The 57671-nt window shown below is 63.8% G+C and carries 50 protein-coding genes (2 of these 50 running past the window's edge); 17 read left to right on the top strand and 33 right to left on the bottom strand.

Features of this window, described 5'->3' with window-relative positions; genetic code table 11:
- From M1D87_RS11440 to pstS, 8 genes are all read right to left on the bottom strand, one after another.
- Positions 1-1061, bottom strand: the 5' portion of a protein-coding gene (locus M1D87_RS11440) for a glutamine synthetase family protein (RefSeq protein WP_123084392.1). Its footprint begins 286 nt before the window's first position; the window shows 1061 of its 1347 coding nt (coding positions 1-1061); it begins with the start codon at positions 1059-1061; its stop codon lies off the left edge, out of view.
- 27 nt (positions 1062-1088) lie between these two features.
- Positions 1089-1643 carry a helix-turn-helix domain-containing protein gene (locus M1D87_RS11435; RefSeq protein WP_015270026.1) on the bottom strand — a complete coding sequence of 185 codons (555 nt, stop codon included), beginning with the start codon at positions 1641-1643 and terminating at the stop codon, positions 1089-1091.
- A gap of 159 nt (positions 1644-1802) precedes the next feature.
- Positions 1803-2402: a hypothetical protein gene (locus M1D87_RS11430; RefSeq protein WP_039613292.1), complete on the bottom strand. Its 600-nt coding sequence runs from the start codon at positions 2400-2402 to the stop codon at positions 1803-1805.
- Positions 2402-3100 (bottom strand): hypothetical protein, encoded by a 699-nt coding sequence (locus tag M1D87_RS11425; protein WP_015270024.1) that lies wholly within the window; start codon positions 3098-3100, stop codon positions 2402-2404. The genes M1D87_RS11430 and M1D87_RS11425 overlap by 1 nt, the downstream gene beginning before the upstream one ends.
- 93 nt (positions 3101-3193) lie before the next feature.
- Positions 3194-3955 carry a phosphate ABC transporter ATP-binding protein PstB gene (gene pstB, locus M1D87_RS11420; RefSeq protein WP_031324478.1) on the bottom strand — a complete coding sequence of 254 codons (762 nt, stop codon included), beginning with the start codon at positions 3953-3955 and terminating at the stop codon, positions 3194-3196.
- Positions 3956-4030: 75 nt separating this feature from the next.
- Positions 4031-4924: a phosphate ABC transporter permease PstA gene (gene pstA / locus M1D87_RS11415; RefSeq protein ID WP_023661149.1), complete on the bottom strand. Its 894-nt coding sequence runs from the start codon at positions 4922-4924 to the stop codon at positions 4031-4033.
- Positions 4924-5889 carry a phosphate ABC transporter permease subunit PstC gene (gene pstC, locus M1D87_RS11410; RefSeq protein ID WP_061302441.1) on the bottom strand — a complete coding sequence of 322 codons (966 nt, stop codon included), beginning with the start codon at positions 5887-5889 and terminating at the stop codon, positions 4924-4926. Before pstC ends, pstA begins: the two co-directional genes overlap by 1 nt.
- A 72-nt stretch (positions 5890-5961) precedes the next feature.
- Positions 5962-6993, bottom strand: coding sequence for a phosphate ABC transporter substrate-binding protein PstS (gene pstS, locus M1D87_RS11405; RefSeq protein ID WP_003259756.1), 1032 nt, complete (start codon positions 6991-6993; stop codon positions 5962-5964).
- 289 nt (positions 6994-7282) lie between these two features.
- Here pstS and M1D87_RS11400 point away from each other — a divergent pair, with 289 nt between their 5' ends.
- Complete coding sequence (locus tag M1D87_RS11400) at positions 7283-7660, top strand: hypothetical protein (protein ID WP_024086821.1); 378 nt, start codon at positions 7283-7285, stop codon at positions 7658-7660.
- Between the two features lie 101 nt (positions 7661-7761).
- Here M1D87_RS11400 and M1D87_RS11395 read toward each other — a convergent pair whose 3' ends face one another.
- On the bottom strand, positions 7762-7995 hold the full coding sequence (locus tag M1D87_RS11395) for a hypothetical protein (protein WP_123084393.1): 234 nt from the start codon (positions 7993-7995) through the stop codon (positions 7762-7764).
- A 239-nt stretch (positions 7996-8234) separates the two neighbouring features.
- Between M1D87_RS11395 and M1D87_RS11390 the strand changes: the two genes are divergently transcribed.
- From M1D87_RS11390 to M1D87_RS11375, 4 genes are all read left to right on the top strand, one after another.
- A complete protein-coding gene (locus tag M1D87_RS11390) occupies positions 8235-9110 on the top strand; it encodes a universal stress protein (RefSeq protein ID WP_123084394.1) in 876 nt (291 codons plus the stop codon).
- 346 nt (positions 9111-9456) lie between these two features.
- On the top strand, positions 9457-10683 hold the full coding sequence (locus tag M1D87_RS11385; RefSeq protein ID WP_123084395.1) for an MFS transporter: 1227 nt from the start codon (positions 9457-9459) through the stop codon (positions 10681-10683).
- Between the two features lie 300 nt (positions 10684-10983).
- Positions 10984-12825: a potassium transporter Kup gene (locus tag M1D87_RS11380; RefSeq protein WP_123084396.1), complete on the top strand. Its 1842-nt coding sequence runs from the start codon at positions 10984-10986 to the stop codon at positions 12823-12825.
- A gap of 145 nt (positions 12826-12970) precedes the next feature.
- Complete coding sequence (locus M1D87_RS11375; RefSeq protein WP_123084397.1) at positions 12971-13291, top strand: hypothetical protein; 321 nt, start codon at positions 12971-12973, stop codon at positions 13289-13291.
- A 225-nt stretch (positions 13292-13516) separates the two neighbouring features.
- Here M1D87_RS11375 and M1D87_RS11370 read toward each other — a convergent pair whose 3' ends face one another.
- Positions 13517-15142: a methyl-accepting chemotaxis protein gene (locus tag M1D87_RS11370; protein WP_015270017.1), complete on the bottom strand. Its 1626-nt coding sequence runs from the start codon at positions 15140-15142 to the stop codon at positions 13517-13519.
- Positions 15143-15395: 253 nt separating this feature from the next.
- Here M1D87_RS11370 and M1D87_RS11365 point away from each other — a divergent pair, with 253 nt between their 5' ends.
- Positions 15396-15794 (top strand): tetratricopeptide repeat protein, encoded by a 399-nt coding sequence (locus M1D87_RS11365; protein ID WP_024086815.1) that lies wholly within the window; start codon positions 15396-15398, stop codon positions 15792-15794.
- A gap of 95 nt (positions 15795-15889) precedes the next feature.
- Here the strand turns inward: M1D87_RS11365 and pdxR are convergent, their stop codons facing one another.
- Entirely contained in the window at positions 15890-17380 is a 1491-nt protein-coding gene (pdxR, locus tag M1D87_RS11360; RefSeq protein ID WP_123084398.1) for a MocR-like pyridoxine biosynthesis transcription factor PdxR, read from the bottom strand.
- 78 nt (positions 17381-17458) lie between these two features.
- Here pdxR and M1D87_RS11355 point away from each other — a divergent pair, with 78 nt between their 5' ends.
- The gene (locus M1D87_RS11355; RefSeq protein WP_123084399.1) at positions 17459-19135 is read left to right on the top strand and encodes an NAD(P)H dependent flavin oxidoreductase family protein; all 1677 of its coding nucleotides are present in this window, start codon (positions 17459-17461) and stop codon (positions 19133-19135) included.
- A gap of 151 nt (positions 19136-19286) precedes the next feature.
- Here the strand turns inward: M1D87_RS11355 and dapA are convergent, their stop codons facing one another.
- The 11 genes from dapA to M1D87_RS11300 form a co-directional block, all read right to left on the bottom strand.
- Positions 19287-20153: a 4-hydroxy-tetrahydrodipicolinate synthase gene (gene dapA / locus M1D87_RS11350; RefSeq protein WP_123084400.1), complete on the bottom strand. Its 867-nt coding sequence runs from the start codon at positions 20151-20153 to the stop codon at positions 19287-19289.
- Between the two features lie 121 nt (positions 20154-20274).
- Complete coding sequence (locus M1D87_RS11345; protein WP_023661540.1) at positions 20275-20427, bottom strand: hypothetical protein; 153 nt, start codon at positions 20425-20427, stop codon at positions 20275-20277.
- A gap of 103 nt (positions 20428-20530) precedes the next feature.
- Complete coding sequence (locus tag M1D87_RS11340; RefSeq protein WP_039613302.1) at positions 20531-20788, bottom strand: PAAR domain-containing protein; 258 nt, start codon at positions 20786-20788, stop codon at positions 20531-20533.
- Entirely contained in the window at positions 20785-21261 is a 477-nt protein-coding gene (locus M1D87_RS11335) for a DUF6708 domain-containing protein (RefSeq protein WP_013972131.1), read from the bottom strand. The genes M1D87_RS11340 and M1D87_RS11335 overlap by 4 nt, the downstream gene beginning before the upstream one ends.
- Positions 21262-21596: 335 nt before the next feature.
- Positions 21597-24824: a T6SS effector BTH_I2691 family protein gene (locus tag M1D87_RS11330; RefSeq protein ID WP_123084401.1), complete on the bottom strand. Its 3228-nt coding sequence runs from the start codon at positions 24822-24824 to the stop codon at positions 21597-21599.
- Complete coding sequence (locus tag M1D87_RS11325) at positions 24821-25744, bottom strand: hypothetical protein (protein WP_123084402.1); 924 nt, start codon at positions 25742-25744, stop codon at positions 24821-24823. The genes M1D87_RS11330 and M1D87_RS11325 overlap by 4 nt, the downstream gene beginning before the upstream one ends.
- Complete coding sequence (locus tag M1D87_RS11320) at positions 25744-27822, bottom strand: type VI secretion system Vgr family protein (RefSeq protein ID WP_123084403.1); 2079 nt, start codon at positions 27820-27822, stop codon at positions 25744-25746. The genes M1D87_RS11325 and M1D87_RS11320 overlap by 1 nt, the downstream gene beginning before the upstream one ends.
- Positions 27823-27836: 14 nt before the next feature.
- Positions 27837-28709, bottom strand: coding sequence for a type IVB secretion system protein IcmH/DotU (icmH, locus tag M1D87_RS11315; protein ID WP_003260539.1), 873 nt, complete (start codon positions 28707-28709; stop codon positions 27837-27839).
- 232 nt (positions 28710-28941) lie between these two features.
- On the bottom strand, positions 28942-29913 hold the full coding sequence (locus M1D87_RS11310) for a 5-oxoprolinase subunit C family protein (RefSeq protein WP_123084405.1): 972 nt from the start codon (positions 29911-29913) through the stop codon (positions 28942-28944).
- Positions 29910-30797 carry a 5-oxoprolinase subunit B family protein gene (locus tag M1D87_RS11305; RefSeq protein WP_061302449.1) on the bottom strand — a complete coding sequence of 296 codons (888 nt, stop codon included), beginning with the start codon at positions 30795-30797 and terminating at the stop codon, positions 29910-29912. Before M1D87_RS11305 ends, M1D87_RS11310 begins: the two co-directional genes overlap by 4 nt.
- 90 nt (positions 30798-30887) lie before the next feature.
- Positions 30888-31646, bottom strand: coding sequence for a 5-oxoprolinase subunit PxpA (locus M1D87_RS11300; RefSeq protein WP_123084406.1), 759 nt, complete (start codon positions 31644-31646; stop codon positions 30888-30890).
- 119 nt (positions 31647-31765) lie between these two features.
- Between M1D87_RS11300 and M1D87_RS11295 the strand changes: the two genes are divergently transcribed.
- Positions 31766-32683 (top strand): LysR family transcriptional regulator, encoded by a 918-nt coding sequence (locus tag M1D87_RS11295; RefSeq protein WP_023661550.1) that lies wholly within the window; start codon positions 31766-31768, stop codon positions 32681-32683.
- Between the two features lie 60 nt (positions 32684-32743).
- Here the strand turns inward: M1D87_RS11295 and bcsC are convergent, their stop codons facing one another.
- Genes bcsC through M1D87_RS11250 form a run of 9 tightly spaced genes read right to left on the bottom strand, consistent with a single transcriptional unit; the run spans position 32744 to position 46453 of the window.
- Positions 32744-36262 carry a cellulose synthase complex outer membrane protein BcsC gene (gene bcsC, locus M1D87_RS11290; protein WP_123084407.1) on the bottom strand — a complete coding sequence of 1173 codons (3519 nt, stop codon included), beginning with the start codon at positions 36260-36262 and terminating at the stop codon, positions 32744-32746.
- Positions 36250-37365 carry a cellulose synthase complex periplasmic endoglucanase BcsZ gene (bcsZ, locus tag M1D87_RS11285; RefSeq protein WP_123084408.1) on the bottom strand — a complete coding sequence of 372 codons (1116 nt, stop codon included), beginning with the start codon at positions 37363-37365 and terminating at the stop codon, positions 36250-36252. The genes bcsC and bcsZ overlap by 13 nt, the downstream gene beginning before the upstream one ends.
- The gene (bcsB, locus tag M1D87_RS11280; protein ID WP_407682541.1) at positions 37365-39644 is read right to left on the bottom strand and encodes a cellulose biosynthesis cyclic di-GMP-binding regulatory protein BcsB; all 2280 of its coding nucleotides are present in this window, start codon (positions 39642-39644) and stop codon (positions 37365-37367) included. Before bcsB ends, bcsZ begins: the two co-directional genes overlap by 1 nt.
- Positions 39644-42253: a UDP-forming cellulose synthase catalytic subunit gene (bcsA, locus tag M1D87_RS11275; RefSeq protein WP_421091847.1), complete on the bottom strand. Its 2610-nt coding sequence runs from the start codon at positions 42251-42253 to the stop codon at positions 39644-39646. Before bcsA ends, bcsB begins: the two co-directional genes overlap by 1 nt.
- Positions 42250-42957 (bottom strand): cellulose biosynthesis protein BcsQ, encoded by a 708-nt coding sequence (gene bcsQ, locus M1D87_RS11270; protein WP_123084411.1) that lies wholly within the window; start codon positions 42955-42957, stop codon positions 42250-42252. Before bcsQ ends, bcsA begins: the two co-directional genes overlap by 4 nt.
- The gene (gene bcsR / locus M1D87_RS11265; protein WP_025339608.1) at positions 42954-43172 is read right to left on the bottom strand and encodes a cellulose biosynthesis protein BcsR; all 219 of its coding nucleotides are present in this window, start codon (positions 43170-43172) and stop codon (positions 42954-42956) included. Before bcsR ends, bcsQ begins: the two co-directional genes overlap by 4 nt.
- Positions 43169-44788, bottom strand: coding sequence for a cellulose biosynthesis protein BcsG (bcsG, locus tag M1D87_RS11260; RefSeq protein ID WP_421091848.1), 1620 nt, complete (start codon positions 44786-44788; stop codon positions 43169-43171). Before bcsG ends, bcsR begins: the two co-directional genes overlap by 4 nt.
- A complete protein-coding gene (gene bcsF, locus M1D87_RS11255) occupies positions 44781-44966 on the bottom strand; it encodes a cellulose biosynthesis protein BcsF (RefSeq protein WP_039613316.1) in 186 nt (61 codons plus the stop codon). Before bcsF ends, bcsG begins: the two co-directional genes overlap by 8 nt.
- Entirely contained in the window at positions 44963-46453 is a 1491-nt protein-coding gene (locus M1D87_RS11250) for a BcsE family c-di-GMP-binding protein (RefSeq protein WP_123084413.1), read from the bottom strand. Before M1D87_RS11250 ends, bcsF begins: the two co-directional genes overlap by 4 nt.
- A gap of 345 nt (positions 46454-46798) precedes the next feature.
- Between M1D87_RS11250 and M1D87_RS11245 the strand changes: the two genes are divergently transcribed.
- Complete coding sequence (locus M1D87_RS11245; RefSeq protein WP_123084414.1) at positions 46799-48652, top strand: ABC transporter ATP-binding protein; 1854 nt, start codon at positions 46799-46801, stop codon at positions 48650-48652.
- Between the two features lie 196 nt (positions 48653-48848).
- Here the strand turns inward: M1D87_RS11245 and M1D87_RS11240 are convergent, their stop codons facing one another.
- Positions 48849-49676, bottom strand: coding sequence for an IclR family transcriptional regulator (locus M1D87_RS11240; RefSeq protein WP_039613319.1), 828 nt, complete (start codon positions 49674-49676; stop codon positions 48849-48851).
- A 249-nt stretch (positions 49677-49925) separates the two neighbouring features.
- Between M1D87_RS11240 and M1D87_RS11235 the strand changes: the two genes are divergently transcribed.
- The 7 genes from M1D87_RS11235 to M1D87_RS11205 are packed head-to-tail and all read left to right on the top strand — an operon-like array spanning position 49926 to position 56440.
- Positions 49926-50945, top strand: a complete 1020-nt coding sequence (locus M1D87_RS11235) for an ABC transporter ATP-binding protein (RefSeq protein ID WP_123084415.1) — start codon at positions 49926-49928, stop codon at positions 50943-50945.
- A complete protein-coding gene (locus tag M1D87_RS11230) occupies positions 50942-51811 on the top strand; it encodes an ABC transporter permease (protein ID WP_421091849.1) in 870 nt (289 codons plus the stop codon). The genes M1D87_RS11235 and M1D87_RS11230 overlap by 4 nt, the downstream gene beginning before the upstream one ends.
- 4 nt (positions 51812-51815) lie before the next feature.
- Positions 51816-52610, top strand: a complete 795-nt coding sequence (locus M1D87_RS11225) for an ABC transporter permease (RefSeq protein ID WP_025339622.1) — start codon at positions 51816-51818, stop codon at positions 52608-52610.
- A gap of 14 nt (positions 52611-52624) precedes the next feature.
- A complete protein-coding gene (locus tag M1D87_RS11220; RefSeq protein ID WP_003260558.1) occupies positions 52625-52915 on the top strand; it encodes a (2Fe-2S)-binding protein in 291 nt (96 codons plus the stop codon).
- Entirely contained in the window at positions 52912-54270 is a 1359-nt protein-coding gene (locus M1D87_RS11215) for an FAD/NAD(P)-dependent oxidoreductase (RefSeq protein WP_123084416.1), read from the top strand. The genes M1D87_RS11220 and M1D87_RS11215 overlap by 4 nt, the downstream gene beginning before the upstream one ends.
- Positions 54267-55400 (top strand): NAD(P)/FAD-dependent oxidoreductase, encoded by a 1134-nt coding sequence (locus tag M1D87_RS11210; protein ID WP_123084417.1) that lies wholly within the window; start codon positions 54267-54269, stop codon positions 55398-55400. The genes M1D87_RS11215 and M1D87_RS11210 overlap by 4 nt, the downstream gene beginning before the upstream one ends.
- Positions 55397-56440: an ABC transporter substrate-binding protein gene (locus M1D87_RS11205; RefSeq protein WP_013972112.1), complete on the top strand. Its 1044-nt coding sequence runs from the start codon at positions 55397-55399 to the stop codon at positions 56438-56440. The genes M1D87_RS11210 and M1D87_RS11205 overlap by 4 nt, the downstream gene beginning before the upstream one ends.
- 239 nt (positions 56441-56679) lie before the next feature.
- Here M1D87_RS11205 and M1D87_RS11200 read toward each other — a convergent pair whose 3' ends face one another.
- Positions 56680-57450: an IclR family transcriptional regulator gene (locus tag M1D87_RS11200; RefSeq protein WP_123084418.1), complete on the bottom strand. Its 771-nt coding sequence runs from the start codon at positions 57448-57450 to the stop codon at positions 56680-56682.
- A 154-nt stretch (positions 57451-57604) separates the two neighbouring features.
- On the opposite strand from M1D87_RS11200, the gene M1D87_RS11195 reads away from it, so the two are divergent.
- Positions 57605-57671 carry the 5' portion of a shikimate dehydrogenase family protein gene (locus M1D87_RS11195; RefSeq protein WP_123084419.1) on the top strand. 743 nt of this gene lie beyond the right edge of the window, so only the first 67 of its 810 coding nucleotides appear in the window; the start codon lies at positions 57605-57607; its stop codon lies off the right edge, out of view.

Below are 57671 nucleotides of genomic sequence, written 5' to 3'. Positions count from 1 at the left end.
GCGAGGCGGTGTTCGATGCGCAGGTTGCGGGGGTCGGACTCGGGGATGCGAATACACGCATCGCGATCTTCGAAACCCCAGCTGGCCTTGCTCGCCGCGTTTACCATGGCGCCGTAACGGCGGTAGGCATTGTGGTTCGGGGCGAAGATCGGCATGCAGTGGGGCAGCAACTCCAGGCACCCTGCCACCGCATGGCGCAGCTTGCGCTGGTCATCGCCGGCGAGGATGTTGCTGCCGGCGTTGTCGTACAGGCTGACGTGCACATGCATGCCGCTGCCCGGCGCATCGAGGTACGGCTTGCTCATGAAACTGGCTCGGTAGCCGTGCTTCATCGCGATCCCGCGGGTACTGCGGCAGAACAGCGCCGACCAGTCCGCCGCGCTCATGGCATCGTCGCTGTGCGAGAAGTTGATCTCGAACTGGCCGGGGCCCAGCTCCGCGGTGATCACGTTCGCCGGCACGCCCTGCTCGTTGGCGCCATCGACCATCTCGTGCAGCACCGGTGCAAAGCGCGACAGCCGCTCGATGTGCATGTTCGGCTGGTCGTCGTGATCGTCGGTCGCCTTGTCGCGTGGGTACTGTGGCAGGCCGTTATCGAGCTTGCGGTCGAACAGGTAGAACTCCAGCTCGAAGGCCACCACCGGGCGAATGCCGCGCCTGGCCAGGCGCTGGATCACCCGGGCCAGCACTTCACGGGGCTCGAACTCGATGGGGTTGGCGGTGCCGTCGGAGGTGATGAGCATCTGCGCGATCGGTTCCTTTTCCCAGCGCACCGGCCTGAGGGTACCCGGCACCAGGCGGCGGGCGGCATCCGGGTCGCCATCGGCGAAGCAGTAGTCACCGATTGGATAGAGCCCCCCCTGGGTGCCCAGCAGCACGCAGTTCTGCGGCAACTTCAGCGGCGCGCCGGCTGCGACTTTTTCCAGCATGTCCATGGGGTAGCGCTTGCCGTAGAAGTGCCCGGGAATATCCAGCGCAATCAGGTCGACATAACGTATTTCTGGGTGTTTCGCTCGGAACGAGCGCACTTCAGTCAGCAGATCCGGAAAGACGACACTCATCTTCTTGTCCTTGTGAGGTGAACGAATTCAGTTGAAGACCCAGAGCACGCGGGTGGCTTTTTCCGTCAGGTTGGCGTAACGGAACTGCGCGTGGGGGTGCAGCTGGAAGCAGTCGTTGGCCTGCAGGGTCACGGCGTCGCCGTGGTCCAGCCAGACCGTGAGTTCGCCTTCGAGCACGAAACAGCCCTGCTCGGAACGGTCGGTCAGGTACAGCTCGCCACTGCTGGCGCCTGGCTCGAGATGGCTGTCGAGCATGGAGAACGCGCCGCCGATGGTGGGCGAAGCCAGCACATCGGTGATGCCCGACTCGAGGTACAGCGTGCGCCGCTCGTGGGGGCGCGTGACCCAGCTGACGCTGCGGGGCTTGCTCAGGTTGTAGAAGTACGCGGTGGATACGCCGAGCGCTTCACTGATGGCGGTGAGATCGGCCACGGTAGGGCGCGAAACACCGCGCTCGACCTGGGACAGGAAGCCCACCGAGCGGTTGATGCGCTCGGCCAGTTCGCCCAGGGTCAGGTTCTTGAATTTGCGCAGGTCGTGAATAAGGATCGCGAGGGCTTCAACCTCTTCGTGCATCTTCATCGTTTGAGACTGCCGTGAAATTTTTAGAGTTATTTTTCATGAAAAATTACATGAAAAATTTCACGAGTCAAGCCGAAGCTGAAAATGGGAAGCCGCGAATGGAGGTGTGGGGGGCAACAAGTAGCGAAGAGGCGTAACGAGAAAAGTACCTTGAAGCCCTCAGGAAGCGAGGGCCTGCGAACGCTGCCGTACCGGCATTTCATAGCGGTGCGGTTGCTGCCAGGCCAGCTGTGCCTGGACATCGACCGCCGCATCCATCACTTTCTGCGCCCAGTTCTCATCCTTGGGGCACACCACCACCACGCGAAAACCGTGGTCGACGCCTTCCAGCCGCACGCCCTCGGAATCATCGACATGCAGGTCGATATCGAAAGCCGACGGCAACTTGGAAGGCGCATTCTCAAGCCCGTTCACGGCCAGGATATGCTGGTGCCGGTCACTGTTGACCACGCCATCGACGCGGATACCGTAGAGCATCAACCAACGGCGGATGTAGGACGGCGTGCGCCCCGACGAGGTGTAGATCCAGATGCTGCAGCCCTGGCGGCGCAGGTCGCGGATCAGCGAGCGCGTGCCACTGCGCAGGGGTTCACCCAACCAGCGGTGGACGAACGCCGGCAGCTTGCTGTCCTCGGCGGCGGCATGGTCGGCCTGGCAGGCGAGCGTGTCGTCGATATCGAACGAAATGCGTATCTGCGGGCGGTTGAACGTGCGCTCGATGGCTTGCCGCCCGCGTTGGAACAGAGAAGAGCTTTGCATCAGCGGCACCTCTCGCGCGCAGGCATGGATGTGACGCCCAGGAAGAACTTGCCGGGCTCAGGCGCGTGCGCTTCAAGGAAAGCTGCATACTTTTTCTTGATCTTGGGTAGTTCGTACAAAGCCTTGACACCATGCTTGGCAGAGTTGCGTATGACCGAGGATGGGTTGAAGTAACCCTCGGCATTGTCCAGCGACAACACGAATGGCGGTAACCCCGCGCGCATCAGCAGGTAGCTGACAATGAGCGACCCTGTGCGGTTGTTGCCTTCGATGAACAGCTGCGGCTTGCTGAGAATTCGAACGTAGACACCCGCCGCGCGCTTCCAGATCGAATCGCTGCCGTACGAGCAATACCAGTTGTAGAGGTCCTTGATGCCGCCCTCCACGTTGTTGAAAAAGTGCGCCTCGGTCGCCGCCAGGTGCGGGGCAAACTCCAGCCTGCGTGCCGGGTCGCTGCCGCACAGCACGGTGGCATTGATCTCCAGCATCAGGTTCAGTTGCTGAAGGTCGAAAAGGTCGACACCCCGGGCGACATAGTCGTCAATCAGGGCATAGCCTTCAACCACATTCAGCAGCACCTCGTCGGTAAACGGATCGCGCGGTTCGGTGAAATGCTGGCTGAGTTCGGCAAAGCGGGCCTGCACCTCACGCAGTGCGCGCTCTACCGCTGGCAGATCAAGACGACGCGTCGCTGGCATTGGAAATCCCTGGTAACACTTGACGGAAGGTAATGCGGCCGGGTGTTGCAGCCTTCCTGACTGCAACACCCGGCCACCTTGGCACCTGCGGCCTCAGCTGAACTTGCCGCTGATGTAGTCGGCGGTCAGCTGCTCACGCGGGTTCTGGAAAATCTGCGTGGTCGGGCCCATCTCGACCAGGTAACCGGTACGGGTGCCCTTGGAGATATCGACCGAGAAGAACGCGGTGGTGTCGGCCACACGAATCGCCTGCTGCATGTTGTGGGTCACCAGGGCGATGGTGTAGTCCTTCTTCAACTCGACCATCAGCTCCTCCACCCGGCGGGTGGCAATCGGGTCGAGTGCCGAGCAGGGTTCGTCCAGCAGCAGCACTTCCGGCTCGGTGGCGATGGCGCGGGCGATGCACAGACGCTGTTGCTGGCCACCGGACAGGGCCAGGCCGCTGACCTTGAGCTTGTCCTTCACCTCGTCCCACAGCGCGGCGCCCTGCAGCGCGTGCTTGACGCGGTCACCGATGTCGCCCTTGTAGCGGTTCAGGCGCAGGCCGAAGGCGACGTTGTCGAAGATGCTCATGGAGAACGGGTTGGGCTGCTGGAACACCATGCCGATGTAGCGGCGCACCACCACAGGGTCGACGCCCTTGCCGTAGACGTCCTGGCCCAGGAAGTGCACATGGCCTTCGAAACGGAAGCCCTTCACCAGGTCGTTCATGCGGTTGAGGCTACGCAGGACGGTACTCTTGCCGCAGCCAGACGGCCCGATGAAACCGGTGATCTCGTTCTTGCGGATCGGCACATGGCTGTCGCGAACGGCCATGAAATTGCCGTAGAAGATCTTGTCCAGCTTGCAGTCCATGACGATGGGGGCTTCGCTGACCACGGGAGCGGCTTTTGGCGCAGTGGATACGTTCAAGGTCGGATGCTCCCTTTCTCAATACTTGGGCTTGCCGAATACTCGGCTCAGAATGTTGATTACCAGCACGATCATCACCAGTACCAGCGAGGCCGCCCAGGCGAGCTCGAGCTGGTTGTCGAATGGCATGCCGGAGAAGTTGTAGATCAGTACAGCCAGCGAGGCCGTCGGGTTCATGACCGCCAGGTCGCCGTCATGCAGGATCCAGTAGTTGCTGAACAGCGCGGTGAACAGCAGCGGCGCGGTCTCGCCGGCGGCACGGGCCACGGCCAGCATGACGCCGGTCAGGATGGCCGGCAGGCCGGTGGGCAGGACGATTTTCCAGATCACCTGGGCACGGGTGCAGCCCATGCCGTAGGCGGCATCCTTCATGATCTTGGGCACCATCTTCATCGACTCTTCAGCAGTCAGCACGACGATGGGCAGCATCAGTACCGCCAGGGCCACACCACCTGCCGGCGCGGAGTAGGTGCCGGTGGTCATCACCACCAGGGCATAGGCGAATACGCCAGCCAGGATCGACGGCAAGCCGGTGAGCATCTTGGCGGCGAAGCGCGCGGCGTTGGCCAGCTTGCTGTCCGGGCCGAGTTCGGCCAGGAACACCGCGGCCAGGATACCGACCGGGACGGCGATGGCAGCAGCAATGCCGACCATGACGAAAGTACCGGCCATGGCGTTGCCAAAGCCCCCGCCCATCTCGAAACCGGTGGGTGGCAGCTCGGTGAACACCTCCAGGTTGAGGCGTGCGCCACCGCGAGTGATCAGCATGTACAGCACGGAGATCAGCGGCACGCTGGCCACCAGTGCCGCGAACCATGCCAGCGTGGTCAACAACAGGCTGCGCAGGGAACGGCCTTCCAGCTTGCGCTGCAGGCTGGGCAACGCGTTTGCAGGGGTGGTGAGGTTGGTCATCATTTGTTACCCCGCTGGGCGTAGAGCATGATCATCGAGCCGAGCACGTTCACCAGCAGGGTGATGAACATCAGTACCAGTGCCGCGTACATCAGCACCTCGATCTCGTTCGGGCCGGCCTCCGGGAAGTTCAGCGCCAGCAAGGCCGCCAGCGTGTTGGCCGGGGCGAACAGGGACAGGGAAATGTTGTTGGCATTGCCCACCAGCATGGCCAGCGCCATGGTTTCACCCAGCGCACGGCCCAGGCCGAGCACCAGCGAACCGAAGATGCCGGTGGCTGCCGATGGCACCATTACCTTGAGAATGGCCTCCCAGTGGGTGGCGCCCAGGCCGTAGGCGGCCTGCTTGGTCTTCATCGGCACGCTGGTCAGGGCGTCCTGCGAAACGGCGGCGATGGTCGGCAGAATCATGATCGCCAGCACCAGCGCGGCAGGCAGCAGCCCTGGGCCGCTCAGGGAAGTACCGAAAAAGGGAATCCAGCCCAGCTCGCTGTTCAGCCAGGTGGTCAGCGGGCGAATGGCCGGGATGACCACATAGATCCCCCACAGGCCGTAGACGACGCTGGGGATGGCAGCGAGCAGCTCGACGATGGTGCGAAACACCGCCGCCAGCCGGGCCGGGAGGAAGTCCTGGGTCAGGAAAATGGCCATGCTGACGCCGAAGAAACCGGCGATCAACAGGGCGATCAGGGCGCTGTAGAGCGTGCCCCAGATCGCTGGCAGAATACCGTACTTGCCTTGGTTGACGTCCCAGACACTGCCGAACAGCACGTCAAAACCGTGCTTCTCGATGCCTGGCAGTGCCTTGCGGCCCACTTCGTAGACCAGCGCGAAGACCAGCGCCAGCACCAGCACCACACCGATGCGTGCAAGCGCACGGAAGGTGCGATCGACCAGGAAGTCTTTCGCAGACGGTGGCTGGCACGCGGAGTCGGGGTTAGCCGGGATGGCAAAAGGAGTGTTCATTGGCAAGTTCCGGGACAGAGGGCAAACACACCCGGCATGGCCGCCAGACCACACCGGGAGCGCCTGGGCGTGTTACTGGATGTTGGCGGACGCTTTGCGTACCTGGTCGACAACCGACGCTGGCAGCGGGATGTAGCCCATCGAGTCGGCGATCTTCTGGCCTTCGGTCAGGCTGTATTCGACCATTTCGCGCATGGCCTTGGCCTTGGCCGGGTTACCGTTGTCCTTGCGGAAGATCATCCAGGTGTAGGAGGTGATCGGGTAGGACTTGGCACCGTCCGGGTCAGGCAGCCAGGCCACCAGGTTCTCCGGCATCTTCACCGCAGCCAGCGCCTCGGCACCGCTCTCGGCGTTCGGCACTACGTATTGGCCGGCCTTGTTCTGCAGCTGGGCGAAGTCGACCTTGGCCAGCTTGGCGAAGCCGTATTCGATGTAGCCGATGGCGCCTGGGGTCTGGCGGACGGTGGCGGTTACGCCATCGTTCTTCGGCGACTTGATGAACTTGTCGCTGGCCGGCCAGTTGACGGTGTTGCCTTCACCCAGCGCTTGCTTGAAGTCAGCGTTGATGGCCGACAGGTGCTTGGTGAATACCGCAGTGGTGCCGCTGGAGTCGGCACGCACGACCACGGTGATCGGGGTGGCTGGCAGTTTCAGCTCAGGGTTGGCCGCGACGATCTGCGGGTCGTTCCACTGGGTGATCTTGCCGAGGAAGATGTTGGAGTACACATCGCGTGGCAGCTTCAGCCCTTTAGGGTTGCCTGGCAGGTTGTAAGCCAGGACGATTTCACCGGCGGTCATTGGCAGCAACTGCACGCCTTCGCCGACCTTGGCGATTTCTTCGGCTTTCATTGCCGAGTCGCTGGCGGCGAAGTCGACGGTCTTGTTCAGAAAGTCCTGAACACCCGCCCCGCTCCCCTTGGACTGGTAGTCAACGGTGACACCGTCGGTTTCCTTGCTGAAGGCCTTGAACCAGGTCAGGTAGATCGGTGCCGGGAAACTTGCGCCGGAACCGGTCAGGCGGATGTTCTCTGCGGCAAAGGATGCCGAAGTGGCGCAAAGAGAAACGGCAACGGCGAGTGCAGCAGATTTCATCAGGCGTATCATCGAAAAGCGCTCCGTGTGATGGCCGGCACACTTTGCAGCAGCAATGTTACAGCTTTGTGACCGATGAATGGCAGGCCGCACGGTAGAGCCGTCTGGCGGCGCCATCACGGCAACATCAGGGGCCAGAGCCCTGGAGCGGTTCCTGTCTGAACCCTACGGCTTCGATGTGTCGGTTGAATGACTGTTTAGAGTGGGCAACCGGTTTGCTGGCACCGCTGGTCGATTACCGGGCACTCTGGCGTTGCCGCGGCATTCAACCGCTCATGTAAACCAGACGGGAGTGAATGCCATGCCACGCGGCGACAAGGACAAATACACCGACAAGCAGAAGCGCAAGGCCGAACATATCGAGGAAAGCTACGAGCACAAAGGCGTGCCGAAAGACCAGGCCGAAGCGCGGGCCTGGGCCACCGTGAACAAACAGTCCGGTGGAGGCGAGAAAAAAGGTGGCTCGGGTAAGGCTACATCCTCCAGCGAGAAGAAAACTGCCCGCTCGGACTCGGCCAAACGGGCGGCGAAGTCGCGCCAAGGTCATTCCCGCACATCGGGCAGCTCCCTGGAAACCCAGAGCAAGCAAAGCCTGATGAAGGAAGCGCGCAGCAAAAACATCAAAGGGCGCTCCACCATGACCAAGGCACAATTGGTGGAAGCGCTCAAGCACGCATGACCGCAAGCCCTGAACCGGGCGCAATCCCTGTGGGAGCGGGCGTGCCCGCGAAGAACGCAATGTGATGCATGGCACCGGCTACGCCGGTGTCCGCCACAGCATCAACCATTCCCGGCGATATCCGCCGTGTCGGCATCCCGGCAACTGTTGCGGGATGCGCATACGAATTCCGCCTCGGCACGTGTGGGGTAGTTGAGGGTCAGGCGCAGCTTTTCCTGTGTGTCATAAAGGTCATAGCCCTCCCCTAACGTTGCGGAAAAGCCAAGACTACGCGGGTAAATCTCTTTCTTGAGCGGCACAGCGGGAACCACAACAAAGCGCATCTGCATGATCATCCCCCTCCCGGCAGTCTCTTAGTATTAGTACTGCTACGGGAAAGCATCAAGTTGACTCATGCAAACAATCGCAATAGCCCTGCGAGCCTATCAGCCGAAGTGCTCCCTTGACGCACGTCAAGCCGCTGAGCCGGGTTCGCGCGACGATGGCTGTCAGCAAGGAACGAATCGAAAACCGCCATGCGCATTGTGCTCAAGGCCATCCAGCACTGTGCGCGGCCTAGGATAAGGAGTCCCACATGAGCCACCTGAACCACGTACTGGTAGCAACCGACCTGTCCACCTCCGCCCGCAACGCGGCAGAGCGCGCTGCGCACCTGAGCAAGGCGCAGCAGGCATCGCTGGACCTGCTGTACGTTGCCAACCCGGCCCCCTTCGAGCGCCTGAAACAGCTGGTGGCACCGGGTGACGACCTGCTGAAGCGCGTGCTGGATACCGCTGGCGAAAAAATCCGCGCACTGGCTGCAATGCTGTTCCAGCGCCATGACATCGCCGCTGGCGTGCAGGTCGCGCACGGCTCGGTGACCACGGAGATCACCCGTGTGGTGCAGGATAAACGCAGCGACCTGCTGGTATGCGGGGCGAAGGGCCAGAGCGTCGCGCGGCGCCTGCTGCCGGGCTCCACGGTGCAGAAGATGCTGAACCGCATGCCCTGCCCTTTGCTGGTGGTCAAGCAGGCGCCACGCGATGCCTACCGGACCTTGCTGGTTGCAGTTGATTTTTCGCCTTCGTCACTGCGCTCCATCGAACTGGCAAAAGCCATTGCCCCACAGGCCGAGATCATTCTGTTGCATGTTTACGAAGCGCCGTTCGAAGGCAGCATGCGTTTCGCCCACATCGACCATGACACCCTTGCACACTACCGCAATGTCATCCGCAAGGATGCGGTCCAGCAGCTCGCGGCCTTGAGCGAAACCGCCGGAGTGGCAGATGCTCGGCAAATCGTGGTGCATGGCGACCCTGCCTGGCGGATTGCCGAGCAGGAACAAGAACTGGAATGCGACCTGATCGTGGTTGGCAAGCAAGGGGAAAGCGCGCTTGAAGAGCTGCTGATAGGCAGCGTCACCAAGCATGTGCTGAACGAATCCCAGTGCGATGTGCTGGTATCGCCATAGGCCTGTCCTTCGCGGACAAGCGACTCATTGGTTAAGTGAGGTTTTGTAGGAGCAGCCTTGTGCTGCGAAGAGGCCGGGACAAGCAATACAAAGGCTTTGTCACTACCGGCCTCTTCGCAGCACAAGGCTGCTCCTGCAATGGACGCTTCAAACGAGCGATATTTGTTCTCTGCGCTCCCATCCAACAGCGGGCGCTCTGCGCAAGGCGTTTCATCGATTGCGCTGATGATTACTATCGAGCGACCCGCATGTTGGCCAGGCGAAACCGCCCCCTATAATCCCCGGCAAATTTCCCCCGCTCCTTGCGCCTGCTTCAGGCGACATCCCTCTCTTGGAATCCAATACCATGCCAAGTGCCAGCCAGGCCCCTCGTGGCCTCCCCGAACATGATCAACAAAGCGTCAGCCAGCAGTGGCTGGCGATCCTTTCAGTCGCCGTCGGCGCTTTCGCCCTGGTGACCAGCGAGTTCCTGCCGGTGGGCGTACTCAACGATGTCGCTAGCGACCTTGGCATCAGTGCAGGCCACGCCGGCCTGATGGTTACCCTGCCCGGCATCATGGCCGCCCTCGCCGCCCCACTACTGTCGGTGGGCATTGGCGCTCTGGACCGTCGCTACCTGCTGATCGGGCTGACGCTGATCATGATCATCGCCAACGCGTTAGTGGCCTACGCCAGTGACTTCAACCTGCTGCTGTTCGGCCGCGTGCTGCTGGGCGTGAGTATCGGCGGCTTCTGGGCAACGGCCATTGCCCTCAGCGGCCGCCTGGCGCCAAAGGGCGTGGGCGTAGCCCAGGCCACCTCGATCATCATGGTCGGCGTAACCCTTGCCACCGTGCTGGGCGTGCCGGTGGGCACCTGGTTGAGTGGCCTGATGGGCTGGCGCATGACCTTCCTGATAACCGCGCTACTGGGCATACCGGTGCTGCTGGCGCAGATCCTGTTGCTCCCGCGGCTCAACCCGGACAAAGCCATTCGCATCAGCGACCTGCCGGCCCTGTTCATCAACCCACAGGCGCGGGTTGGCCTGATCGCCGTGTTGCTGATCGGCCTGGCGCACTTTGCCGCGTACACCTATGTCGCCCCCTTCTTCAAGCAGAGCTCCGGCTTCGATGGGCCTACCATTGGCTCGTTGCTGCTGCTTTATGGCGTGGCCGGGGTATTCGGCAATATCTTCGCCGGTTTCGCCGCCAACCGCAGCGTACGTCACACCCTGCTGCTGGTAGCGCTGATGATCGGCACCAGCACTGCCCTGTTCCCTCACTTCGCCACCGGCATGACCGGTGCCGCGATGCTGATCGGGTTGTGGGGCTTCGCCTTCGGCGCGTTCCCGGCCTGCGCCAGTATCTGGATGTTCGTCGTCGCGCCCAAGGATGTCGAACGTGGCATGCCGCTGTTCGTTGCCATGTTTCAGGTGATCATTGCACTGGGCTCGTTCTTCGGCGGTCGGATCGTCGACCAGCTGGGCAGCTCGGTGTTGCTGAGCCTGGCCACGGCCCTGGTGGGTTGCGGTTTCGCTACGGTGCTGGTGCTGGGGCGTAACGTCAGCAACAGCCTGGCGGCGCAACCTGGCTGACCACCCCATCGCCGGCAGGCCAGCTCCCACAGGGACCACGTAAACTCTTGAAGTCTGCGCTGTACCTGTGGGAGCTGGCCGGGACGCAAAGCGGCCCCGAATTGCTTACTGACAGGTATTGGGGCGCTGGCTGATTTTTTACGCTCTTTTTACGACTGAGCCGGCAGACAGAAGGAATACTGGGCGCGCGATGCTCAGGGATGGCATGCATTTATACCCGCCAGTCCAGAGAAACCTTTCGTGAGCCAGTCCACCGTCATCGCAAATCAATCCCTTCCCGCCAAGTCCAACCCTGTCGGCATGCTCGTCGCCGCTGTCGGCGTGGTGTATGGCGACATCGGCACCAGCCCGCTGTACACCCTCAAGGAGGTGTTCGCCGGGCACTATGGCGTACAGGCCAACACCGCTGGCGTACTCGGAGTGCTGTCGCTGGTGTTCTGGTCGTTGCTCTGGGTGGTATCGCTCAAGTACGTACTGTTCATCCTGCGTGCCGACAACCAGGGCGAAGGTGGCATCATGGCCCTGACCGCCCTGGCGCATCGGGCGGCGGCGCCCTACCAGCGCCTGGGCAGGATACTGGTGCTGCTCGGCTTGTTCGGCGCCGCGCTGTTCTACGGCGACAGCATGATCACGCCGGCGATTTCCGTGCTATCGGCCGTCGAGGGCCTGCAACTGGCCTTCGACGGTATCGAGCATTGGGTCGTGCCACTGTCGGTGGTGGTGCTGGTGGCCCTGTTCCTGATCCAGAAGCATGGCACCGCGCGCATCGGCATCCTCTTCGGGCCGATCATGGTGCTGTGGTTCGTCGTGCTGGGTGCACTGGGCCTGCACGGCATCGTCCAGCGCCCGGAGGTGCTGCAGGCACTCAACCCGCTCTGGGCGGTGAAGTTCTTCGTGCTGCACCCGGGCATGGGCGTGGCGATCCTGGGCGCGGTGGTGCTGGCGCTGACCGGCGCCGAAGCGCTCTACGCCGATATGGGGCACTTCGGCCGCAAACCCATCGCCCGGGCCTGGTTCCTGCTGGTGCTGCCCGGCCTGGTACTGAACTACTTCGGCCAGGGCGCACTGATCCTCGGCGACCCGCAGGCAGTGCGCAACCCGTTTTACCTGCTGGCGCCCGAATGGGCCCTGCTGCCCATGGTCGGGCTGGCCACGCTGGCCACCATCATCGCGTCCCAGGCCGTGATTTCCGGTGCGTTCTCGCTGACGCGCCAGGCCATCCAGTTGGGCTACGTACCGCGCATGTTCATCCAGCACACCTCCAGCGAGGAACAGGGGCAGATCTACATCGGCATGGTGAACTGGGCACTGATGGTTGGCGTGGTGCTGCTGGTGGTCGGCTTCGAGTCGTCCGGGGCACTTGCGGCCGCCTATGGCGTAGCCGTGACCGGGACCATGCTGATCACCACACTGCTGGCTTCGGCAGTGGTGCTGTTGCTGTGGAAGGCACCACGCTGGCTGGCGGTGCCGATGCTGCTGGCATTCCTGCTGGTCGACAGCCTGTATTTCGCCGCCAATGCGCCGAAGATCCTCCAGGGCGGTGCATTTCCGGTGATTGCCGGCCTTGCACTGTTCACCCTGATGACTACCTGGAAGCGCGGGCGACGGATGATCGTCGAGCGGCTGGACGAAAGTTCGCTGCCGCTGGACCTGTTCATTACCAGCCTCAGGGCCCAACCGCCTCACCGCGTGGGCGGTACTGCCGTATTCCTGTCCGCCAGGCCCGAGGCGGTGCCTCACGCCTTGCTGCACAACCTGCTGCATAACCAGGTACTGCATGAACAGGTGGTGCTGTTGACCGTCGTGTTCGAGGACGAGCCACGGGTCAACGCTGGCAAGCGCTTTGACGTCGAGGAGTTTGGTGACGGCTTCTTCCGCGTGAGCCTGCATTTCGGCTTCATGGAGGAGCCCGACGTGCCGTTGGCGTTAAGCCGCTGTCAGCGTGCGGACCTTGAGTTCGGCCCCATGCGCACCACTTATTTCCTCAGCCGGGAGACGGTCATTGCAGGCAGGCAGATGGGCATGGCCCGCTGGCGTGAGCACCTTTTTGCCTTCCTGCTGAAGAATGCCAACAGCAACCTGAAGTACTTCAAGCTGCCGCTGAACCGGGTGATCGAGCTTGGCACCCAGGTCGAGATCTGAGCAGTCATGAAGCTTGAGGCTGCCAGGTACTGAAAGCGCCTGGCAGCCGCTTCATCGAACGGCTGCGCACTGCGGAACTTGAAAGGCAACCTTATGTCGTATCCGCACTCAAGCTCCCCCCTGCGCCTTCTGGAAGCGAACAAACATGAAAAAAACCCTGGTAGCGGTCTTTACCTGTACCCTGGCGCTCGGCGCAACTGCATTGTTGCCTGCCGATGTCTCGCCGATTGGTTCCGCATATGCCAAAGGTAATGGCAATGGCGGTGGCAAAGGTGGGTTCAACGGTAATGGCGTCGGCTACGAGAGTGATCATGCAGGCAAAGCCACCCGCAACCATGGCGAGAGCGGCAATCACTATGGAAGCCTGCGCAATGATGACAACGGCCGTGGCACTACCCGGTCCGGCATTGCCCATTCCAAGGAACACAACAAGGCCGGGCGCTCCTCTTCGAAGCACGATCGATAACTGAAAGCGCACATGGCGTGCCCTCGAACCGGGCGATGCGGTGGATGGCACCGGCTGCGCCGGTGTTCGCGGGTAAACCCGCTCCCACAGGTACGGCGCATTCCTTCAGCTGATGGGTCCCTGTGGGAGCGGGCATGCCCGCGAAGCAGGCGACGCGGTGGAAGGCACCGGCTACGCCGGTGTTCGCGGGCGCGCCCACTGCCACAGTCTGGTGCCCGCCAGACCTCAAACCCTGAACCGCGCCACCAACGCCGCCATCTCCCCCACCAACCCCGACAACGCCTTGCTCGCCTCACTGGTCTGCTGCGCCCCTGCTGCCGAGGATGTCGACAGCTCGCGAATGTTCAGCAGGTTGCGGTCCACCTCTCGCGCCACCTGGGCCTGCTCTTCGGCTGCACTGGCAATCACCAGGTTACGCTCGTTGATCTCGCCGATCGCACTGTAGATACCCTCAAGCACCTGCCCCGAGGCCAGGGTCACGTCCAGCGTCGACTGGGCGCGGCTGGTACTGGCCTGCATCGAGGTCATGGCCGCTTCGGTACCCGCCTGCACGCGCCCGATCATCTGCTCGATTTCCTGGGTCGACTGCTGCGTGCGGTAAGCCAGCGTACGCACTTCATCAGCCACCACCGCAAAGCCGCGCCCGGCCTCGCCCGCACGGGCGGCCTCGATGGCGGCATTGAGTGCCAGCAGGTTGGTTTGCTCGGACACCGAGCGAATCACTTCCAGCACCTTGCCGATGTCCCGCACCTGCCCGACCAGTTGCTCCAGATGCGCGCTGCTGGCCTGGATCTCCCGAGTCATGGCCTCGGTGCCGTCGATGTTGTCGTTGACTTGCCGGCGGCTTTGCGCCGCCAGCTGGTTGGATTCGCTGGTGGTCTGCGAAGTGGTGATGGCATTGCGCGCAACCTCCTCAACGGCCGTGGTCATTTCGGTAACGGCGGTAGCGGCCTGCTCCAGCTCCTGGCCCTGCTGGCGCAGGTTGTTGGCGCTTTCCTCGGTGACCGTATTCAGCGCCGTGGCGGCTGCGTCCAGCTGCCTGGCACAGTTGCTGATCTGCCCCAGGGTGTCGCGCTGGCTCTGCTGCATGCGCTCAAGTTCATGGAACAGCTGGCCGATCTCGTTACTGCCCTGCCCCTGCACCGGCACGCTCAGGTCGCCGCCGGCAATGCGCTGGAAGTGCCGGCCAGCTTCGCGCAGCGGGTGCAGCACGCGCTGGGCAATAAAGGCCCAGCACAGCACCGCCAACACCAACGTCACGCCCAGCAGCCCCAGACTCAGCAGTTGGGCGCGCGCCAGGCGCCGGTCGGATTCCAGCATGATCTGCTGACCGCGCTCACTCAATGCGCCGACCAGTTGCTGGCGCAGCGCCTGCAGCCGGCCCATGGCGTTGCCGGCGTCGGTGTTGACCTTGAAATACTGCTCGAGTGAACGTTGACGGGTTGCCTCACGCTGCCCGGCGACCGCCTTGGCATACTCGCCGTAGGTGGCCTGCAGTGCCGTTGCCAGAGCGTGCAGCGCAGGCTCGCGGGCGTTTTCGACAAACTCGTCCACCAGCTTCTGGCTCTTGTCGTTCAGCTCGACCGACAGCGCCATGCGCTTGTTGGCGCTTTCCTCATGACCACCCAGCTGCTCGATGAAGCCCGAGGACACATTGGCACTGGCGCGAATCGCCATCAGCAACGCATTGTTCAACCGGTCCGACTGGTGCGCGGTCTGGTCCAGTTCGGTGATCTGCTGGTCGCTGCCCACCGCCGCCCGCCAGGCACTGACGGTGGAAAACAGCAGGGTCACGCTGAACAGCGACAGCACCCAGAACATTCCGGTGCGGATCTTCAGGTTGGCAAGCATGGGGGCAGTACTCCTTGTTGGCACCACTTCTGGTCGATGATTCGACGGTGGGTGTGCTGCTATCGGAGGTACTACCCCAGGCTTGAGGCGCCGGAGTGCGGTTATGGGCGGTAACCGAACAGATGTTGTCGAGGCACATACCGGGCAACGGGCAACAAGCCGACCAGGCGGGAACTTCAACGCTCCAATTCGGTCGATAGCATCCCCTCGCCCTCCAACCTGGCCCGCCCAAGCCCTGCCGAGTCTTCCGCCGATGCCCAGCACACCTGTTCTGTCAGCCCTGCTCCTGTTGTTCAGCGCAATCACGGCACAGGGCGCACTGGCCGGCGAACGCTACGCGCCCACACGCAGCAACAATGCTTCGACGGTGCTGATCGAAACCGCCTCGCAACAGTATGCCGACGGCCAGCTGGACCAGGCGGCGGCCACCCTGGAGCGTGCGCTGCACATTCAACCGAACAACCCGGCAACGCTGCACTACCTTGGCGTTTTGCGCCTTCAGCAAGGGCAGTATGAACAGGCCGAAACCTTGGCGCTTCGCTCCAACCTGCGTGTTGGCAACAATCACGCCCTGCGCAGCCGCAACCTGCAGCTGATAGAAGCCGCGCACAAGGCCCAGGGCTCGGGCATGCTGCCGACGGCTGCGCATTGACGGCGGCAAGACGTTGCGCGCGACGGTATTGTTCTGCCCGGTGATATAGGCAACCTCGTCGCTGGTCAGGACTGCCAGGCAGGCTGTCCTTTCTACTACCCGGTAATCGCCTTCGCCGCCTGCGCCAAACGTTGTGTAGCCAGCCGAATTTCATCCATGTCCAGCGAGGCGAACCCGAGGCGCAAGGCATTTTCCGCATGACCAAACGGCGAAAACTGCCGGCCACTGCGTACCACCAGATCCAACTCCAACGCCTTGCCAACCAACTGATCCACATTGATCCCGTCAGCAAACCTCACCCACAGCGCCAGCCCACCTTCCGGCTCGCGCACGGTTACCTGCTCGCCAAAGGCATCGCGCAAGCAAACCAACAGGGTCTCTCGACGTCGGCGATACTCCCGGGTGACCCGACGCAAGTGCTTCTTCAGCTCGCCATCATTGATCAAGTCCGCCAGCATCTGCTGCATCACCGCATCGCCCTGCCCCAGGGTCAGCGTCGCCCTGCGTTCGAGCGCTGCGGCCACCTCCGCCGGCGCCACGATGAAACTGCAACGGAACGTACTGCCCAAGGACTTGGACAATGAGCCAATGTAGATCACATGCCGCTGCTGACGGTCGCTGGCCAGCGGCAGGTAAGGCCTCCCGGCAAAGTGGTATTCATGGTCGTAGTCTTCCTCGACCACGCAGAAGTCGTGCTGCCGCGCCAGTTCCAGCAACTGCTGCCGGCGCCCGGCAGGCAGGCTGACCGTGGTCGGGAACTGGTGATGGGGTGTGATGTACAGCATGCGTACCTGGTGCAGCCGGCACAATGCATCGATCTGCTCGACCCGACAGCCCTCCTCATCCAGTTCTACGGTGACCAGCCGGGCGCCCAGCTGGCGGAAGATCTCCCACGCAGGCGGATAGCTCAGGCGCTCTACCAGCACAACGTCACCAGGCTTGAGCAGCACGCTGGCCACCAGGTACAGCGACATCTGCACGCCCTGGGTCAGGCAGATATGCTCGGCGCCAACGTTCAGGCTGCGATTGTGCCGCAGCATGTCGGCCAAGGCGCTGCGCAGGGAGTGGCTGCTGCACGCGCTGCCATGGCGCACGGTGTTGGCGGCAAAGCTGTTGCGCAAGGCATTACGGTAATAGCGGTGCAGAACGGTCTGCGGCAGCAGGCGGTGGTCACAGGCGCCGTTGTCGAAGAACAGCGCACCCGGCCGATCCTGCTGCGCGGCAGCCTGTTCGTTGGCCGCGAAGTAGGCAACGGCAGGCTCCTCCTGTAGCACCAGGGCAAAGGGCTGCGCTGCATCGGGCTCGGCCAGGGTGCCAGCCGCCAGCTGCCGACTGACGAAGGTGCCACGGCGCTGCACGCTTTCCAGCCAGCCTTTGGTCTCGGCTTCCTCGTAGGCGAGGATCACCGTCTTGCGATTGACGTTCAGCAGTTGCGCCATTTCCCGCGTGCCGGGCAACGGCGTACCGGGGCGCAGACGGCCCTCGGTGATAGCGGCTACCAGGCCCTCGACGATCTGCCTGTACGAGGCCTGCGACTGCGCCGCGTCGAGCTTGAGCAGCGGCTGCCATTTGCGAAGCTGGACCATGTGAATTAACCGAAACTGGAGGTTCTACTGGTCCTGGACTATAGCAACAATCGAACCTCCACTTGCCCCGAGGTGCCCATGCAGAACCGCCACGTCATTGAACTGTCGCCCTCGGGCAAAACCTTCGACGCCAACCAGGAACTGCTGCTCGATGCCATGCTCGCCAGCGGCCTGCCGGTACCCTTCTCCTGCCGCCGCGGCGCCTGCGGGTCGTGCAAGGTCAAGGTGGTGTCGGGGCAGTATCGGGACAAGCAGCGGACGGCAGACATGCCCGCGCCCTGCTACCCCCTCGCCGCCGACGAAATGTTGCTGTGCCAGAGCCACGCCTGCAGCGACATGCGCCTGGAAATCCCCGGCTGGTCCCTGGAAACCCAGGCGCTGGAAATCCACGCGCAGGTTCATGGCAAACGCGAACTGAGCACCGATATCGTCGAACTGGTGCTTCAGCCTGCGCAGCCGTTGTCGGCACGGGCTGGCCAGTACGTACGCTTTCGGCTGGACAACGGCGATAGCCGCTGTTTTTCCATCGCCAACCTGCCCGACCGGGACCAGGGGAAACTGGTGTTTCACATCCGCAAGGTCAGTGGCGGCCTGTTTACCGAACTCCTGCTGCCAACCCTGCAAGCAGGTGACACCTTGAAGCTGGAAGGACCGGTGGGTGCCTGCACCTGGCAGCACGAGGCCCAGCGCCCCCTGGTGCTGTTCGCCACTGGCACAGGTTACGCCGGCATCAAGCCATTGCTGCTGACCGCCCTGGCAGGTGATGCCGAGGTCACGTTGTACTGGGGCGGCAGATCGGACGCCGACTTCTATGACCGTGAGTTTCTCGACCAGGCCAGCCGTGCACACGCTCACTTTCGCTGGCACCCGGTGCTGTCGGACCAGGCGCGCGTGCAGCAGGTGGCGCTGGCCCAGGCCCATCGCTGGGCCGACACCCAGGTCTATGCCTGCGGCAATGCCACGATGATCAGCCAGGTTCGCGAGCAGTGCCTCGCAGCAGGCCTGCAGCCCCATCGTTTTGTCGAGGAGGCTTTCGTTGCCAGCGGCACACTGGCGCCAGAGGCTTCAACAGCCAGCCCGTTGCACCCGGAGCTGGAAAAAGTCGGCCCACGCTACTCGCTGGACGGCATGCTCGCTGCCCGCGAGCAGTCGGTGCGGGCCGTTGCTGCGATAGCGAACCAGCTGAAAGTCGGCATGACCACTGCCCAGGCGCTGAAGATGGCCGCGCAAACCTTGCAGGCGATGGGTGCATCGCACACCTGGCACCCGACCTACATCCGCTTTGGCGACGACACCGTGCGCACGCCGCGCCAAGGCATTGATCTGCAACGTGTATTACGTACTACGGATATCGTCGTGGTCGACGTCGGCCCGGTATGGGATGGCTATGAGGGCGACTATGGCGACACCTTCGTGTTCGGCCAGCACGAGCTGCACCACGCCTGCGTCAAGGCACTGCATGAGGTGTTCGACGAAACCCGCCAGGCCTGGGGCCGTGGCCTGACCGGGCGCGAACTGTACGACTTCGCCGAGCGCAGTGCCCAGGTAAAAGGCTGGCAGCTGGAGCGCAACCTGGCCGGGCATCGCATCGCCGACTTCCCGCATGTGCTGTATGGGCAGGACAAACTGGCCGAGGTGGAAATCGTCCCGAGCGAAGTGGTGTGGGTGCTGGAGATCCAGTTGTGCCACCCTAGCGAGCCGGTCGGGGCGTTTTTCGAAGACATCCTGATTGGTGAGGCCAGGTCGTTCTCATAGATTCAGAAGCAAGCGATCCGCGTACCCTGTGGGAGCGGCTTTAGCCGCGAAGAATCCAACGCGCTGCATGGCACCGGCTGCGCCGGTGTTCGCGGCTAAAGCCGCTCCCACAGGGGCCCCGCTAATTCAATGAGTTTTGCGCTGTTCTATCTCAAGCGCCGAGCAAATCCACAACGCTTCGCAGCTTGCCCCGGGTCATCTCCGTGCACGCCTGCATGGGCTCTCGCAGTTCGTCGGTCATCAGCCCCTGCAGCTGCAAGGCCGCCTTGACCACAGCCGGGTTGGGCTCGGCAAAGGCCATCTTTATCCAAGGCAGCAATTGGTAGAACGTGCCGCGCGCGGCTACCCAGTCGCCATGGTCGACCTGCTGCAGCATGCGCACGTACAGGTCGGCCCGCACATGCGCCGAAGCCGAAATGGCCCCTGCGCCACCCAGGCACAGGTTGTTGAAGATCTGCACGTCCTCACCGGCCAGCACGTGGGCGTGGCCGTCCTGGATCAGGGCCATGGTGGTCTCGCTGTCACCGCCGCAGTCCTTCACCGCCGCGATGCGCGGGTGGCGCACGATGCGGCGCAGGGTTTCACGCTCGATACGTACCCCGGTGCGGTAGGGTATGTCGTAGACGATCACCGGTACGCTGGCGGCATCCGCCACGGTGCTGAAGAACGCTTCGATGCCGGCCTGCGAAGGCCGGATGTAGCACGGCGCAGGGACCAGCAGCCCGCCAATCTCACGCCGCTGGATTTCAGCCTGGAAGGCCAACAGCTCGCGCAAGTTGTAGCCCGACAGGCCCATCACTACCCTGCCCGGCTCCACCCAGGCCAGCACGGCATCCAGCACGGCCAGTTGTTCGGCCTTGGACAGCGCCGCCGCCTCGCCCGTGGTACCGCATACCACAAAACCGGCCACACCCTCTTCGAGCAGCTTCTTCACCAGTTTTTCCAGGGCGGCGAAGTCGACTTCATTGGCGCGCAATGGCGTGACGAGGGCAATCCAGATACCACGGAAATTCGACATGCAAAAACTCCTGATGTTGACCGAAAGTCAGCGTCAGCAGGGCGGAGAGTCGAAGTGGTCTGGCAGGGATACCTGGCGCCTTCTGTCTCGTCAGCCCACCTGACGAGACAGCGCGCCTCGGTCAGATGAGCGGCTGTTTCTTGGATTTCTTGGCAACGGCAACGCACGCGCCTGCCTGGGCGATGAAGCCCGAAGCGAAAATGGCGTGGTTGGAAATGGACATGCCGGCAAGCCCGTTGCGTGGATATGGCTGGATAATGGTGGCGCGGCGCACTCGGTGTCAACACCGAGATAGCAAACCCATCCGGCTGCGCCGGTGTTCGCGGCCAAAGCCGCACAGAGATCTGTGGGCCCGGTCTTGTACAAGAGATATTTGATCAATCCAGCATCCACCCATCATCGCCCTCCTCCAGCACACCACCGTGATCCGTCCGGTCTCCTTTACGCGCCACAGCCGCGCCCTCGACCAGGAAATGCTCAGCCCCACTCTCGATCACGGCACCGCACGTGGTCCGATCCCCCACCCTGGCAACCGCCCTGCCGTTGAAGATGTACGTTGCACTGCCGCTTTCTACCTCGTTGATGCCATGCAGCGGACAGACATGTCGATGGCCTACAAGTACGACAGGATTCATTGGGCCTCTCCTTCTGATGGCCCGGTGCGAGATTCACGGTCTATCTCCTCTGGCCAATTAACCTTGGGTGCCAGGCAATGCATGTGGCTCAGGCCATCGTCATCGTTCCAGTCACGGGGTGGGTGCACGAACTTCGGCAGGGCTTCGGGGCCTTGCTGCATGAATAGCCGGGCGATGGCCCAGTAGGCTTCACCGTGGTACAGGTCGTGGGTGAAGAAGACGCGGTCGATGACTTCGTTGGTTTCCGGGTTGCGGACCGACAGCATGACGTTTTCGATCAGCCCACCGTGGCCGGGGGCGTAGACTCGGTAGACTTCGGCGGTTACGTCGTCCCAGTTGTAGGCGACCGGTTTGACGCCCCAGTGTTTGCGGCTGAACAGATAGATGTAGTGGAATCTGAATTGATAGAGATAAATCTTGCGTCGCAGGCGATTGAAGCGAATGGGTTCGTCCCGCGGGAGCAACAGGTCCATTTTTACATATGTCGCAGTAGCCGACATGCCAATCAAAATCGCTAACGATGCGAGGATGTCAACGCCCCAATTATTCGACCAGTAGATACCAAAAAACCTCCAATGCATGTAGATTAATGCACCCACAGAAAAAACCAGAATTGGTCCCCCTATCAGCACTGCGACACCACGCAAACTGACAGTAGATCGAGGAAGCTCCAGGAACACATCATCACAGTAGTTTGGTGGCGGATCTATATCTTCAAAGCTTGAACGCGGAGCTTCATCCGAACTGACACCAGGCAGATCATGACTCCAACACAGAGCTCGCTCCGAAAGGACCCTGGGCTTAGTTTTCATTCGTTAGCTTCCTTAATGCAGACCTCAACATATGCGTCTGGCAGCCTTCTATCCGGCCAATAACTTATCAGCAGTGTCGCGGCTCTAATGGTATGCGACCCAATCGTAGCCATCAGACTCACAGCACCCGTAATTTCTAGCCAAGACATATGCGGCTCATTTTGGCTAGGCGACCGTAGTATTTTTTCAACTAAAATATCACTCTTATAATCGGGCAACCTCGGCTGAAAAAAGTCATGGAATGTTGCCGCTTTGGTAAGCGCCTCGGCTCGAACAGGTTGGTATTCATCAAGAACAACAGTCTCTCCGCCACTGAAGTCGGGGAAGGTTCCGTCACCATGACGATGTACCACAAGCATCAAACGATAGGCCGAATGCTCATCACGGTATTTGGGCAATATGATTTGGAATTTTATTTTTTGCTCTAGTTCCAAGCTAAGCAACCCACCAATCTTAGAAGTGGCCGGGTCGCTTAAACGCTTGGATTCGAAATGAATCGCCGCATGTACGCCGAGCGTGGCGGCATTGAGCTCTGCAAACGCTATATCTGCATATTCAGGTGTCTTCCAAGACACGACCGGATTTTCATCGTTAGTCCCAAAGCAGCAGCGTCGCACCCAGCGCTCTAATGCATTAGATTCGCTTTCTTCAGCTGACTTGGCAAATGCGTAAGCGATGAGAGCCAGTACGATAGCCAGACCTAAAGGCCCTAATAGGACGGGTTTGAAAATTGCATAGACAAACATTCCAGTTGAAGAGATGTACACAAGACCTGCACTAAAATAATTCCTCGCTGCTAGGTTGTCCCCAGCTGCTCGTGTACGGTTAGCGGCAGAAAATGCTTGTGCCGTATCCAAAACCCCGGTTATTGCACCTATCATCGCACCGATTTTTATCAGCGACACTCCAGTTTCTGAGGCGCCCTTAGCCCACGATCTTCCAGTATGCTTACTACTTGAGTTCAACAAGAGCCCTATTAGCTCGATACTCCCTCCCAATATTCCCAAGTACGATCCTTGCAATGCCAACTTGGCCTCATGCGCCTTCGGCCCAATCTCCGTTTCCGCCTTGTCCTGATTCCTGCCCTGGCTGTCCTGCTGCAGATACAACCCGCCTATCGCCAGCAGGACCTCCCAGCTGCCAGCAATCCCGCGTAACCCGGAAAAACCGGTTTTTACCAACCGGGCCGCCTGCTGCGTCGTGATCTTCATCCCCTGCAACAACCTGCGCGCATCGGTTTCCAACGTCCCCGCTGCCACCGAGATATCCACCAAGGCAAGCTGTGCCGCGCTGCTCGCCTGGGTTACGCCAATGTTGGCTTCCTGGAACAATCGCCCATGCACCTCTTCAGCCTTGCCCTCGACCCACACCGTCACGCTGATCATCGTATTGGTGAACCGCGGGTCGAGCACGGCCAGGCTCATCAGCCCGTGCTGGATGATCGGCCGCACCTTGCGCATGGCCTTCATCGAGCCAAACTCGAAGTCATCGATATTGCGGCGCATCCGGTCCCGCGCCTCAGCGATCGACGCGTTGGCCTTGTGCTGCAACTCCCGGAGGTGGGCGCTCTGCAAGGCGTAGTACTCGCCCAGCTTCATCTTCACTTCCAGCTCGATCAGGTGGACGCCGTTGTAGAGAAACTGCGTGGCACTGTTCAAATGCCGCACAGCCTTCTGAATACCTGGCGACACACATGGCGCCAGCCGCTGACTGGCCGCATTGAGCGCGCTCTGCGTTTCCGCAATGGCCTGCTTGAGGGTATTGCGCGTGCGCAGGCCGGCGTCATCGCTGGCGATGATCTTACTCAGCATGCCGTAAAGCTTGTCGCTGTCGTTCCAGTTGATCGCTTCTGTGGCGGAGAAACTGGGCAGCAGCCCGGCCAGCAGTGCCTGGTCGCGCATCAGCAAGGCGCGGTAGGGTGGGCTGTCAGGGTCCTGCAGCCATTTCAGCCAGAGCAGTTCGCTGGTGCCGGAAGCGGGAATATGCGGTTCAAGGCGGGGGACGACAGCTTCCGTAACCCCGCCGCCCAGGCACAGGGCCATGGTCTTGGCGTAGGCCACCCCGGACTCACGATCGTTACCGTCGTAGTCGTATGCCTCGGCCACCTTGAACATGGGCGTATCGAACAAGGCAACGTACGCCTGCGCGTCCTTGTCGATGTAACGCTGAAACTCACGTTCCTGCTGCTCATATTCAGCCTGGAACGCGGCCCGCTGCGGTTCGTGGTAGCGCTCTTCAAGCCGCTCGTCACTCTCCTGCTGCGCGCGCTCGACCAACAGCTGCCGCTCGACTGCCGGGTCGGTGAACACCGGCGGCCCATCACCCGTCATCGGTTCCAGCGACGGCACCTTCTGCGCCGCCCATTCCCTGTGCGTGGCGCGAATGATCTGCAGGATCTGCGAGGTCTGCAGCTGATAGGCGCGCATCGGTTCTTCACGCCAGGCCTGACGCTTCAGTACCCAGTTCAGGCGCTGATGGTTGTACTCCTGAATCAGCCCGACAGTGTCGTCGAGCACCACTGCCAGCACGCCGTTTTCCAGCTGGTGCCGGTTGATCGCATTGACCAGATACCCTCGCAGGGCGAACCGGCGCAACCAGCGGCTGTGGAAGCCATGCGCACTGTCGAAGGGAGCACAGCCATGCTGGGCGTACTCGAACACCTGCTGGTCGACCCCAAGCTTATCGGGCGTCATGGCGATGCCCAGCAGTTCGGGATTGTTGCGAGCCTGAATCAGGTCCAGGCCCTCGAAGCGATGCGCAGGCGACGCGCCGCTCTTGTAGGCGTTCAGCACGCTCACCGGCCAGGCGTCACTGGAGAAGGCCAGCCAGGCGCTGGTGTACCTGCCGGTATCGAGGTTGAGAAAGGCCGAAGGAATGTCGTGATCTGCGTTCACGCATTTTTCGGGCAGCGGCGAAGGCGGGCCATCTGGCGGCTCGTAAGGGTTGAAGCGGCGCAGATGACCTTGCTCGCTGACGGCATAGGCATGCCAGACCTGCTGATCGAGCAGCACATACAGGAAGCCCCTGCGCAAGGTGCGCAAGCCGATCTTTGTCGAGATATGCCGGTCATCCGCCACGGTGGAGACACACTCGGGGCGGGTATCGGGCACCAGGGCGCGGCGCAGCGGCAGGATCGGCAGGCCCTGGCGCTCGCAGAACATGCACTGGTCGTGCGGCAGCCCGGCTTCGGCGATCGCGAGGGCAATACGTTGGCTGATGGTCATGAGCGACTCTCGGATTTCGGCAGGCATTCGATCAGTTGGCGCCATTGCGCCTCGGAGTAGCGGGCGAGCAACGCGGCAAGAGGCGCCTGGCCTCTGGCCGCTGCATCGATCATTTCGCCCACCGCAGGTACGGTATGCAGCCTCGGGTGAATGCTCAGGTGATGGAGAGCGAAGGCCACGATGTCCTCCATCTCGCTCAGGCCCAACCTGCGTGCATCATCGATATGGTTCGAAGCACGCACCGCAGCAAACGGTGGAATCTGACACTGATTGATGTGCTGCGAACCCACTCGCAACACTCTCCAGGTAGCCAGCACACGTTCGATCAGCCCCACGTCATCCTGAATTCGCCGCGCAGGGGTCGGCAAAGGGTGTCGCTGCCCGCTCTGCCCTTTCAGGCTTGCCAACCTCCCACCGCTACTCAGGAACAACCAGTCACTGATCGGCCACCATGGGCCTTGTTCAAGCCGCTCGAACGTCGCCGCAAGCAACTCCAGACGGATTGGTTCGTAGACCGGGTAGCAGCCAAATTCCCGATTGGAATCGGGTAGCCGACACAAGGCCGTGAGATGGGACGCGACAGTGGCCGAAGGCGCCTCACTGAACAGCCAGCCACACAGGTAACGCCGTTGCTGAAACAACGCCCTCTGCGCCGCTCGGGCGGTCAGTTCCAGCAGACGGCGACTGGGGACCATGCCGGGCGAAGCCAGGCAGACCAGTACGGGATGCAGTTGGGGGGCATGGGCCAGGTCGGCCCGGTGCACACGGGTCAATGCCTGCTCACCCAGGGCATTGCGCAGCGGGGCAAGCACGGCGTGGTCGCCATCGTGAGCAGTCGCAAGCGGATCTATCAGCACATGGCAGTACAAGTGCGCCCCATGATGGCTTTCGATGAGCCTGGCCAGGTTGTCAGTGCGCATCAGGCCTTGGCCTCGCACTTGTTGCTGGCGTCAGGCGCAAGCGTAAGTGGCTGGCTGTTTCCAGCCCCTGACGCAGCCGCGCTGGTTTGCCCCAACAGCTCGAGCTTCAGCCCGTTGATAGTGATGCCCTGCCCGTCCAGCACAATGCTGCCGCCCGCGGTTCTGAACTCGATGCGCTCACTGGCGCGCAGCTGATAGATCGTCGTATGTTGCTCCATGCCCTGCCCGACGGTGACCTTTTGCGTACCTTTGACGACCAGCTCGGCGTCTTTCCCGACAAGGGCCCTGTGATTGGCCCCTGTTGATTCGCTACGGTCGTTGCCTATCTTCTCGATCAGGTCCTGCTTGATGTCTACGTGGCAGGTTTGCCCAATGAGCTGGGTATGGTCACCCCCGGTTTCCTGGCGGAAGTCATTGCCGATATTCAAGTGCTCATCATTGCCGACCTGCTCGACACGATTACGCCCCACACGCGTGGTCTCATCATTGCCGACTACATTGTTCTGGTCCCGCTGGGCATGGATGAACACTTCTTCCTTGCCGAGTTCGTCCTCGAAGCGCAGCTCGTTGAAACCATCGCCTTTGTGGGTCTGGCTCTTGATGGTCATGCGGGTCTTGTGTTCGGGCAGGTCGTACGGCGGCAGTTGGTCGCCGCAATAGGTACGCCCAGTGATCATCGGCTGGTCGGGGTCGGCGTTGACGTACTGGATGATCACGTCCTGGCCGATGCGCGGGATGGCCATCGAGCCCCAGCTGCCGCCTGCCCAGCCTTGTGACACGCGCACCCAGCAGGAGCTGAACTCGTTGTTCTCGCTCTCCCGGTCCCAGGGGAAGCTCACCTTGACCCGGCCCCACTCGTCGCAGTAGATCTCTTCCCCGGGCGGCCCGACGACCGTGGCCATGTGCGGGCCGTCGATGCGTGGCTTGGGCAGTGGCGCCGGACGCCATTCGATCCGGCCGGGTACCAGCACGGCTTCCTGCGAGTAGCGCGTTCCTTGTTCGGCCCCGGCAGCTTCTTCTTGCAGGCTGGTGAACTGGCTGCCCTCGTGATGTACACGCATCACACGCCAATGGGCGTTGAGGTCTTTGCGCGGGTGTTCGATGAGGGTAAAGCTCAGCCCCGGTTGCAGGCGTACATCGTCACCTTCGACTTCGGCAATACGGGCGTCATGGCGCAGGGCCGTCAGGCGGGTAGTGGTAAAGGGTACACCGACCGCATCGCGCTTGTAGCGGCCGGGGTAGTCGAAGCGCTCATAGTCCCGGGACTGATGGGTGATGCTACTGTCACCTGCGCGGTGTTCCTGCCGGTACTGCGGGTTGGTGAAGGTGTAGTCCCGCTGCACCTGACGTGCAGTGCGCACCTGTTCGCTGTAACGCAGGCGGCGCAAACAAGGCCTGGCCTGATCGCCACCGCTGTTGGCACGGTACAGTACCTGGTCGGGGCCGATGTCGTCTTCGTCGAAGAAGTCTTCATCCTCGTCGTCGGCCTTGAGCGCGCTTCGGCTGATCTGCCCCAGCGCCAGCAGTCGGTCGGTGATGACCAGCTGGTGATGTTTCGGCGTGTGCTCGAAGCGATAGACGAAACCCTCTTCCCCCGCCAGGCGGGCGATGAAGTCGAGGTCCGTTTCACCGGCCTGTACGCAGAACTCGCGCACCTGATGCTCGCCCATGCTGTTGATTTCGAAACGGGCAATGCCCTGGCGCCTGAGCATCAATTCGAGAATCTGCGGCACGGTCTTCTGCTGGAAGATGCGCCAGTTCGAACGCAAGCCGGCACGGGCCAGCACGGGTTCGACCAAGGCGCGGTAACGAGTGCGATAGAACCCCGTTTCACCCTGGCTGAAACTGCTGACCAGGCCGTGCACATAGCGCAGGGGGCGCTCACCGCGCCAGATCGTGAACAGCACTGGCTGGTCGAGCAACTGGCCGAAGTCGACCTCGTCTTCAAAACTGATCAGTTCCAGTTTCAGCTGGAACGGTGAGCTGATCATTTCGTCGAGTTCGAACGAAACCACCTCGAAGTCAATCTGGCCAGCCAGCGGCTGGAAGGTGAAGCGCAAGTCGGATTGGCTAGGCATGCGGATCCCCTTTGCTACTGCTGCAAAATGCCGTTGAGCGACTCCAGCACCTCGGCGGTGATCAAGCTCAGGCGGTAGCTGTAGTAGCAGTAGGCGCAGACCATGGCGATGGCGGAGATCACCAACGGGCTCCACCAGGGCCATTCCCGACGCCGCATGCGGTGGGGGCGATGGACCACGTTGGTATAGGGATCGCCCGGGAATTCCGGCGTGGGGCCGCGCAGTGCACGAATGACCTTGTGCATCCGCGAAATCAGGGCATTGATGATTTCATCGCACTTCGGGTCCAGGGCGTACTTGCCCTTCAGGCCCAGGCAAAAGCAGAAGTACAGGAACTCCAGCACATCCTGGAACTCCTCCGGAGACTGCATCAACCGCTCCAGCAACACGAAGATCTTCTCGCCACCCTGGGTTTCGCCATGGAAGATGCTGAGCAGCGGTTCGTGGCTCCAGCACGAATTGTTCCCCCAGGGGCGACTCATCACGGCCTCGTCCAGGTAAAGGCACAAGGCATAGGAATAGGCTTCGAGGTGCACAGACGAATAACCGTGCTGCTGTATTTCCTCGCGGATTGTGCTGACCTGAATCTGCAGGGTCTTGTGCACATGTTCGATATTGGGCAGGTCATCCAGCGTACGCAGGCGTATGACCAGGCCGAACAGCGGGTTGGCCGCGTCGAGCATCAGGTTGGCGAAGCCGCCGCGTAGCCGGAAGTCCGGGTCGGCCGGATAACCCTCATGATCCGCGCGCCCGCCGTGGCCGGGTGGATAAGGTGAATCGCTGCCCTCCGGGACATCGAGCATGGCATGCAGGCTGCTTTCGGTTACGTCATGGGCAGTGTTGGCGGCCTGGGGTTTTCCAATACGAACAGCAGATGGGCCGGGCATGAAGAGGTCCTTGTCTTCCAGTTAGGCTGAAGACATGAACACTATCGGGGAATCAATTCTTCGAGGAGCGTGGTGCGTCCCAAAGCGCTGTAGGAATTTTCTCCTTTTGGCTTGTCTGGACGCTGTGATGCCGGAATTCCGGGGCCGCTCTGCGCCCCTTTCGCGACACCAGGCCGCTCCTGCAACGACTGCGCCAGCCCTTGTGTGGGTGACGCACCGCCGCAAACATCAATCAGCCAAACAACCTGGCCAGGAAGCCCAGCTTCTTCTTGTACGAGCGCCGAGCTTCCAGGGCTTCCTCCAGGCTTACCTCGAGGAACCGCGCCTGCTGGTTGGGCTGCATCTGCCCGATCAGATCCAGGTCGGCGCTGATCACCGTGCCGATCATGGCGTAGCCCCCTCCCGACACCGCGTCACGGTGCAGGATGATCGGCTCCAGCCCCGCGGGCACCTGGATCGAACCGATCGGGTAGCAGCTGTCAACGATGTTCGACGGATCCGAGCCGGCCCCGAACGGCTGCTCCCGTGGCTGGAAGCTCAAGGCGCTACCGCCCTTGTAGCGATAGCCGATACGGTCGGCCTCGGAGCCGACCGTCCAGGCTTCGGTGAAAAAGCTTCGCACCGCAGCCTTGGTCAGGCGGTGAAAATACAGCCCCGGCACCACCCGCAGCACCACCTCGCCGCCCAAGGCCTGGCGCAAGGCCATCGGCAGGCTAGCGCCGGCGCGGGTCTTGCCGCTGGGCATGCCGACCGGCAACAGGTCACCCGCCATCAGCTTGCGCCCATGCAACCCACCCAATGCACCCAACGCATAGGTGGAGCGGCTGCCGAGCACCTCGGGTACATCGATACCGCCGGCCACCGCCAGGTAGGCCCGGGCACCTGCAGTAGGGAAGCCGAAACGCAACACCTGCCCGGCACGTACGGCAAACGCGGTGTCCGGGCGTTGCTCGCGGCCATCGAGCAAGGCCGGCATCTGCGCCCCGCAAACCGCCACCAGGGCATCCTGCTGGAACTCCAGCTCCGGCCCCACCAGCGCACACTCAAGGCCGGCGGCGCCGGCCGGGTTGCCCACCAGGTGGTTGGCCGCCCTCAGGGCGTACTGGTCGAGGGCGCCGGACGGCGGGATGCCCAGGTGGTAGTAGCCTTCGCGGCCCAGGTCCTGCACCGAGGTAGCCAAGCCGGGTTTGAGTACCTTGATCATGCCAGCACCTCCTGCAGGGTCCGTGGATAACCGACCGGGTCGGCAAGGAACGCGTCCAGGGAGAATTCCACCGAGCGAATGCGCAGGTCGAAACGGCCTTCTTCGACATCCGCCACCGCCTGGTCGTAGGTGCGGCGGTCAATGGGTTTGAACTGCACGATGTCTCCCGGGCGGAAGAACACCATGTGCTCCTTCAGGTAGTTCAGCGTCTGCTGCGGGTCGTAGATAGGCGCCGGAGTGACGCCGAACATCTGGTAGCCACCTGCCCCGCGCACTGAATAGATGCAGCCGAAACAGCCGCCATGGCCAAGGGTGAGCTTGGGGGTGTCAGTACGCGGGCGCAGGTACTTGGGCACCTGCAGTTGCCGCTCTCGCTCGACCATCTGGAACATGAACGGCAGGCCGGCAACGAAACCGACCATCGACACGAACCACGGCGCACCGCTGTGCGCGGCAATGAACCCCTCGACATCGGCCAGGCCGTTGATCCGCGCGGCGTACTCCAGGTCGGTGCTGCCTGGGTCCTGATGGCGGTCACGAAAACGCATCAGTGTTTCATGGGTCCAGGGGTCGTTGTACAGCACTGGAATCTCGATGATCCGTGTCTGCAACGAGCGCTCGGCCACCGCCTGCGCTTCGGCACCGCGCACCGCCTCCAGCAGTGCCTGCGGCGCGATACGGTCCGGGTCGAAGCGAATCTGGAACGAGGCATTGGCCAGGCACACATCCAGCACGCCATCCAGGGCCAGCCGCTCCACCGCGCGGGTGACGGCCATGCCCTTGAAAAAGGCCTCCAGCGACATGCTCTCGCTGACTTCGGCAAACAGGTGCTCGTCGGCGCCGAAGCTGTAGCGGATAGGGGTTGTAGCGAGCGGTTCGGCCATGACTGTTCCTTTTCTTGGAGTCTTTACAGAAAGGCAGGCGAAAGCAAATTGCACGGGCTCCGGCGTATACCTGCCGGATGCCCCACGGATTCAGCGTGGCGCACGCACCACGATACCGGCAGCGTCCAGCGCCTTGCGCGTGGCCTCGACCAGGTCGAGCGCCCCCGGGGTGTCGCTGTGCAGGCAGATGGAATCGAATTCGATGGCCAGGTCCTGGCCCTCGACCGTGCGCACCACGCCTTGCTGGCAAGCCCGCAACACCCGTTCAGCGACCGCTCCAGGTTCGTAGCCCCGCACATTGCGGGTGAACACGATCGAACCGCTCAGGTCGTACTCGCGGTCGGCGTAGAACTCGCGAATGACCGGCTGGCCAAGTTCCTGGGCGATGCGGCAGATCACCGAACCCGGCATGCAGTACAGCAGCAGCTCCGGCTCGATCACTCGCAGGTTCGCCACCAGCAGCCGTGCAGCTTCTTCGTCACGTGCCAGATGCATGTACAGGGCACCGTGCGGCTTGATGTGCTGCAGGCGCACGCCCTGGGCGCGGGCAATTTCACGCAGGGCGCCGAGTTGGTAGAGCATGTCGTCGACCAGTTCCTGGGCCGGGGCATTGATGTGCCGGCGACCGAAGCCGACCAGGTCGCGGAACCCAGGGTGCGCCCCCACTGCGACGCCCAGGGCCTTGGCCCGCTCGACGGTACGGCGCATGGTGCCGGGGTCACCAGCATGGAAGCCGGTGGCGATGTTGGCCGTGCTGATGTAGCCCATCAGCTCGTTGTCGACGCCGTCGCCAATCGTCCACGGGCCAAAGCCCTCACCCATGTCCGAGTTGAAATCCACCACCTGCATGACTGTCTCTCCTGGCGCTTGTGACTGCATGCAAGCCACGTTAGATTCTCCACACCCCCTTGGGAAGATCTATAAACAGATAGGGTGTCTTCTGAAAATCGGATACCCCGGGAGCTACCGTGTCACTGACCCTGCGCCAGGTCCGCTATTTCGTCGCCACCGCCGAGATCGGCCAGATTTCCCAGGCGGCAATCCACCTGAACATTTCCCAGTCTGCAGTGACCACGGCGATCAAGGAGCTGGAGGCGATGCTCGGCGTGCTGCTGTTCCAGCGCTCGGCGCAGGGCATGAGCCTGACCGAGGCCGGCCGGCACTTCCTCAACCGCGCCTACGTGATCCTGCGTAGCGTGGACGATGCGTTGAACAGCCCGCTGCCGGACGTGCGCGCCAGTGGCCTGCTGCGCCTGGCGGCAAGCTACACGGTGATCGGCTACTTCCTGCCCCATCACCTGCAGCGGCTGGAGCACTGGCATCCGGATGTGACCCTGGAGCTGTACGAGCAGGAGCGCAGCGCCATCGAGCAAGGGTTGCTGGAGGGTCGTTTCGACATGGCAGTGGTACTCACCGCCAACCTCACCCACCCGGACATCGTCTCGGAAACCCTGTTCAACTCCGAACGCCGCCTGTGGCTGCCTGGCAACCATCCGCTGTGCGAGCGCTCGGCGGTAAGCCTGGCCGATGTGGCCTGCGAGCCGTTCATCCTGCTGACCGTGGATGAGGCCGAGCAAAGCGCCATGCGCTATTGGGAACAGGCCGGGCAGCGGCCGAAAGTGCGGGTGCGGACCAGTTCGGTGGAGGCCGTGCGCAGCATGGTTGCCAATGGCAGCGGTGTAGCGATCCTGTCGGACCTGGTGCACCGGCCCTGGTCGCTGGAGGGCAAGCGTATCGAGACGGTGACCATCAGCGACCCGGTGACACCGATGAGCGTTGGGCTGGCCTGGCACCGGGAACGGGCGTTCAGCCCGGCGATGCAGGCTGTACGCAATTACTTCCATGATGCTTTTTTGGCACCGCAGCAGTTGTCGGCACGGCGCTGACCGTTCCCTGCAGGCCCGACTCTTCACGGGTAAATCCGCACACAGCGTCTGCATTCGGAATCAACGCCACTCGCTATAGGGCTCCAGCGGCGTCACCGGCAGCGCCAGGTTGCCCCGCCACGGCTCGAACAGGTAGCGCAGGTAGAGCATGCCATGGCTAGGCGCATAGTCGTCGCTGTGCTGCCAGTCGAAGCCGCCGCCCAACACCCAACGGTCGCTCAGGCGCCGCTCGAACAGCCCGCGCAGGCGGTAGCCCAGCCCGCTGCTGTCGCTGGCGTCGTTCATGGCGTCGATGTTGGAGCCAACGTCATACTGTGTCAGCACCTTGCGGTTGACGTGCGTGTCCGGATACAGCCGGCTGCGGCCGCTGTGGGCCTGTGACCAGCTGACGGAGCCTTCCAGCAGCACCGACCAGTCGTAGTTGCGCCAGGCATAACTGACCGGCACACCCACCGATGTGTAGCGCTGCGGGCTGTAGTAGCCGCCCTGCCCCAGGCTGTAGCCGCCCAGATCCTTGTCGTGACGCCAGTGCATCAACGTAAGGCCCACGCGCACACGCTCATCGGCTTTTTCCACCACGCGGTGGTACCAGCCGGCCATGGCCCGGGTGCGCTGGTTGTCGGCGACGTTTTCGCCATACAGCCAGTGGTGCCCGAGGCTGGCCCAGACGCCATTGTCACCGCCTTGGTCCCAGCTCAGGCCGAGCGTGGTGCCATTGGCCGTGACCCCACCCCAGCGCACGCCCGTGCGCGGGTCACGTGCCCCGGCAAACGATAACAGCGAGTTGCTCATCGGCCGCCGCGAAGCGGTCAGCGACCAGCCAAGCTGGCCGAGGTCCCCGTTGACCGTGGCGCCACCCAACCAGTTGTTGATCGCGTAGCCCTGGGTAGTGCCCAGGTCGAAGGCCCAGCGGCTGCCCTGCCAGCCCAGCGCCAGCACGCTACCGTCCGCCGTTTGCGAACCGCCCTTGCATGCGGGGAGCGACCTCCCGTCAGCGGTGCTGCCAACAAACTGACAGCTGCCGAAATCCGGGGTATAGCGCCCCTGGTCGTTCTGCTCGAACGACCCCGCATCCATGCCGATGCGCTCCACCCGCGCAAAGGCGGTGCCGTCCTGCCAAGGGGTATCGACATGCAGCAGGGTCGACTGGGTACTCAGTTCGGACGTGCCCGGCGTGCCGTCGTCCTCGCGCCAACCGTAGTCGTGCATCAACGTCACATGGGTATTGCGCTGGCGATACAGCGCATCGACGTCGCTGCGCAGGCTGCGTGCCAGCCAGTCGTCGTCATCCTGCTCACGGCTGGCCAGCGTCAGTGCGCGGTCATCCCGTGGCGACACGGCAGCACGCTCGAGCATCTGCGCATCGGCCATCGCTGCGGCGTAAAGGTCCAGCGCCCGTTGTGGGTCATCCTGCGCCACCAGGCGGGCAGCGTCGCGCCGCAACAAGGGATCGGGGCGAGGCTGCTGCGCTGCGATCTGGTCGAGCATTCTGGCCGCCTGGTCGTATTCGCCCAAGGCGACCCAGACAGCCGCCAGGCGCCGCTGGGCGTTGCTGTCATCGGCAGCCAGTTGCGGTACCTGCACAGCCAGCATGTGCCGGGCCTGTGCCAGGTTGCCTTCGGCCACCGCGCTTTCGATCACGCCAAGGCGTGCCTGGGGTTGCCCAGGCTGCACGGCAAGCACACGCTGGTAATAACCGCGCGCCTTGCCAGGCTCACCATTGGCCGCCGCCCAGTCTGCCAGTAGCATCAGGTCGTCGGTGCTGCCTTCGCCACGCGCCAGGCTGGCCTCGAGCAGGCGGGTCGCTTCAGCCGTACGGCCTTGCGCCTGCAGCTGCTGCGCCGAGGCGAGGGTCATGCGGCGGCGGATACGCTGCTCCAGTGCATGCATGTCAGCGTTCCAGGCCCCCTGCGGCACCGCGCCCAGGCTGTCCAGGGCCAGCGCATCGCGGTCGCTGGACTCCAGGAACAGGCCCTGGGCATAACGGGTAGATGGGTCGCCCGGCTGGCGCTGCACGATGCTGGCGAATGCCGCGTCGGCTTCGGCGGTGCGCCCCAGGTGGCGCAGGCTGCTGGCCAGCTGGTAGACCAGCCAGGGCTCATCGGGGGCCAAGGCCGTGGCCCGGCCCAGCGCCTGGCTGGCAGCCGCCCAGTCCTCACGCTGCATGGCCTGGTCACCTTGCTGGCGCAGGCGTGCGAGTTCCAGGCTGCGGCGCAGGCTGGCGAACTGCGCTTGCTGCCGAGGCGACAGGCTGTCGAGGTACGCCCGCGCCTTGTCGGGCGATTGCGCCTGGTACACACGCACCAGGCCGCGCACGGCACTTTCGTTATCCGGTGCCATGCGCCGAACCTGCAGGAATTGCCGCTCGGCGGCCGCTGTATCGCCCTCGGCCAGCGAGACATCCGCCAGGCCCAGCAAGGCGTATTCCTCCTTCGGGCGCTGCTGGCGTGCCTGCTGGTAGAAGGCACGGGCAGCGCGCAGGTCTTTCGCCTGCAGTGCCCGCTCACCTTTGTTGAGCAGGGCCCAATACTGGCTGGACGACTCCAGGTCCTTCCACTGGCTGATCCAGTAGGTGTCCTGCTCCTTGGCACTTGCCGCCCGGAACGCCGCATTGGCGTCTTCGTAGCGGCTCTGGCGCATCAGCGCATAGCCCAGTGCACCCTGCAGGCTGGCATCATCCGGATACTGGCGCAGCGCCCGGCGCAGTTGTGCTTCGGCTTCAGCGTTACGGCCTTTTTCAAGCAACGCCTTGCCCCTTTGACCTGCCTGCCAGGACGGGTCGGCCAACAGTTTACGCTGCTGTTGCAGGGTCTCGCTGGCCTGCGCCTGCAACGGTGAAGCCGGGTAACGCTGGAGGAACGCTTGCCAGGCCGCCGCGCCGGCGGCGCTCACCGCTTGCCCGGACAGGTAGTCGAACTCACGCTGGGCAGCGGCATCCCGTGCGCCAGGGTCGCGCGACAGCTGGTCGAGCAAGGCCAAGGCTTCGCGGTCGCGATTTTCGGCGAACAGCCAACCGGCCAAGGTCTGGCGCAGCCCGGCACTGCCCGGGTACTGCTGGTCCAGCTGCTGCAGCTGCCTGATCGCTTCAGGGCGCTGACCCGGGAGGTTGCCGCGCACGCGCCAGTAGTCCAGGGCCAATTCCAGGCTTGGCGGTTCACCAGCGAACAACTGCTCATAGGCCGCCAGCGCCTCTTCATTGCGCCCGGTGACCGCCAACAGGCGGGCCTGCTGCAGTTGCCGCACGCGCTCCGGCTGCTGCAGCTCGAGCAGGCGCCTGGCCTGGCGTGCCTGCAAGCTGCCAGGCGCGATGGCACTGATCCGCGCACCCAACTGCTCGGCCTCGGTGCTGTTCTTTTCGCGCAATGCCAGGCTCAGGGCCGCCAGCAACACATCCGGGTTGCGCGGCTCGAGCAATTGCAGCCGCCCTAGTGCATCGCGCACCAGGTCGTCACGATGCAGCGCCTCGCCGCGACGCACCTGGTCCAGCAGCCATTGGCGCTGTTCGCCGGCATCCTTGGGTTGTGCCGTGGCCTGGCAGGTCACTGCCGCCAGCATCAGCACGCCGATCATTCGCTGCATGGCGCGCTCCAGGCCGGCAACAGGCGGCCGTGCGAGTCAAAACGGTAACGGCCTTGGTCCCAGCCCTGGCCAAACAACGCCAGCACCTGGCTGTAATAGGCCTTGGCTTCGACTGGCTGTTCGCGCAGGCGCTGACGCTGGGCCGCCAGGCCCGCGACGTGCTCCGGCGATGCCGCCAGCAACGGCAGCAACGCCGCAGAGAAACCCGCCGGGCCATGGCCGCTGGCAACACCGCTGTGCGCATCCACATGCTCTGGCGGCAACCCTTGGCGCATGGTCAATGCCGCCATCGGGGCGTAGTGGGCCACCAGCTCGGCACGCCCTGCCGCGTCCTTGGCCAGCATGCCGACCCACAGGTAGACGCGGATGGCGTCGTAGTCACCTTCGCTGCCATGTTGCGGGTCCGCTGCCAGTTCACCGGCTGGCGTCCACAGCAGCCAGTCCGGGGCAAAGCCCTTTGGCGACGAAGCCAGCCACAAACGCCGCGTGTTGGCCGCCAGCTCGCCCCACAACGGGTCGACCAGGCTGAAGCGATCGAACAACTGCAGCGGCAAATAGCTGGGGTTCAAGCGGGCGCCGCGGGCATCCTCGAAGCCATAGTCCCCCGGCAGCAGCATTACCCCCAGGCCCGGCAGCTTGCGCACTGTCTGCGCGGCGATACGCCACAGCAGGCGCTGGCCCAGCTGCGTGTAGGCCGGCTCGTCCCACAGCCGCCCGGCTTCCAGCAGGCTGTAGGCAATCCACAGGTCGGCATCGCTGGCGTTGTTGGCATCCAGCACCTGCCACTGCTGCTGGCCGTTACGGCCCCACAGCCAGGCGGGCAGATGCCGGGCCAGGTCACCCTCCGCCAGGTTGTTGCCGGTCCAGCGCAACAACTGCGCGAAGGCTTGCCGGTCATTGCCCACCAGGGCGAAGAACAGCGCATAGCTCTGCCCTTCCGAGGTGGTGATCAGGCGCTCGTCGCTCGGGTCGATGACCCGACCGTCGACACTCACCAGTTCGGCCTTGAAGCGGTCCCAGGCCGGCCATTTGCAAGCCGGTGCGGCACTCGTGACGACGGGCAGGCCCAAGGCGACCAGCCCCGCCAGCAACTGACGCATCATCACCCCGCCTCACCCAGGCGGCGCTTGCCTGCCCAGCGCAGTGCCCGCCACAACAGGAAGGCAAACAGCACCACGCAAATGGCCGCGATCGCCGCCAGCAGTACCGGGTGCTCGGACAGGTGGAACCACAGCAGCAGCCACCACGGCAGCGCGCCTACAAAGTAGTGCTCGCCGACGAACTGGCTGGTGACGCCGCTGCTGCGCACCAGCGTCACCGAGCCGGCCACCGCATCGAGCTTGCCCACATCGCCGAGCACATCGCGCAGCAACGCTTGGTCGCTATCGCTGTTGGCCAGCAGGGCGACGACACTGCGCTGCTCGTGGAATGGCGACTTCAGCCCGGTGATGGCCGCAATCGGCGCCTGCGCGCTGACTGCCACACGGCTGCTCGCGGCCACCGGCGCGGTATCGAAGCGCTGGCTGCCCGGCAGCCCTGTGCTACGGCCCTGCAGCAGCCAGTCCCGCTGGGCACTGAGCAGCAGGCCAAGGTTTGGCGCATCCCCCAGGGCCTCGGGCAGGCTGCCGAGCAGCAGCAAGTCGGCATCGGCCGCTGCGGCCTGCTTCCAGTCATCGACCAGCCGCAGGCCAAGCGCCGGGTAGCCGATCTGCCCGGCCAGCCCGCCAACCGCATCGAGCAAGGTGCCCACCTGCATCGCCGTGGGCTTGGCCGGCATGACGACCAGCGTTTCGGAAAGGTCGGCCATGCGGCTGAACGGGAAGCCGCTGCGGGCGAATGCGCGCAGGTCGGGCATGGCGATGTAGTGGTGGTAACCGGACAGGTCGATGGTCGAGTTGTCGTCGATCGCCGCGCGCACATCCACCGGCAACGAGGTCTGGCAGCGGTCGCGCTGGGCGCTGCCCAGGGTGCTGGCAAAGCTGAAATCGAAGCGCAGGCGGTTGCGGTCGCCGATCTTCAACGCCGGTACCAGCGACTTCTCGGTCAATGCGCTGTTGTCACCAGACAAGACCGCCAGGCGCATTTCCTCGAGCGTACCGCCGCGCCGGTCATTGCCCACCAGCGGCATGCTGGTGATGTACTGGTCGTTGACGCTGATGCTCAGGCGCGATTCGTCGCTCACTGCCGGGGCCGTGTAGCGGTACAGCGTACGCAGCGGAATGCCCTGGTTGCGCCAGACGAACAAGTCCGGCGGCAGGTTCAGCTCCAGCGTCACCGGCCGCGGTTGCAGGCCACTGACCTGCAGCTGCTCGGGATAATCGAGCAGCTCGGCGAAGCGTACCGGGCGGTCGGTGCGTGTCCAGTTCGGCGCATCGTAAGGCTGGCGCGGCTGCAGTGCCGTCATCTGCTCGACCTTCACCCGGGCACCGCGGAACAGGTTGTTGCCAATCGCCAGCGCCGAGGCGGCCTTGACCAGGTCATCGTCGTTGCGGCCCAGCACCAGCAGCACCTTGCTGAAGCGGTCGTCCGGGTGGTCGATCATCTGCAGTATCGGGCCGTCGACCGGCGGGAATTGCTGCAGGTCGGCAAGGAAGGCCGGGCGACGGTCGTTGCTGGCAAACACGATGCTCGGCGTGGGTTTGTCGCCACGGGCCGGCAGGCTGTCGTACAGCACCGGGAAAGTCGCCTTGCGCCAACCGGCCTGGCTGCCGAAGTAGGACGCCAGGATCGCCGCCGCACGCTGCTCGCCCAGGCTGGGCACGCCGCTGAACACCACCGGCAGCGTTACCTTGCCGGTGTCGCGCACATCAAAGAACGGCAGCGGGAAGTACGCCAGGTCGTTGTCCAGGGCCAGGGCCTGTTCGTGCAGCTGCACCTGGCTCTTGCGGTTCAGGTTCAGCCACAGGCCGCTGTGCGCAGGGTCTTCGCAGATGTCGGTGTAATGCCCGACGAACTCCAGGCGTACCCGGTTGAAATCGCTGAGCAGCTTCGGGTCCAGCGGCAGCTGACGGCGCACGCGCTGGCCAAGCTGGTCCTTTTCCACCGGCACCACGCCCATCAGTTCGTCATTCAGGTACACGCGCAGGTGCGACAGGTTCGGCAACAGCGCGGGCGATGGCGTGTAGTCCAGCTGCAGGCTGGCGTCGGTGGCCAGGCGGTCGCGCCGCAGGCCGAATTCGATATGCTCGCTGTTGCGCACCCCCAGCAGCAGGCTGTCGGAGGCATGCCCGAGCTGCTCGAAGGTTTTCGCAACCGGCCAGTTCGGTACCGTGGGTACGGCTGGCTCGGCAAGCGGGGCGACAGAGGCGGCAGCGGCGCTTTGCGACAAGGCAGCAAGCAGCGCCATCGCCAGGCCCCAGGTACGCGCGGGATAACCAGTCATCATGCGTCTCGATCAACAGGGTTCAAGGAAGGGACAGGCCGCGGTGTGCGCGGCCTGTAGCTGGCCAGCCAGTTCGCCAGCGCGTGCAGTGGGCGCAGCCACGCCCCCACCCATGGCGGCAAGTGTTCGACCAGCCGCAGGTAACCGACACCGCCCAGCTTCAGCACGTCGACCAGGCTGCGCAGCGGGCGATCGACCTCATGCTGCTCGTTCCAGCCAAGCCAGGCATCGGCACGGGCAAAGGTGCAGTGGACCAGGTCGATACGCTGTTGCTGGCCGAGGTCATGGAACACCAGGCCCACGTGTTGCCCGACGGTACGGGTGACACAGGCCTGGAAGGCGAACTCGCGTTGGCCGCGGTTGAGCAGCAGGCGTACCCGCTCCCCCGCTTGCAACTCGAGGCCCCGGTGCAATTGCAGCCCGACACCGCCGTCGGAGTAGTCGACCAGGGTACAGGGGTAGGCGTGACCGCTTGCCAGCACCAGCCCCGCCGGCAAGCGCATCTGCACCCGGTGGGCGCGGCGCACCTGGCGCACTTCGGCAGCCACGGCGACAGCGGCGCCGATGATCAGCAGGTTGTAGATCACCCACAGCGAGCTGACGATCACCGTGCCGATTTCCGCCGCCGGGCCGGTGAACAGGCGCCACACGGCGAAGCCCAGGCCGGCCACGTTGAGCGCCGCCAGCCACAGGTAGGGTTGGGCGATGCGCCAGTCGAACTGCTCCTGCTCCATCAGGCCGCCCTTGGCGGTGACGTTGAACTTGCCCTTCTTCGGCGCGAACAGTGCGACCGTGGTCGGGCGGGCGATGTACCAGGCCAGCACGGTCTCGTAGACCTCGCCCCAGAAGGTCTGCCGGTACTTGCCCTGCATGCGCGAGTTGGTCAGGCTGGCGTGGATCATGTGCGGCAGCACGTACAGCAGGATCATCAACGCCGGGGCGTAGATGATGTAGGCATGCAGCAACAGGAACGCCAGCGGCGCAGTCAGGAACACCAGCCGTGGCAGGCCGGCCAGGAAGTGCAGCATGGCGTTGGCATAGCACACTCGCTGGAACAGGCTCAGCCCACGGCCGAACAGCGGGTTGTCGGTACGGAAGATCTGCACCATGCCCCGGGCCCAGCGAATGCGCTGGCCGATGTGCGCCGACAGGCTCTCGGTGGCCAGGCCGGCCGCCTGCGGAATGCTCAGGTAGGCCGATGACCAACCCTGGCGGTGCATGCGCAAGGCGGTATGGGCATCTTCGGTCACGGTTTCGACGGCGAAACCGCCGATGCTCTCCAGCGCGGTACGGCGCAGCACGGCACACGAGCCGCAGAAGAACGCCGCGTTCCACATGTCATTGCCATCCTGGATCAGGCCGTAGAACAGCTCGCCTTCATTGGGGCGACGGCGGAACGAGCCCAGGTTGCGCTCGAACGGGTCGGGCGAGAAGAAATGGTGCGGCGTCTGCACCAATGCCAGCTTCGAGTCCTTGAGGAACCAGCCGACTGTCATTTGCAGGAAGGAGCGCACCGGCACGTGGTCGCAGTCGAAAATGGCGATCAGCTCGCTGTCGGTCACGCCCAGCGCATGGTTGAGGTTGCCGGCCTTGGCGTGCTTGTTGTCCGGCCGCACGATGTAGCCCACCCCCACTTCGTCGGCGAACGCACGGAACGCCTCGCGCCGGCCGTCGTCGAGGATATAGATGCGCAGGCGCTCGCGCGGCCAGTCCAGGCCCAGGGCGGCCAGCACCGTGGTGCGCACCACCGACAAGTCTTCGTTGTAGGTGGGGATCATCAGGTCGACGGTCGGCCAGTGCGCCGGATTTCCCGGCAGGTTCGCCGGCTTGCGCTGCAACGGCCAGCTGGTCTGGATGTAGCCCAGGATCAGCACGAACCACGAATAGGTTTCTGCCGCCAGCAGGATCAACCCGCACACCAGCCCGGTGGTGTCGTTCCAGTTCAGGGTCGAGGTGTAGCGCCACCACAGGTAGCGGCAGGAGATGAGCGTCGACAGCACGATCAGCATCAGGGTCGGGAAGCGGCCCGGCATGTGCCGCACCAGCAGGGCAATGCCCAGCAGCAGGCAGATGAACACCAGCTGCGCCAGGTAGCCGAACGGTTCGGTCACGCACAGCACGGCCAGGCCGATGGCGCCCAGGGTCAGCACGCTGTAGAAAACCCACCGGGCGAACACGCTCAAGCCGCGCAGGCGTGCCGAGGCTTGCTGCTTGAAAGCGCTGGCGCGGTAGCGCGCAGGCAGCTGTTGCAGGCGGTCGATCAGCAGGCCATGGTAACGGCGCAGCACCTGGCGCATACCGCGCAGCTGCGCACGCACTGCACTCCAGGCACGGCGGGCAAACCCCGGTTCGCGTGGCAGCGGTTGGCGCCGGACCAGCAACCACAGGCTCTGGATCAGCAGGCGCAGCGGGTCGCCCAGGCTTGGGCGCTTGCCCGCCAGTTGCGGGTACAGCCGCTGCCGCTCGGCCAACAGGGCTTGCCAGGCAGGCGATTCCAGGCGCAGGAACAGGAAGGCCAGCCACACGCCAAGGGTGAACAGCCACGCAACCGGCTGCCGCGCGCCACGTGTGCGGAACCAGGCGTAGGCCGACAGAGGGGTCAGGGTCACGACTGGCGCCTCGTCAGGCAGCGCACCGCCAGGCTCTGCACGTCCCGGCAAGCCAGGCTCTGCGGCGCGTAGTGGCCAAGCGGTGCCTTGCACGCCAGGGCCTCGAGGAAGGCCTCGTCGCGGTGCACCACCTGGATTGGCAGGCGATCTCGGAACAGGTCGCGCCACACCATCAGCAGGTCGCTCTGCAAGCGGCTGGCGGGGTCGTAGCGGTTGACCAGCAACAGGTCGTAGTGCTCGACCTGCCGGCGCCCGAGCAGCAGATGACTGGCCATTTCGGCCTCGGCCACCAACACCCGCACATCAGTGTCGACACTTTGGTCAGCGGCACCGGCCGGCAGCTGCGGCAGGTCGAACAGCAACCAGTCGAAGTGTTCGGCCAGTTCGGCCTGGCGCGCGCGCCAGGCTTCTGCATCGTGCAACGGCGGCCGCGTGCCGGCAGGCAGATTGCCGAACGGCATCAGGCACAGGCCATCGAGCACCTCGTACATGGCATCGCTGTATGGCCGCCCTTCCCGCTCGGCAAGCGCCCAGCCCTCGCGCGTGTCGAGGGGCAGATTGAAGTGCAGGCCGAGCAGGTTGCTTGGGCACAGGTCGACCAGCAGCACCCGCTCACCTACGCCCTGCAACGCATGCCCCAACGCGGCCAGCAAGGCACTGCGCCCCAGGCCACCGCGAACGCCGTGCAACGCCAGGCTGGTCATGGCGACAGCACCTGACGCCGCGGCGCCGCCGTGTACAACGTTCCCTGGGCGCTGCTTCGGCAGCTTTCACCCAGCAGTGGCCAGCGCTGCAAGGCCTGCTGGACACCCACCAGCAATGAGATGTCCTGGTAGTTCAGGTCTGGCATATCCAGGTGCTGGCGCAACTGGGCGATATCGTCGCTGCGGTCGGCAGGGTCTGCCTTGCCAGTGATCATGGGCGCTCCTTCGGAACAGGCTGCCAGTCGGGCTGGCCTTGCAGGCGCATGTAGGCGCGCCCCTGGTAGTTCAGTACTTGCGCACCTGCGGTTTCCGCGACCTGTTCGGTGGTCGGCAGGTCGCTCAGCAGGCTGGGCACATCCAGCAGTTGCTGCTGGCCCAGGCCCGCATACACGCGCGAGATCAGCTCGGACAGCGCCAGGTAGCTGGTGGGTGCCGAGACATGCAGCGGCTCGCTGCGGGCAGGCTGGCCCATGCCGATGAACTTCAGGCCCACCGGCACATGGGTAATCGATGGGGTGGGGATTTCACGCATGCCCGACAGCTGCATGCGATCGCCATGCAGCGCGGCGCCATGTTCCGGGACAATGGCCACGACCACGCGGCGGCCGCTGCGCTCCAGTTCATCGAGGAAGCTGCCAAGCTCGCCGAACAGCCGGGTGGCGCGGGTGGCGTAATCGGCCACGCGGGTACCGCCGTCGGCGGTGACGATACGGTTGCCGTCATGCAGGCTGATGCTGTTGTAGAACAGCGACACATGCTCGGCCGGCGCGCCTTTGCGCTGCCCCCACCAGCGGCGCAGCACCTCCAGGTCGCTGGCGATCGGCGAGCCGTCGAAGCCGACCAGTGCCCGCGGGAAGTCGGTATTGCGCAGGCCGGGTTGCGGCATGTGCTGCTGGGTGATATCGCCGATGAAGTTGTCGAAGCGGCCGCTGTGGTTGAGCAAGGTGTTGCTCTGGAAGCCGAGCCTGGCCAGGTTCTGGAACAACAGGCACTGCTCCGGGGCAGGCTGGTACAAGCCGGTGTGGGACGACTGCCCGCAGCTGGCACGCAGCACGCGGATGGCGGCCGGCCCGCTGTAGGACGTGGCCGAGTTGAACTGGTCGAAGATCACGTCCAGGCGCGAGAACAGTGGGTTGTCACTCAGCCCGACGGCGGACAGTTCATCCCAGGCCAGCGAGCAGATGTTGATTACCAGCAGGTCGAACGGCTGCTCATCAGCCTTCATGGCCGGGAATGCTGTCACCCGTTCACGCTCACTGGCGAAGAACCGCTCGAGCCAGCTGTCGAGCGTGGCATTGTCGGCAACCGCGTTGGCCTGCGCCTGCTCGGTGGGGCTGGCAGCCGCGGCGCCAGGCGCCTGGCCCGCATTGAACCCCAGCGCTGGCAGGCCGCCGACCGCCAGCCATGCCAGCCCCAGCAGGCTCAAGGTACTCAGCCGCAGCCAATGGCGCAGGTACAGGTAACCCACCAGCAACAGCGCCAGCGCGCCCAGCAGGTTCCAGTTGATGAAGCGGCCGAGCAGTTCGAGCAGGTAGTCCCACGAGAAATCGAACACTCCCGGCTGCGCCAGCAGGCGGCTGAAGGGCGGCAGCCAGGTGTCCTGGTAGAACAACGCGATGCCGACCGGTACGGCCACCAGTTGCCGCGCGATTCGCAGCCACTTGCCCGGCAACGGCAGCAGCAGAAACGCGGCGAACAACAGGTTCGGCAGCGCCTGGAAGTCGAGCATGCCAAGGGCGACCAACAGGAACTTGGCCAGGAAATAGAGGTTCCACCCTCCCAGTCCAGGCCAGCGGGCCGGTACCGGGAGGGTGGCGGATGTATTAGTCATTACGGGGTTCCTGGCGTGCAGCGCGGTGGCGTACGCCCAGCGGTTTCAGGTAACGGGGTGGAAGGCGGCGGCGCAACCAGCCGCGCAGCGTGGCGCGCAGGCGCAACAGCAGCAGGGCCAGCGCCAAGGTGACCAGCGCCGTGATGCCGACCACTTGCAGCAGTTGCACGAAGTTCATGCCGTACCCCGCTTGCCCAGGGCCACCCGGCGCGGTGCCAGGGCCGGCCTGGCCTGGGCGGGCAGCTGCGCCGCCGCGTCGAGCCGGGGTGGCTGTGGCACGCTATCGTCGAGGAAGGCCGGGGTGGCCAGGCTGTCGACACCGGCAAGCACCTCCTGGCTGATGAACAACTCTTTCCACGACAACTGAAAGATGTGGTCAAGGGCTTGCTCGACGCCTTCGGAGCGGCAGGCGAACAGGAACAGGAACAGCACATCGCCCACCACGCAGGCGATATCGCCGTCGCGGCGGAACACCGTGCGCGAGCAAGCTTGCAGCGGGGTCAGCCCAGGGGCGGGGCGCAACACCAGCAACTGGTGGGCGATTTCTCCGTTGCGCACCCCGTGCCACATGGTCTGCACCGCTTCGGCGAACGCGCGCGGCGCCACCAGCCCGCAGATGGCAAGCGGCCGCAGACGTGCGAGCAAGGCATCGAAATCGCTTGGCAGGCGCCGCCGCCAGAGGTAACCCTGGATGCTCTCGACCATGGTCAGGAAGCGCGACAGGCTGGCACCGAACGGCACGATCTGGCTGGCCCCGCAGGCCAGCAGCAGTTGTTCATCCTGGTAGCGCAGGGTCGGTGCCATCTCGCGCACCACCAGCTTCAGGGCACTGCCACGCAACTGGCGCAAGCGGTGCAACTGGCGCGCCAGGCTATCCAGGCGCTGCCCGCCGTCCATGGCAAAGATGACCGTGGCGGAAACCGCCCTGCCTGCTTTGGCACCCAGCTCCTCAAGGCTCTCGCAGACCTGCCAGTGCTCAGAGAAGGCTGGCGCACCTTCCAGTACCGGGAGCTGGGCCAGGCACAACAGTTCGTCGCCACCGGTGTCGCTGGGTGCCTGCGGCACCCCGAGGGCGGCGAAGCCCGCTTCGAGCCGCATCAGTTCCACATCGCGCGTACCGGTTTTGCCGAGCGAGTTGCTCCAGAAATGCTGCAGGTAGCGCACCCCGCCTTTGCCGCGGTACACCTGGGCCAGGCCATCTACGCCCTGGTTGAACGCCCGCAGGCGCTCTACCAGCCCGACACTCTGGCCGCTGCTGATGACCAGCAGTAGCGCGGCCTCGGCCGACAAGACCGGGCGCAGCGCGTTGCACCAGTTTTCGATGTTGCCGGCACCCCAGACGTCTGCAGGCGCAAGCAGCACCAGCACCCGCCCGGCGGCGTCGATACGCGGCAGGTCATCGCCCAGATGCCAGACGGCTTGCGGGTTGGCTTCGTACAGCGCCAGCGCGCCGGGGCCCTGCGCGGCATCGAGCGCACCCAGCACATCACCGATGGCTTGCGCATCGGCGACAAGGGCTGCCCGAACGTGCTCGGGCAGCCCCCCAACCACCTGGCGGCATAGCAAGGTGGCGTCTTCTGCGCTGTCACAGGCCAACCAATACAGTCCCTGTACATGAAGCTGGCTGCTTTCGGCGCCTAAGCCTGAAATAGCCAACCACGGCATTCCATTCGTCAAAACACTGGCTCTGAAAAAGTAAATTGAAGCGGGTGAAAGGTAACTATGACTGATCCATCACTAGTCTTTGATGATGCACGTCAAAAAAACGACAAATCAGGCAGGCGACGTCAAAACACGTCAATTCTACAGCACCAAGGCAAAATGAAATCAAGCAGAATGTAATAAATTGCAAAGTTTTGTTAACAACGACCGTTGGGTCAGTGTCTGTCAGTTAAGGTTGCCGGCTTGACTGGGGCTGCATTGCAGCCCAAGCCTGCCATGGCGACAGCGGACATATCGCTGCGTGTCATGGTCACCGGCCAGGCAAGAATTGATTTTCCGGAGACAAGCATGCTTCGCATCTTTGAGCGCTGGCTCGATCCCTTCCCACCTGATGAGGTACCACCGCCACCGGTTGGCCTGTTGCGCTTCATGTGGGCCTGCACCCGGGGCGCACGCGGCTACATCCTGGCGCTTGCGCTGCTCAGTGCCGGGGTATCGATCTACGAAGCCTGGCTGTTCGCCTTTCTCGGCCAGGTCGTGGACCTGCTCTCGGCCTGGCAGGCCGGCGGTACCGTCGGCCCCGAAGAAACCCGGGTGCTGTGGGGTATCGGCATCGTCCTGCTGGTCAGCATCGGGCTGGTGGCGCTGCGCACCATGGTTCAGCACCAGGTGCTGGCGATCAACTTGCCGCTGCGGCTGCGCTGGGACTTTCACCGGCTGATGCTACGCCAGAGCCTGTCGTTCTTTTCTGACGAGTTTTCCGGTCGGGTCACCACCAAGGTGATGCAGACGGCACTGGCGGTACGCGATGTGTTGTTCACCATCATCGAGATCCTGCCCGGGATCGGGGTGTACTTCATCGCGATCATTGCCTTGGCCGGTGGCTTTGCCCTGAAACTCATGCTGCCATTCATTGCCTGGGTCGTACTGTTCGGCCTGGCCATGCTGTATTTCGTGCCACGCCTGGGCAAGGTCGGCCAGGAGCAGGCCAATGCGCGATCGTCGATGACCGGGCGGGTGTCCGACGCCTACACCAACATCACCACGGTGAAGCTGTTCTCGCACGCCAACCGCGAAGCGCACTTCGCGCGCGCGGCCATGGAGGACTTCAAGCAGACCGGCTTTCGCCAGATGCGTCTGGTCAGCCAGTTCGAAATCGTCAACCAGGCGCTGGTGGTGGGCTTGATCATCGCTGCCGGTGGCTATGCGCTGTGGCTGTGGCACCAGGGCCAGGTCGGTACCGGGGCGGTGGCGGCGATCACCGCCATGGCCTTGCGTATCAACGGCATGTCGCACTGGATCATGTGGGAGATAACCTCGCTGTTCGAAAACATCGGCACCGTGCAGGACGGTATGGCCACCCTCACCCGCGGCCCCAAGGTGAAGGATGCGCCGGATGCTGTGGAGCTGGTAACCACAGGGGGCGCGGTGAGTTTTGACAAGGTCAGCTTCAACTACAACGGCGAGCGTCAGGTGCTCAACGACCTGAGCCTGCACATTCGCCCGGGCGAAAAAGTCGGCCTGGTCGGCCGCTCCGGCGCCGGCAAGTCCACCTTGATCAACCTGCTATTGCGCTTCTACGACGTGGACCGTGGTGAAATCCGCATCGACGGGCAGAACGTGGCCAAGGTCACTCAGGATAGCCTGCGCGCAGCGATCGGCATGGTCACCCAGGACACCTCGCTGCTGCACCGCTCGATTCGCAACAACATCGCCTATGGCCGCCCCGATGCCACCGAAGCGCAGATCCGCGCCGCTGCGGCCAATGCCCAGGCCGATGGTTTCATCAGCCAGCTCAGCGACCGCCAGGGCAACACGGGTTACGACACCTTGGTGGGAGAGCGTGGCATCAAGCTGTCTGGTGGCCAGCGCCAGCGCATCGCCATTGCCCGAGTGATGTTGAAGAACGCGCCGATCCTGCTGCTGGACGAAGCCACGAGTGCGCTGGACTCGGAAGTGGAAGTGGCCATTCAGGAGAGCCTGGATGAAATGATGCAAGGCAAGACCGTCATCGCCATCGCCCACCGGTTGTCGACGATTGCCGCCATGGACCGGCTGATCGTGATGGATGAAGGGCGCATCATCGAGCAAGGCACCCATGCGGAACTGCTGGCGAAGAACGGTACTTATGCGCGGTTGTGGCAGCACCAGAGCGGCGGGTTCCTGGGTGAGGACCAGGGTGTGGCCGAGGCGATGGAGTAGGCGCAAGGAGGGATCAGGCACCGCGTCGCCTGCTTCGCGGGCACGCCCGCTCCCACACGGTACGCGGACCGCTTGCGCACTGAGTTCACTGCGCGACAGCGCAGCCCAAAGGGCTGGGCAATCTCCCACAGGGATGGCGCCACGCTCAAGCCTCGAAAGCATGCGCGTGCCATCCACCTGTTGCCGGGCCTGCAGCTCAACCAAACACATGCGAAGGCCGGCGCAGCACCGGGTCAAACGGGTTGACCCGCTCGCCAATCGCCGCCGCCTCGCGCTTGAGCAGCGCTACCACGGTCGGCATGCGGTTGGGCCCCAGGCGGTCGCTGATGGTCGCCACGCTCAGGGCCGCCACCGCATGGCCGTTACGATCGAGGATCGGCACCGCCAGGCCGGCCATGCCATCGAGCACTCCGGTATTGCGCCCGGCATAGCCGAGGCTGCGCACATTGTCGATTTCGGCGCGCAGCATGACTTCGTCGTAATGGTGGAAATCCTTCAGCCGCGGCAGGTTGTAGCGGATCACCTCGTCGCGCTCCTCCTCCGGCAGGAAGGCCAGGATTGCCAGGCTGCCCTGCCCCACCCCCAAGGCCACACGGCCGCCGATATCACCGGTGAAGGTACGAATCGGGTATGGCCCTTCGCTGCGGTCCAGGCACACCGCATCGAACCCTGAGCGCGCCAGCAGGAACAGCGAATCGCCCAGCGAGGCCGACAGCCGCAGCAGGCTGGGGCGCACCACATCGCGCAGGTTGCCGGCTTGCCCTGCCTTGGCCGCCAAGGCAAAAAAATCCAGGCTCAGCCGGTAGCGCTTGCTGGTCGCGCACTGGTCGACCATGCCTTCTTCAATCAGGCTGCGCAGCAGGCGGTGGGTCGTGGGTTGCGCCAGGCCAACCCGCTGCGCCAGTTGGCTGACCTTCTCGCCCTCGCCACCGCAATCTCCCAGCGCACGCAACACGGCGAACAAACGCGACACTGCACTGACACCTACTTCCTTGGCCTGCTCATTTCGTTTATCGGAATCCATTTTTCGTCAAACCTTAGAAAATTCCAGTCAGCGGAATAATTTCAAAATAGCTGTCACCCAGTGAAATTACCCTTTGTCGCCATCCTAATCATTGCCCTACTCTCCGGTCCATAGGGCGATATCACAACATCGGCCGCCGCCACAGAAGCGAGCGCCAACGTCCGTAAAAGCATTGCTTTTCGCCGCTGGCGCTCTGCCCACCCTGAAACTGCCGGTTGACCCCGGTTCCGTTTGCGATGGAGCACAGCCATGACCTTTCTGTTGATCGACAAGCTTTGCAAGCGCTATGGCGCCACGGAGGCAGTGGCCAGCTCGTCACTGGCCATCGAGAAAGGCGAGTTCGTCTCCCTGCTTGGCCCTTCGGGTTGCGGCAAGACCACCACCCTGCAAATGATTGCCGGCTTCGTCGAGGTCACCAGCGGCCGCATTGTCCTCGACGGCCGCGACATCACCCACGCCAAGCCGGCCAGCCGAGGCCTGGGCGTGGTGTTCCAGAGCTACGCGCTGTTCCCGCACATGACCGTGCGCGACAACGTCGCCTTCGGCCTGCGCATGCGCAAGGTGGCCAACGCCGACATCGCCCGCCGGGTCGACCAGTCCCTGGCGCTGGTGCGCCTGGACAAGCATGCCGAGCGCTACCCGCGCGAACTCTCCGGCGGCCAGCGTCAGCGGGTGGCCCTGGCCCGCGCACTGGTGATCGAACCGCCGGTGCTGCTACTGGACGAACCGCTGTCCAACCTGGACGCCCACCTGCGTGAAGAAATGCAGTTCGAGATCTGTCGCATCCAGAACGAGGTCGGCATTACCACCTTGATGGTCACCCACGACCAGACCGAGGCCTTGTCGATCAGCGACCGGGTGGTGGTGATGGAGGCCGGGCGCATTACCCAGGTAGATGACCCCTACCGCCTCTACGAACACCCGGGTACGCCCTTCATTTCCGATTTTGTCGGCAAGGCCAACCGCCTGCGCGGCGTAACCGGCCCCGGCGGGCAACCGCAGGCGAATGCCCAGGGCCCGCTGACCCTCAGCCTGCGCCCGGAAAAAATCAGCCTCGGCCCGGCCGGTAGCGGCAGGCTCCCAGGCCGCATCAGCTGCCGCTACTTCCTCGGCAGCCAGTGGCTGTATCGGGTCGACACTGCTCTGGGCAACCTGGCCGTGGTGCGTGCCAACGACGGCAACACACCGCTGGATGAAGGCACACAGGTCGGCCTGGACTGGAACGACGCCCTGCTGCGGGTACTGAACGCTGACGAGGTGGCGGCATGAGCGCGGCAAAGCTGCGCAGCAGCGCCTGGGGCTACGGCCTCAGCAGCCCGGCGCTGCTGTTGTTCCTGGCCTTGCTGGTGGTGCCACTGGGGCAGACCGTGCTGCTGTCGTTCAACGCGTTCGACTACAGCAGCGGCATCCAGGCCGGCCAGTACACCCTCGGCCATTACCTGAGCCTGGTGACCGACACCTACTACTACGAGATCTTCTTCCGCACCTTCTGGATCAGCGCCCTGGTCACCCTGCTTTGCGTGCTGATCGGCATCCCCGAGGCCTTGGTGCTCAGCCGCATGGGCGCGCCGTGGCGCTCGATCTTCCTGATCCTGGTGCTGACCCCGCTGCTGATTTCGGTGGTAGTGCGGGCCTTCGGCTGGAGCCTGCTGCTGGGCGCCGACGGCCTGGTCAACCAGGGCATCACTGCCCTCGGCGGCCAGCCGGTGAAGCTGCTGTATACGCCCTTTGCAGTGATCATCGGCCTGGTCCACGTGATGCTGCCGTTCATGATCATCCCGGTGTGGACCTCGCTGCAGAAGCTCGACCCGGCTGCCGAGCAAGCCGCGCTGTCACTGGGTGCCAGCCAGTGGACGGTGTTCCGCCGCATCGTGCTGCCACAGATCATGCCCGGCGTGCTGTCAGGCACGCTGATCGTGTTCGGCCTGGCCGCCAGTTCGTTCGCCATCCCCGGCCTGCTGGGCGGGCGCCGGCTGAAGATGGTCGCCACCATGATCTACGACCAGTACCTGGCCGAACTGAACTGGCCGATGGGTGCCACCATCGCCGTGGCCCTGCTGCTGATCAACCTGCTGGTGATGCTCAGCTGGAACCGGCTGGTCGAACGCCGCTACAAACGTGCACTTGGAGTCTGAACCGATGACCCGTAACGGCCCGCTGGCCCTGTCCTTTCACGCCCTGGTGATGCTGTTCATGCTCGCCCCGCTGGTGGTGGTGTGCCTGGTGGCATTCACCCCGGAAAACACCCTCAGCCTGCCCACCGCCGGCTTCTCGCTGCGCTGGTTCAGCGCCGTGTTCGAGCGTGCCGATTTCCTCGATGCGTTTTACAACAGCCTGAAACTCGCGGCCCTGGCTGCCTCGCTGGCCACTTTGATCGCCGTGCCGGCGGGCCTGGCGATCACCCGCTACAGCTTCCCCGGCCAAGGCTTTCTTAACGGCCTGCTGCTGTCGCCGATCATCATCCCGCACCTGGTTCTGGGTGTGGCCTTGCTGCGGCTGTTCGCCTTGCTGGGGGTCAATGGCAGCTTCGCCTGGCTGGTGTTCGCCCATGTCGTGGTGATCACCCCTTACGTGCTGCGCCTGGTACTGGCTGCAGCCATCGGTATCGACCGCAGCGCCGAGCAGGCCGCGCAAAGCCTGGGTGCTGGCCGGGTCACGCTGTTCTGCAAGGTCACCCTGCCGATGATCCTGCCCGGTGTGGCCGGCGGCTGGCTGCTGGCGTTCATCAACAGCTTCGACGAAGTGACCCTGTCGATCTTCGTCACCTCGCCTGCCACCCAGACCCTGCCAGTGCGCATGTACGTATACGCCACCGAATCCATCGACCCGATGATGGCCGCCGTCTCGGCGCTGGTTATCGCCGTCACCGCCCTGACCATGGTCGCCCTGGACCGCGTATATGGCCTGGACCGCGTGCTGGTGGGCAAGCAATGACAAGGAATGCTCCCATGCCTCTGTTCAAGCGCGTGGCCGAACACGACCGCGAGCCTGTGCCCTTCCTGCTCGACGGCCAACCGGCCAAAGGCATGAGTGGCGATACCCTGCTGACTGCCATACTGACCAATGCCGGGCACCTGCGCGGCAGCGACTTCAGCGCCGAACCACGCGCCGGCTTCTGCCTGATGGGCGCCTGCCAGGACTGCTGGGTACGCCTGCAGGATGGCCGTCGGGTACGCGCCTGCTCGACCTTTTTGGAACCGGGCCAGTGCGTGACCCGCGACCCGGGGCGCCAGCCATGAGTGCGATCGTGATCATCGGCGCCGGCCCGGCCGGCATCCGCGCCGCGCAAACCCTGGTAACCCACGGCCTGCGCCCGGTGTTGCTGGACGAAGCCAGCCGCGGCGGCGGGCAGATCTACCGCCAACAGCCGACCAACTTTCGCCGCTCGGCCAAAGCCTTGTACGGCTTCGAGGCAGGAAAAGCGCAAGCCGTGCACACCACCCTTGAGCAACTGCGCGGGCAGGTCGACTACCGCCCGGACACCCTGGTATGGAACGCCGAGCAGCAAGTGCTGGACACCTTGCAACAGGGCCAACTGGCCGACCGCCTGGCGTTCGACCGGGTGATCGTCGCCACCGGTGCCACCGACCGGGTGTTGCCGATACCCGGCTGGACCCTGCCTGGGGTCTATACCTTGGGCGCTGCGCAAATCGCCCTGAAGTTCCAGGGCTGCGCGATCGGTGAACGGGTGGTGCTGGCCGGCAGCGGGCCGCTGCTGTACCTGGTGGCCTACCAGTACGCCAAGGCCGGTGCCACGGTCACCGCGGTACTCGACACCTCACCGTTCAGCGCCCAGGTGCGTGCCCTGCCACGCCTGCTTCTACAACCGGGCACCTTTGCCAAGGGCCTGTACTACCGAGCCTGGCTGGCCCGCAAGGGTGTGCCGGTGCACCAAGGCGTGACCCTGCTGGGTATCGACGGCGAGCAACGTGCCAGCGGTGTGCGCTGGTCGCACAATGGCCAACAACACGACCTGCCGTGCGACGCCGTGGCATTCGCCCACGCCCTGCGCAGTGAAACCCAACTGGCCGATCTGCTGGGTTGCCAGTTCGCCTGGAGCGCGCTCAACCGCGCCTGGCTACCGGTACGTGACGCCCAGGGCCGGGCCACCAGCCCTGGCGTGTACCTGGCGGGCGATGGTGCCGGCATCCTCGGTGCCGACGGTGCCGAGATGAGCGGTGAACTGGCCGCCCTGACACTGCTGGCCGACCTTGGCAAGCCCGGCAACCCGCAGCGCCAGCAGCAACTGGAAAGGCGCCTGGCCACCTTGCAGCGCTTCCGCCAGGGGCTGGAGCAGGCCTTTCCATTTCCCGAGCAGTGGGCCCGGCAAGCCCCGGACCAGCTCACCGTGTGCCGCTGCGAGCAGATCAGCGCCGGGGAAATCCGCGCCACCGTGCGTGCCGGGCACTGGGAAATCAACCGGGTCAAGGCCATGTGCCGAGTCGGCATGGGCCGCTGCCAGGGCCGCGTGTGCGGTGCAGCTGCCGCCGAGTTGATCGCCTGCGAAAGCGGTCGGGCCATTGACCAGGTAGGGCGCCTGCGTGGCCAGGCACCGGTCAAGCCCCTGCCCTTTGGCCTGGAGATAAAACCATGAAGCTGATCGAAGTGGACGCCATCATCGTTGGCGGCGGCATCATCGGCAGCAGCGCGGCCTTGACCCTGGCCCGCGCTGGTCGGCAAGTGGCATTGCTGGAACGCGACTTCTGCGGCTCGCATTCCAGCGGAGTGAACTACGGCGGTGTGCGCCGCCAGGGCCGCTCGTTGGCCCAGCTGCCGTTGTCGATGCGCGCCCATGCCATCTGGGGGAATCTGCGCGAATGGATCGGCATCGATGGCGAATACGCCCGCAGCGGCCACCTGAAGCTGGCCCGCAGCGAAACCGACTTCGATGCCTTGAAGGCCTATGCCCGGCGTACCCAGGCTTTTGACCTGCGCCTGCAACTGCTTGAACGACGCGAACTGCGCCAGCGCTTCCCCTGGGTGGGCGATATCGCCGTCGGCGCCTCGTACTGCCCCGAGGACGGCCATGCCAACCCACGGCTGGTGTCACCGGCCTTCGCCCAGGCGGCCAGGCGCAGCGGCGCCCAGGTGCATGAGCAGTGCAAGGTGCTGGAGGTGGGACACGACGGCCACCACTTCAGCGTACACACCAGCAGCGGGCAAGGCTTCAAGGCGCCCTGGCTGTTGAATTGCGCCGGCGCCTGGTCGGCGCAATTGGCAGAGCGGTTCGGCGAGCCGGTGCCGCTGACCGCGGCCCACCCAGCCATGCTGGTCACCGAGCCGCTGCCGCTGTTCATGACCGCCAGCACCGGGGTCGAAGGCGGCGGCATCTATGCCCGCCAGGTGGCGCGTGGCAACTGCGTGCTTGGCGGCGGGCGCGGTTTTGCCCTGACCCCGACCACCGCACGCCCGGGCCAGGCCGCAGTGCTCGACATCCTGCACAACGCCACCGAGCTGTACCCGGCACTGGCCGGCGCCCAGGCCATTCGCACCTGGAGCGGCACCGAAGGCTACCTGCCCGATGACGAACCGGTGCTCGGCCCCAGCCTGCACCAGCCCGGCCTGCTGCATGGTTTCGGCTTTGCCGGTGCCGGCTTCCAGATAGGGCCGGCTGCCGGTGAAGCGTTGGCGCAATGCATCCTGCACGGCGCGCCGGCACTCAGCCTGGCGGCTTTTTCCATCAACCGCTTTCAGCCCAACCACCACAAGGAAAACCTGTCATGACGCACAAGCAACGTTTGCTCGCCCTGTTCTGCACCGTGCCCGGCCTGTTCGCCTGCCTGCCCGCCATGGCCCAACCCACGCTGTACCTGGGCATGAACGGCGGCACCATGGAACGGCTGTTCAGCGACAATATCCTGCCAAAGTTCGAGCAGGCCAACGGCGTGAAGGTGGTGATTGTCCCCGGCACCTCGGCCGACATCCTGGCCAAGGTCCAGGCCACGCCGAACAAGCCGTCGATCCATGTGATGGTGCTGGATGACGGCATCATGTACCGCGCCATCGGCATGGGCCTGTGCAGCACGCTCAAACCCAACCCGACCCTGGCCCAGTTGCCGGAAAAGGCCCTGATCAAGGACAAGGCCGCCGCAGTCAGCCTGGGCGTGACCGGGCTTGCCTACAACAGCCGCCTGTTCAAAGCCAATGGCTGGGCGGCGCCCACCTCGTGGAACGACCTGGCCGACCCGCGCTTCAAGGACAAGGTGGTGTTCCAGTCGATGGCATCGTCCACCTTCGGCCTGCATGGTTTCCTGATGTACAACCGCCTGCACGGCGGTAGCGATACCGATGTCAACCCGGGCTTCACGGCCTGGCAGAAGAACGTGGGCCCGAACGTGCTGGAATACATCCCCAACTCGGCCAAGCTCTCGGAAATGGTGCAAACCGACGAAGCCGCGCTGTTCCCGCTCACCCCCACCCAGGTGACGGCGCTGAAGCTCAAAGGCATCCCGGTGGAGTACGCCGCGCCCAAGGAAGGTGCCGTGGTGCTCAACCAGGCCGAATGCGTCACGGCCAACAACGACCAGCCGGAACTTGCGCAGAAGCTCGCCGAGTTCCTGCTCAGCCCCGAGGCGCAGTCGCCGGCACTGGAGCTGGGTGACCAGATCCCGTCCAACCCCAACACCCCCACCAGCGACAAGACCCGTGGCCAGGTCGAAGCCATGCAGACCTACCTGCAGACTGCCGTGACCATCGACTGGGACCAGGTCAACACCCAGCGCCCCGAATGGAACGCGCGCTGGAACCGCCAGATCGAGCGATAAGCCGAGGGCCAGGGCCGTCACGTATAGAACAAATATCGCTCGTTTGAAGCCTCCTTTGTAGGAGCAGCCTTGTGCTGCGAAGAGGCCGGTACAAGCAATAGACAGGCTTTGTCAGTACCGGCCTCTTCGCAGCACAAGGCTGCTCCTACAGAACCTCACTAAACCAATGAGTCATGTGTTGTTCTATGAGAGCGGGTTTACCCGCGAAGACGGCAGCACGATTCCCGAACCATACCGCCTCAATCCAGCACCGGCCGCAATAACGCCTGGGCCTCGTACAAGGTCGGCAGGTACCGCAAGCGTATTTCATCCACACTCAACCGCGAAGCATGGGTGGTGATGGTCAATGTCGCTTTCAGCCGGCCAGCCCGGTCCAGCAGTGGCACACCCAGCACGCGCATGCCGATTTCATACTCCTGATCCACGATACAGAACCCCTGCTCCTTCACCCGCAGCAACTCCGCCTCCAGCTGCAACCGGTCCGTCTGCGTATAAGGCGTCAACCCTCGCAGCGGGTTACGCGCAAAGTAGGCATCCCGCTGCCCTTCATCCAGCCAGGCCAGCCAGACGCGCCCGCCGGCAGTGCAATACATCGGCACCCGCGAACCCGGCCGGATCGACAACGAAGACACATGGCTGTAGCGGCTGCGTACCAGGTGGATGATCTCGTCACCATCACGGGTACCCACCGACACATGCTCCTGCGTCTGCCGCGCCACCTGCTCGACGATCGGCCGCAGCATGCGCGGCAGTTGCGCCGAGTCCACATACGCCTGGCCAAGGCGCAGCGCCTTGGGCGTAAGCCAGTACTCACGGCTGTCGGTTTCGGCAAACCCTTCGTGCACCAAGGTCAACAGAAACCGCCGCGCGGCACTGGGGGTAAGGCCGGACAACCTGGCCGCCTGCGGCACGCTCAGGCGCGGCTGCTCGGCGCTGAACAGCTGCATGAGCGCCAGGCCCTTCTGCAAGCCGGCGATCAGGTCACGGGGGTGGATAGCGGGGGTGTTCATCTATTCGACTCGCAAGCAGGGCAAAAACAGCCGATTACCACGATAACCGGATCAATGATGCGATTATCGCATTAAACGCCCGATCAACGCATTGTTGCCCGCGCGCCCTTGCCTCACCCTTGGCCTGCATAACAACGCCAATAAGGAGGTCAGCATGATTCGTGGTTCCACTGAACTGGTTGCCATCGTCGGTTCGCCCATTGCCCAGGTGAAGTCCCCCG

The organism is Pseudomonas sp. SA233 (assembly GCF_054792385.1).
This window is presented reverse-complemented; position numbering and strand designations above follow the sequence as displayed.

Coding starts and splice junctions, on each gene's coding strand:
- M1D87_RS11425 (WP_015270024.1), bottom strand. CDS start 3,100: ATGCCAGCGACGCGTCGTCTTGATCTGCCAGCGGTAGAGCGCGCACTG.
- M1D87_RS11335 (WP_013972131.1), bottom strand. CDS start 21,261: ATGGACCTGTTGCTCCCGCGGGACGAACCCATTCGCTTCAATCGCCTG.
- M1D87_RS11395 (WP_123084393.1), bottom strand. CDS start 7,995: ATGATCATGCAGATGCGCTTTGTTGTGGTTCCCGCTGTGCCGCTCAAG.
- M1D87_RS11320 (WP_123084403.1), bottom strand. CDS start 27,822: ATGCCTAGCCAATCCGACTTGCGCTTCACCTTCCAGCCGCTGGCTGGC.
- pstS (WP_003259756.1), bottom strand. CDS start 6,993: ATGATACGCCTGATGAAATCTGCTGCACTCGCCGTTGCCGTTTCTCTT.
- pdxR (WP_123084398.1), bottom strand. CDS start 17,380: ATGGTCCAGCTTCGCAAATGGCAGCCGCTGCTCAAGCTCGACGCGGCG.
- bcsC (WP_123084407.1), bottom strand. CDS start 36,262: ATGCAGCGAATGATCGGCGTGCTGATGCTGGCGGCAGTGACCTGCCAG.
- M1D87_RS11340 (WP_039613302.1), bottom strand. CDS start 20,788: ATGAATCCTGTCGTACTTGTAGGCCATCGACATGTCTGTCCGCTGCAT.
- M1D87_RS11325 (WP_123084402.1), bottom strand. CDS start 25,744: ATGCGCACTGACAACCTGGCCAGGCTCATCGAAAGCCATCATGGGGCG.
- M1D87_RS11230 (WP_421091849.1), top strand. CDS start 50,942: ATGAGCGCGGCAAAGCTGCGCAGCAGCGCCTGGGGCTACGGCCTCAGC.
- pstB (WP_031324478.1), bottom strand. CDS start 3,955: ATGGACTGCAAGCTGGACAAGATCTTCTACGGCAATTTCATGGCCGTT.
- M1D87_RS11330 (WP_123084401.1), bottom strand. CDS start 24,824: ATGACCATCAGCCAACGTATTGCCCTCGCGATCGCCGAAGCCGGGCTG.
- M1D87_RS11225 (WP_025339622.1), top strand. CDS start 51,816: ATGACCCGTAACGGCCCGCTGGCCCTGTCCTTTCACGCCCTGGTGATG.
- M1D87_RS11310 (WP_123084405.1), bottom strand. CDS start 29,913: ATGATCAAGGTACTCAAACCCGGCTTGGCTACCTCGGTGCAGGACCTG.
- M1D87_RS11215 (WP_123084416.1), top strand. CDS start 52,912: ATGAGTGCGATCGTGATCATCGGCGCCGGCCCGGCCGGCATCCGCGCC.
- icmH (WP_003260539.1), bottom strand. CDS start 28,709: ATGCCCGGCCCATCTGCTGTTCGTATTGGAAAACCCCAGGCCGCCAAC.
- bcsG (WP_421091848.1), bottom strand. CDS start 44,788: ATGACTAATACATCCGCCACCCTCCCGGTACCGGCCCGCTGGCCTGGA.
- bcsB (WP_407682541.1), bottom strand. CDS start 39,644: ATGACTGGTTATCCCGCGCGTACCTGGGGCCTGGCGATGGCGCTGCTT.
- M1D87_RS11365 (WP_024086815.1), top strand. CDS start 15,396: ATGCCCAGCACACCTGTTCTGTCAGCCCTGCTCCTGTTGTTCAGCGCA.
- M1D87_RS11430 (WP_039613292.1), bottom strand. CDS start 2,402: ATGCAAAGCTCTTCTCTGTTCCAACGCGGGCGGCAAGCCATCGAGCGC.
- M1D87_RS11210 (WP_123084417.1), top strand. CDS start 54,267: ATGAAGCTGATCGAAGTGGACGCCATCATCGTTGGCGGCGGCATCATC.
- M1D87_RS11220 (WP_003260558.1), top strand. CDS start 52,625: ATGCCTCTGTTCAAGCGCGTGGCCGAACACGACCGCGAGCCTGTGCCC.
- M1D87_RS11380 (WP_123084396.1), top strand. CDS start 10,984: ATGCTCGTCGCCGCTGTCGGCGTGGTGTATGGCGACATCGGCACCAGC.
- M1D87_RS11375 (WP_123084397.1), top strand. CDS start 12,971: ATGAAAAAAACCCTGGTAGCGGTCTTTACCTGTACCCTGGCGCTCGGC.
- M1D87_RS11390 (WP_123084394.1), top strand. CDS start 8,235: ATGAGCCACCTGAACCACGTACTGGTAGCAACCGACCTGTCCACCTCC.
- M1D87_RS11235 (WP_123084415.1), top strand. CDS start 49,926: ATGACCTTTCTGTTGATCGACAAGCTTTGCAAGCGCTATGGCGCCACG.
- M1D87_RS11370 (WP_015270017.1), bottom strand. CDS start 15,142: ATGCTTGCCAACCTGAAGATCCGCACCGGAATGTTCTGGGTGCTGTCG.
- bcsQ (WP_123084411.1), bottom strand. CDS start 42,957: ATGACCAGCCTGGCGTTGCACGGCGTTCGCGGTGGCCTGGGGCGCAGT.
- bcsZ (WP_123084408.1), bottom strand. CDS start 37,365: ATGATGCGTCAGTTGCTGGCGGGGCTGGTCGCCTTGGGCCTGCCCGTC.
- M1D87_RS11245 (WP_123084414.1), top strand. CDS start 46,799: ATGCTTCGCATCTTTGAGCGCTGGCTCGATCCCTTCCCACCTGATGAG.
- pstC (WP_061302441.1), bottom strand. CDS start 5,889: ATGAACACTCCTTTTGCCATCCCGGCTAACCCCGACTCCGCGTGCCAG.
- M1D87_RS11400 (WP_024086821.1), top strand. CDS start 7,283: ATGCCACGCGGCGACAAGGACAAATACACCGACAAGCAGAAGCGCAAG.
- M1D87_RS11435 (WP_015270026.1), bottom strand. CDS start 1,643: ATGAAGATGCACGAAGAGGTTGAAGCCCTCGCGATCCTTATTCACGAC.
- bcsF (WP_039613316.1), bottom strand. CDS start 44,966: ATGAACTTCGTGCAACTGCTGCAAGTGGTCGGCATCACGGCGCTGGTC.
- M1D87_RS11205 (WP_013972112.1), top strand. CDS start 55,397: ATGACGCACAAGCAACGTTTGCTCGCCCTGTTCTGCACCGTGCCCGGC.
- M1D87_RS11385 (WP_123084395.1), top strand. CDS start 9,457: ATGCCAAGTGCCAGCCAGGCCCCTCGTGGCCTCCCCGAACATGATCAA.
- bcsR (WP_025339608.1), bottom strand. CDS start 43,172: ATGATCACTGGCAAGGCAGACCCTGCCGACCGCAGCGACGATATCGCC.
- M1D87_RS11250 (WP_123084413.1), bottom strand. CDS start 46,453: ATGCCGTGGTTGGCTATTTCAGGCTTAGGCGCCGAAAGCAGCCAGCTT.
- M1D87_RS11240 (WP_039613319.1), bottom strand. CDS start 49,676: ATGGATTCCGATAAACGAAATGAGCAGGCCAAGGAAGTAGGTGTCAGT.
- M1D87_RS11200 (WP_123084418.1), bottom strand. CDS start 57,450: ATGAACACCCCCGCTATCCACCCCCGTGACCTGATCGCCGGCTTGCAG.
- M1D87_RS11300 (WP_123084406.1), bottom strand. CDS start 31,646: ATGCAGGTGGTGGATTTCAACTCGGACATGGGTGAGGGCTTTGGCCCG.
- pstA (WP_023661149.1), bottom strand. CDS start 4,924: ATGACCAACCTCACCACCCCTGCAAACGCGTTGCCCAGCCTGCAGCGC.
- M1D87_RS11355 (WP_123084399.1), top strand. CDS start 17,459: ATGCAGAACCGCCACGTCATTGAACTGTCGCCCTCGGGCAAAACCTTC.
- dapA (WP_123084400.1), bottom strand. CDS start 20,153: ATGTCGAATTTCCGTGGTATCTGGATTGCCCTCGTCACGCCATTGCGC.
- M1D87_RS11305 (WP_061302449.1), bottom strand. CDS start 30,797: ATGGCCGAACCGCTCGCTACAACCCCTATCCGCTACAGCTTCGGCGCC.